This is a genomic window from Sphingomonas mali NBRC 15500 (assembly GCF_001598415.1).
GTDB classification, from domain to species: domain Bacteria; phylum Pseudomonadota; class Alphaproteobacteria; order Sphingomonadales; family Sphingomonadaceae; genus Sphingomonas; species Sphingomonas mali.
In genome coordinates, this window is the sequence record NZ_BCYX01000017.1 from 1 (window position 1) to 54197 (window position 54197).

Genomic DNA, 54197 nt, shown 5'->3' on the forward strand with positions numbered 1-54197 from the left:
GGGGGGCGGTGCCCCGGGCGATTTGCTTGTGGGTAGGCCCCACCCCAACCCCTCCCCTGAAGGGGAGGGGCTTTCGTTGCAGCCCCCATCAAATCTTCCAGCCGCTATGGATCGCGACCAGTCCGCCGAGCATCGGTTCGACCTTGGTCTGGACGAAGCCGGCCTCGCCGATCATTTCCTTGAATCGTTCCATGCTGGGAAAGCGGCGGATCGACTCGATCAGATAGCGATAGCTTTCGGCATCGCCGGCGATCGCCTGGCCGACCTTGGGCACGACATGGTGTGAGTAAGCGTCATAGACATCGCCGAAACCCGGCCACAAGGTGGTCGAGAATTCCAGGCAGAAGAAGCGGCCGCCGCGCTTGAGCACGCGATGTGCCTCGCGCAGCGCTTTGGGAATGTCGGTCACATTTCGGATGCCGAACGCGATCGTATAGGCGTCGAAGAAGCGGTCGGGCCATTGCAGCGTTTCGGCATTGGCCTCGCTCCACACCAGCCCGTCGATGCCGCGCTTGGCGGCGCGCTCGATCCCGACCTCGAGCATCGCCGGGTTGATGTCGGCGACGGTGATCGCGGCGCCCGATTTTTCCATGCGAAAGGCGATGTCGCCGGTGCCGCCAGCCATGTCGAGGATCGCCTCTCCGGCACGCGGCTTCACGCGGCGGACGAACACGTCCTTCCACACGCGATGCAGCCCACCCGACATGGCGTCGTTCATCACGTCATATTTGCTGGCGACGCTGGCGAAGACACCGCCGACGCGGCGGGTCTTTTCCTCGGGGCTGACATCTTCGTAGCCGAAGGAGACTGTATCGGTCATGCGCGGGCTGTAGCGAGGCAATCAGGCGCCGTCATCCCCGCAGAAGGCGGCGTGGCAAGGGGAGCGCGCCACCGACCGTTCGTGCTGAGCTTGTCGAAGCACATGTCTGAGGCGCGCGATGTCCGAGCCATTACGCTGCCCTTCGACAAGCTCAGGGCGAACGGGTCGGAGTGATGGCGGCGTGCTTGAATGCGCAGGCGCTTGTGGCGGAGGCAAACCCAACTTAGCTGGACAGGAGATGCCTGAACTCCCCGAAGTCGAAACCACCGTCCGCGGGCTGGAGCCCGTGCTCAAGGACCAGCGCCTGACGCATGTCATCACGCGGCGCGGCGATCTGCGCCGGCCGTTCCCGCCCGATCTCGCGCAGCGGATGACCGGGGCGACGGTGACCGGGCTGGGGCGCCGCGCCAAATACGGGCTGATCGCAACCGACCGCGGCGACACGATGATCTTCCATCTTGGCATGTCGGGGCGCTGGCGAGTCGATCCTCATCAGCTGCTGCCGCACGATCATCTGGTGATCGATACCCAAGAGGGACGCCGCGTGGTGCTGAACGACCCGCGGCGATTCGGCTCGGTCGACCTGGTGCCGACCGAGGGGCTGGCCGATTTTCCGGCGTTCAAGGCGCTGGGTCCCGAGCCGCTTGGCCCGGACTTCACCGCACCGTATCTCAAGGCCGCGCTCAAGACTCGGTTCGCGTCGATCAAGCAGATGCTGCTCGACCAGCGGATCGTGGCGGGCCTGGGCAATATCTATGTCTGCGAGGCGCTCTATGCCGCGCGCATCTCACCCAAGCGCGAGGCGGGACGGATCAGCCTCGCGCGGCTCGATCGGTTGGTGCGGGAAATCCATACGGTGCTCGACTCGGCGATCGCTGCGGGCGGATCGAGCCTGCGCGATTTCGCCCGGCCGGACGGCGAGCTCGGCTATTTCTCCAAGCAATTCGCGGTCTATGGCCGCGAAGGCGAGCCCTGCGGTTGCGGCGGCATCGTGCATCGCTATGTCGAGGGCGGACGGTCGACCTTCTGGTGTCCTGCCTGTCAGAAATGATCGCGTGAACGCGGGCGCGCCCACCAAAGGTTGACCGAATCCCCCCATCTCGCTAAGGGCCACCGCTCCCGAGCGCGGCTATAGGTCGTGCCCGTCCCATTTTTGCGAAATTCAGAGGACTTTCATGGCGAACACGCCGCAAGCGAAAAAGCGTATCCGTCGCAACGATCGTCGCGCCGAAATCAACGGCAACCGCGTCGGCCGTATCCGCACCTTCGTCAAGAAGGTCGAGTCGGCGCTGGCCGCCGGCGACAAGGAAGCCGCCACCGTTGCGCTGGCCGCCGTGCAGCCCGAGCTGCAGCGTGGCGTCGCCAAGGGCGTGCTCCACAAGAACACTGCCAGCCGCAAGTTCTCGCGTCTGACCAAGCGACTCGCCTCGCTCTAAAGATACCCGATTTGATAGCGGGAATGGCGCCCGTCGGTGAGAAATTCGCCGGCGGGCTTTTTGCTGTCCGGCGCTCCCGTCATGCTGCTCTGCAGCGATCTCCATACCCGATATTCTAACGAATCCCGTAACCATGGGAAAACCTAGCGATTCGCAAATAGTTCACAGAAACGTAACGCGAAATTCGCCCGGATTCAGTGGGTTATTTCGAGAATCCCGGATTTCTGCGGCTCAGGGCGAGTCAACGTTTTTATTTTAATATTTCTGTCATCGACGGGGTTGATCGACAGGCTTCGAGCTTCATAATCAATCCTCGCAGCGCCCATCAGGCGCTCGCCGAATCATAGCAGTACTCGCGTTCAGGCGGATGGCAATTCCGGCTGGGGGGAGGCGTCTGTCTAACGAATCGGGCCCGTTGCGGGGGCGTGGGCCGGTGGGGAAGGGGTTGTTGCGGGTGGCAGTTTCGGTAGCAAGGGAAGGTGTCGTGCCCGGGGAAGTTCTCAATGCCTGGGCGAGGATCCGTAAGAATCTGAGGGAATCGGCTGGCGCGCGGCTGTTCGAGCAATGGCTCAAGCCGATCGAGCTCGACGATAGCGACGACGAGACCACGGTACGCCTGACGTTGCCGTCGGCCTTCACCGCCAATTGGGTCCGCAACCATTATCAGGACCGACTGGTCCAGGAATTCCGCGCCGCGATCCCGGCGATTCGCACCGTGTCGATCGAAGTGCGTCAGGCGTCCGCCCCGGCGGTGTTGCGCATCGCCACCGAACAGCCGGCCGAATCGCCTGCCGCTCCCGTCGAAGCCGCCGAGCGCCCCACGCTCGATCCGCGCCTGACGTTCGAACGCTTCGTGGTCGATCCGTCGAACCGTGTCGCCTTCAACGCTGCGAAGGCGCTGGCCGAACCGGGCGTGCCGCGGTTCAGCCCGTTGTTCCTCCACTCGGGCACCGGCCTCGGCAAGACTCATCTGATGCACGCGATTGGCCATGCCTATCTCGCGGCGGTTCCCGACGCGCGTGTGATCCTGATGTCGGCCGAGCGATTCATGTTCGAATTCGTCGCGGCGATTCGCGCCAACGATACGCATGCCTTCAAGACCCGGCTGCGCGGCGCCGATCTGCTGATGATCGACGATTTGCACTTCATCTCGGGCAAGAAACCGACCCAGGACGAATTCTTCCACACGATCAACGAGCTGACCGCGGCGGGCAAGCGCCTGGTCATCACTGCCGACCGCCACCCGCAGGGACTCGACGATGTCGAGGCGCGGATCGTCTCGCGGCTGGCGATGGGCTTGGTCGCCGACATCAAGATGCCCGACGCGACTCTGCGCCGCGCGCTGCTCGACCATCGCCTCGGCGAACTGCCGGAGGTCAAGGTGCCTCAAGAGGTACTCGAGCTGCTCGCGCACAAGGTCACCGGCAGCCTGCGCGAAGTCGAAGGCGCGCTCAACCGCCTAGTCGCTTATGCCCAGTTGACCGGCGAGGAAATCAATCTGGAGTTTGCCCAGGCGACGCTCGGCGACGTGCTGCGCGGCGGCACCAAGCGGATCACGATCGACGAGATCCAGCGTGCGGTGTCGGCGCATTACGACCTCAAGCCGGTCGACCTCGTCTCGGCGCGCCGCGCCGTGGTGGTCGCCCGCCCGCGCCAGATCGCGATGTACCTCGCCAAGCGCCTGACCACGCGCTCGCTGCCCGAGATCGGCCGCAAGTTCGGCGGCCGCGATCATTCTACCGTGATCCATGCGGTGCGCCGTATCGAGGAATTGCGCGGCAGCGATCACGAGATCGACGGCGCGGTGCGCAGCCTGATCCGCCAGCTCGAGGGCTGATTTCGGGACTTTCTCTAGCGCTGCTATAAAGCTGGCGCACGAGATATGGCGGGTATCGAAAGCTAAACGCTTCCCCGGCGAAGGCCGGGGCCCAATCGCCACGAATTCACGGTAACAGGACGCCATCTCGACGACGCCGAAGCTAGGCCCCGGCCTTCGCCGGGGAAGCGTGTTTCAATGCACCGGAAAGGATAAGCTTCAGCGCGGCTTGCCCAAACCCGCCACCGCGCGCTCGTGCAGCCGCGCGATCGCCGCGAGGTGGATGCCGGGGGCAGTCGCAAGCACGCCGAAAGCCTCCGCGCGCGGCGTATTGAAACGCAGCTTGCGCCCGACCGCATCGCTGACCGAACACCCCGCTTCGCGCGCGATGAGGACGGCGGCGGCGATATCCCATTCGTTGCCCCAACGAATCGTGGCGAGCAAATCGGCCTGGCCCGACGCGACCATCGCGATGCGGAGTGCGATCGAATTGGGCTTGGCCACCGCGACCAGGTCGGCATCGACGCTGGGCAAAATATCGGTCGGAGTCCGCGCCCCGATAAAGACCGAGCGACCGCTATGCTCGATCGAACTGCCGTTGAGCGTCGCGCCCTTGCCCGTTTCGGCACGCCAGACTTCGCCCAGCGCCGGAGCGTCGAGTACTGCCGCCACCGGCTGTTCGCCATCGACCAGCGCGATCGACACCGCCCAGCCTTCGCGCCCGCGAATATAGTCGCGCGTGCCATCGATCGGGTCGACCACCCAGCAGCGGCGATGGTTGAGCCGCACCGCGTCGTCGACCGTCTCCTCCGACAGCCAGCCGGCATCGGGGGCGAGCGCGGTCAGCCGCTCGCGGAGCAGGTTGTTGACGTCGATATCGACCTGACAGACCGGGTTGCCCGGCGCCTTTTCCCAGCGCGCGAAATCGGTCCGCCAGCGTGCCAGCGCAAACGCGCTCGCCTCGGCCGCGACCTCGGCGATGTCGTCGATCAGCTCAGCCACCCGCGACCGTCATTCCATCGATTCGCAAGGTGGGGACATTGGTCGCGTAACGGAATTCGAGATCGTCGGCCGCGGTCAGCTGGAGGAACATGTCCTTCAGATTGCCGGCAATGGTGAATTCGTCGACCGGCGTGGTGAGCACGCCGTCCTCGATCAGAAAACCCGCCGCGCCGCGGCTGTAGTCGCCGGTGACGCCGTTGACGCCCTGGCCGATCAACTCGGTGACGTAGACGCCGCGCTTCACCCCGGCGATCAGGTCGTCGCGGCTGGTTTTGCCCGGGGCGAGATAGGTGTTGGTGGTGCTGACTCCCGGCGCACCGGCGCCGCCGCGCGCGGCATGACCGGTAGGCTCGAGTCCCAGCTGCCGCGCCGAAGCCGAATCGAGCAGCCAGGTCGTGAGAACGCCGTCGCGGATCAGGCTGGTAGCCGAGACCGCCAGCCCTTCGCCATCGAATGGCCGCGAGCGCAGGCCATGCGGGCGAAGCGGATCGTCGATGATATCGATGCCGCTCGCGAAGATTAGCTCGCCCAATTTGCCGAGCAGGAAGCTGGTCCCACGCGCGATCGCCGCGCCCGAAATGGCGCCGGTCAGGTGACCGATCAGCGAGGCGCCGACGCGCGGATCGAACAGCACGGGTATCGGGCCGCTCGCGACCTTGCCGGGGTTGAGCCGGGCGACCGCGCGTTCGCCCGCTTCGCGGCCGATCTCCTCGGGCGAGGGAAGGTGCGCGCGGTGCCGCGCCGAGCGGTGCCCGTAATCGCGCTGCATCGCGCCGCCGCTGCCCGCCAGCACGCTGGCCGAGACTGAATGGCTGGTCGTGGCATAGGCGCCGGCGAAACCGTGGCTGGTGGCGAGTGCCCAGGCGACGCGCGAGGCCGAAGCGCCGCCGCCTTCGCTGTTGGTCACGCCGGGCACGGCACGGGCGGCATCCTCCGCGGCGAGCGCGGTTTGCTTGAGCGTGGCGGGGGCGGGATCGTCGGCATCCTGCAGATCGAGATCGGGAATCGGCCCCGTCATCAGCCGATCCTCGGGCGCGAGGCCGGCCCATTTGTCCTCGGGCGCCTCACGCGCCATCGCCACCGCGCGCTCGACCAGCGCGTCCATCGCGGCCGACGACAGATCGGAGGTGGAAACCGATGCCGACCGCTGGCCGACGAACACGCGCAGGCCCAATTGCTCCTCTTCGGAACGACCGACATCCTCAAGCTCGCCCAGCCGCACTGATACGTCGACGCTGGCCGAGGCGCCGAGCACTGCGTCGGCAGCATCGGCGCCGGCTTTGCGCGCGCGAGTAACGATATCGAGAGCGCGGTCACGCGCGGCGTCGGGAGTCAGCATGACCGGCACTTAGGAAGCGCAGGCGCGCCGGTCAAAGGGCGTTGGCAAAACTGACCGAGTTCGATTGCCGGTGCTCGCTCAAAAACTCGTCTGTCCGACGACGAAGCAGGCTAGGAACACCAGCAGCCCGGCGAATCGATTGGAGCGGAAGCGGCGAAGCGCGTTGGTGCCGTCGGTGGGGTCGAGTGTCGCGACTTGCCAGGCGAAATGGAGCGCGGCCGGGGCGAGTGCGACGAGCACCAGCGGGTCGGGTCGCAATTCCCACAGCGCCAGCGCCCAGCAAGCGATCGCGAGCGCATAGAAGGTCCCGACGCCCGATCTGACCCGGCTGCCCAGCGCGCGCGCCGAAGAGCGGACGCCGACGAGCGTATCGTCCTCGATGTCCTGGAGCGCGTAGATCGTGTCGTAGCCAATGACCCAGAAGATTGACCCGAGATAGAGTAACGGCCCCGGCATCATCAGCGACCCGGCGATTTCGCTCCACCCGACCAACGCCGCCCAGGAAAAGACGATGCCCAGCCACGCCTGCGGCCACCAGGTGATGCGCTTCATGAAGGGATAGGCCGCGACCGGTGCCAGGCTGACCAACGCGACGATGGCGGCATAACGATGGAGCTGGAGCAGCACGACCAGTCCGATCAGGCACAGGAGCACCAGCCAGATCCACGCCGCCTTGAGCGACACAGCACCCGAGGCTAGCGGGCGGCTTCGCGTGCGTTCGACCTGGCGATCGAGGTCGCGGTCGACGATGTCGTTATAGACGCAGCCGGCACCGCGCATGACGATCGCGCCGAGCGCGATCCACAGGATCAGATCCCAGCGGTCGATCGCGCCATGCGCCAGTGCGATTGCCCAGGCGCCGGGCCAGAACAGCAATTGCCAGCCGATCGGCCGATCGAATCGCGCCAGCAGCGCCAAGGCGCGCGTATAGGGCGGCAATCGCCCGACCAGCCCGCGATATTGGGTGTCTGGGACGATCTCGGACTCGGGTTTTGCAGTCATCACCCATTCACTAGCCGCGTGCGAATTGCCGCACCAGCGCCACGCCTTGCCCCACGACGGACAATTTCTATTTCTAGCTGCACAGGGGACGTGACGCGTATTTGGAGTTTGTAATGCCGACGATCCTGCCTCGACTGCTGACCTGCGCCGCGCTTGCGCTGGCGGTTGCCGCGGGCTCCGCGAATGCCCAGCCCGACCCCGATCCGGCGCGCAGCGCCGCCGCCTGGACGGGAACCTGGACCAACATGAACAACACGATGCACGTCAAAGCGGGGCGCTGCGGCGATGCGATGTGCGGCACCGTGATCTGGGCCGACGACAAGACCAAGGCCGATATCGCGTCGCGCGGCCGGACCTTGGTCGGGACACAAGTGTTCCGCGAATTCCGCCAGACCGGTCCCAATGAATGGAAGGGCAAGGTCTATGTGCCGGCGCTCGACCAGACGATTTCGGGGCGAATCGAACTGACCGATTCCGACAGCATCACCGCCAGCGGTTGCGCGTTGTTCGGTTTCGGCTGCCAGGTTCGGCACTGGAAACGGATACGCTAGGCGGGTTCGCGTGTTAGGGGCCAGTTCATGGTCCATCTATCCGTCGCCATTGCCCGGTTCGCAGAGACGCTGTTCTGGGGCATCGCCCAGGCGGCGGGGCTGGCGCTGATCGGCGGCGCGTTCGGAATCGCGGCGTTGTTGCTCGGCTGGCGGATGATGCGGCGCAAGCCGAGGCCGTGATCCCCTCCCGCAAGCGGGAGGGGAGAAGAGAGCTGCGACGCTAGCCCGTTTGAATCGAACCCGCTAAGTCGCCGGCCATGGCAGCAACTCCCGCCTGGCCGCCGCGATCGACGCCGCGTTTGTTCGTCGAGACCCAGCTCGCCGAGGGTGCCGATGTGCGCGTGGAGGGCGGGCAGGCGCATTATCTATTGTCGGTGCTGCGGCTGAAGGCGGGCGATCCGGTCAAATTGTTCGATGACGCCACCGGCGAGTGGCTCGGCATCGCCGGCGCGGTCGGCAGGCGCGACCTGATCCTGAACGTCTCGGCGCATCTCCGCGAGCGCGAACCGGTCCCGGATCTGTGGCTATGCGCCGCCCCGATCAAGAAAGGCCGGATCGACTGGGTCGCCGAGAAAGCGTGCGAGTTGGGCGTCGCCCGGCTGGTGCCGGTGCTGACGCGTCGCACGATGATCGACCGGCTCAACCTCGATCGCCTGCGCAGCCACATGATCGAGGCGGCCGAGCAATGCGATCGCACTTCCCTGCCGCAACTGGCCGAGGCGATGAAGCTTGATGCCCTGCTTCGCGATTGGCCCGCCGATCGCGCGCTGTTCTTCGCCGATGAAATGGGCGGCGCGCCCGCTGCCGAAGCAATGGCGGCGCATAAAGGACCAGCGGCGATCCTGATCGGGCCCGAGGGCGGGTTCGACGACGCCGAACGCGAGGCGATCCGCGCGCTTCCCCAGGCGATTGGGATCGGACTAGGTCCACGTATCCTCCGCGCGGAAACCGCGGCGGCGGCGGCGGTGACAATCTGGATGTCTGCTGCGGGAGATTGGTGAAACTCCCTTTCCCCAAACGGGGGAGGGAGACTAGCGCGGCGCCTTTTGCGTAGCTACATGCGCGCCATGACGACGAAGACCGTTACGGACACGAACGCAGCGGTCATCGAAGACCGCCAGCAGCTGATCGATTTTTTCGCAGGGGGAGAGAAGCCGGCCGAGCGCTGGCGGATCGGTACCGAGCATGAGAAATTCGTCTATCGCACTGCCGATCATCGCGCGCCGTCCTGGGACGAACCCGGCGGCATTCGCGACCTGCTCAACGGCCTGACCGAGTTCGGCTGGCGACCGGTCGAGGAGAATGGCAAGATCATCGCGCTGACCGGCGCGGACGGCTCGGTCAGCCTCGAGCCGGCGGGGCAATTCGAACTGTCGGGCGCCCCACTCGAAAATCTGCATGAGACCTGCGCCGAAACCGGCCGGCACTTGCAGCAGGTCAAGACGGTCGGCGACCGGCTGGGGCTGGGTTTCCTGGGCATGGGGATGTGGCCGGACAAAGCGCGGCAGGATCTGCCGATCATGCCCAAGGGCCGCTACGCGATCATGCTGCGCCACATGCCGCGGGTCGGCAGCCTGGGGCTCGACATGATGCTCCGGACCTGCACGATTCAGGTCAATCTGGACTATGCGTCCGAAGCCGACATGGTGAAGAAATTCCGCGTCGGCCTCGCGCTTCAGCCGCTGGCGACCGCATTGTTCGCTAACTCGCCCTTCACTGAGGGCAAGCCCAACGGCATGCTGTCGTATCGCAGCCATATCTGGTCGGACACCGATCCCGCGCGCACCGGCATGCTGCCCTTCGTGTTCGAGGACGGGTTCGGTTACGAGCGCTACGCCGATTACGCGCTCGATGTGCCGATGTACTTCGTCTACCGCGACGGCCAGTATATCGACGCGGCAGGCCTGAGCTTCCGGGACTTCCTCGACGGCAAGCTCGAGGTGCTGCCGGGCGAAAAGCCGACGATCGAGGATTGGTCGGATCATCTCTCGACCGCTTTCCCCGAAGTCCGGCTCAAGACTTTCCTCGAGATGCGCGGCGCCGATGGCGGGCCGTGGGGACGGATCTGCGCGTTACCGGCATTCTGGGTCGGACTGCTCTACGATCAGGGCGCGCTCGACGCGGCATGGGACCTGGTCAGACATTGGGACATGGCCGAGCGCGAAGATCTACGGAATTCGGTGCCGGCGTTGGCGCTCGACGCGCCGTTGCCAGGCGGCGGCAAGCTCCGGGATATCGCCGGGGAAGTGCTCGATATCGCGCATGCCGGACTGACCGCGCGTGCACGGACCGATGCCGGCGGGACCAACGAGACCGGGTTCCTCGATCCGCTGCGTGAGGTGGTGCGGTCGGGCAAAGTGCCGGCGCAGATCCTGCTTGACCGCTACAACGGCGAGTGGAGCGGCGACATCTCGAAAATCTATGATGAGATGAGCTTCTGATGGCCGGACCGCGGTCGGTTGCCGCGGTCATCTGTCTTATCGCGGTGATTACCGGATTAGCGGTCGCGACCCTGGAAAACGGGCGGATGACGATCGCGGTTCGGGCAATCGAACGACGCTCGCGATCGTTCTGGCGCCCGGTCTTCCTGACCTGGCGCGATTATGCTCGGCTCTGTCCGGGCGGTCCCCATCTGCACCGTGCGCTGGCCGCCAGCGTGGTGGCGATGGCAGGGGCGATCGGCCTCATGCTGTGTCTGGCGTGACCACTGCCGACTTGCCGCTGATCCAGCGGAAGAAGCGCGGCACCGGGCCGTTACGCTCCATCCACTGATAATATTCCTCGTAAGCCGGGTCGGCGCGCAGATGGCGCTCCTCGGTCCGCGCGCGCCAGTAATAGATGCCGGCGATGATGCCCATGATCGCCGTCGACCGCACCGCGTCGAGCCAACTGCCGGTGGTGAGCAGCGGCACGGTCGCGATCAGCCAGAACAGGTTCTTGGAGAGATAGGCAGGGTGGCGCGAAAGAGCATAAGGCCCGTTGGTCAGGATGCCGCGGTTGGTCAGGTTGGAGAAGCGGATGCCGAACGTGACCGTCGCCCAGGCGTAGATCGCGGTCAGCAGCACCAGCAGGGTGCCGATGCCGACAAGCAGCACCGGATAACCGGCAAACCAGGTCGACCAGCCGGCTTCGCCATAAGTGCCCGGATGATAATCGAGCGGGCCGTTATCGCCCATCAGCACGAAAGGCGGGTAGCAGATCAGCGCCGCCATCCAGCCCGCGGCATAGGGATTGGCGGTGCGGATGTGCGAATCGAGCGGGCGTAGCGCGAGTAGATAGCCGGCGGTGGCGAACGCGACATCGACCAGGAACATGAACGTGATCAGCCAATTGGCCAACGCCACCGGGCTGGCGAACACCCGGCTGAAATCGCCGCGCACGAAATCGCCGAACCCTGGCGGTACGATCGCCAGCATGAAGGCGGTGAAGAACATCTTCACCCCCCAGCTCTTGAGGTGGTTCCAGATCGCTTCCTTGTCGATCGGTTCCTTGAGCCCCATCATCCACGCGCCGAGCGCCCAACAGCCGTCCTTGGGCTCGATCATGCGGCGATCGAGCCACAGCGTGTAGGGGATCGACAGCACGAACAGTGCCGGCGCCGCCCACATGAAGCACCACATCGAGAATTGGAAATTGCCTTCCCAATAAAAGCGCCCGACCGCGTAGAGGCAGGCGATCCCCGCCCAGGTCAGCCACAGCCCGGCGAGCTTGGTGATCGAGATGTCGAGCGTCTCGCGCCACGGTTTGGGGTTGGCCCAGTCGATCCCGGTCGACGGATTGCGGTGGACCTTGTCGACGAACACCGACCACAGCACCATCGGTAGCCCGGTCGCGGCGACGTTGATCAGCGCGGCATAGGGTCCGTCCATTCCGAACCAGCGCGCGATCGCGATCCAGGTGAATAGCCCGGCCAGCCCGGATATGCCGGTCCCGGTCGACACGGCGGACTTGGGGCGCGGATCGGCCTTGGCGGCCGTGCCCAATGCTGGGTCGTGATACATGCGCGCGGGGATACGCGCGGAATGGTAAGCAAGCCGTGAAGGATGTCCGGGTTGCATGGGCGCGGCGGACTCGCTAGTTCCCCGCTTCGCTCCGGCGACGGGCGGGTATAGCACAATGGTAGTGCAGCAGCCTTCCAAGCTGAATACACGGGTTCGATTCCCGTTACCCGCTCCAACCTCATAGCAGCGACCGAGCGCCCGCTGCTGACGCGGCCTCTGTTCCGACATTCGACCGTGCGTCTTGACGCCTGCCTTTTCACGGCCCGGGGGACAACCGGCAGTTCGCCTAATCGATCGAGATCCGGTGAAATACGAACAGCCAAGGCTACGCTGCATCGTTCATGAATGGGAACGCGACGGGCCGTGCGTTCGCTTGGCTCGATATCGGCGAGGAGGGTTGGATGATCGACCATATCGGCATCGGGGCGAGCGATTTCGACGCATCCAGGCGCTTTTACGACGCGGCGTTGTCGGCGCTGGATTTCGGCATGATCATGGAAGTGTTGTCGGAACAGAGCGGTGGCTATCATGGCATCGGCTACGGCAAGGACGGCAAACCGTTCTTTTGGCTCGGCGATGATGGTCCTCGCGGCACCGGCATGCATATCGCCTTTTCAGCGGCTTCGCGATCGCAGGTCGATGCCTTTTACGCCGCGGCGCTGGGCGCCGGCGGCAAGGACAATGGCGCGCCCGGACTTCGCCCGCATTACCACCCGAATTACTACGCCGCGTTCGTCATCGATCCCGATGGCCTCAACGTCGAGGCGGTGTGTCACACGCCCGGATGATGTCCGGACGATCTGTCGGGCAGTTCGGCCCGACCGTCGCTAGCCTTTCTTCTCCGCCGCGGCCCTGAGTCCATCCAGCGTCGCGGTCGGCGTGATCGCCTGGCTGTCGAGATGGCAATGCAGGATCGCCGGCTTGCCGCTGGCGAGTGCGCGTTCGAACGCGGGGGCGAATTCGGCGGTGGTGGTCACCGTCTCGCCATGGCCGCCATAGGCACGCGCCAATGCGGCGAAGTCGGGATTGGTGAGATCGGTCGCCGAGATGCGTCCGGGAAAGGTCTTTTCCTGGTGCATGCGGATCGTGCCGTAAATGCCGTTGTCGATCAGCACGACGATCAGCGGGATGCCGTGATGGACCGCTGTAGCGAATTCCTGGCCGTTCATCAGGAAGTCGCCGTCGCCGGCGATGGTCAGCGCGATGCTGTCGGGTTTTTGCCGCTTGGCCATCACGCCGGCGGGTAGGCCATAGCCCATCGATCCGCTGGTCGGCGCGAGTTGTGTGCCGAAGTCGCGGAAGCGGTAGTAGCGATGGATCCAGCTCGCGAAATTGCCCGCGCCGTTGCAGATCGTCGCATCGGGCGGCAGCCGGTCGCGCAGCCACGCCATGACGTCGCCATATTGGAAATCGCCCGGCACGGCGGGCGGGGTGTCGGACCAAGCCAGGTAATCGGCGCGTGCCGCCTCGAGATTGGCTGACCAGGTCGGATTGGCCTCGATGCCGTCGAGTGCCGCGAAGAAGGCCGGCGGCGTGGCGTTGATCGCGAGCACCGGCTGATAGACGCGGCCGAGTTCGAGCGGGTCGGGATGGACGTGGACGAGTTGCTGCGCAGAGGCAGGAATGCCGAGCAACGTATAGGATTGCGAGGCGATTTCCGACATCCGCCCGCCGATCAACAGGACGAGGTCAGCGGCCTTGATGCGTTCGATCAGCTTGGGATTGGGCGCGAGACCAAGGTCGCCGATGAAATGGTCGTCGGTCGCGGGGAAGAGCGGCGCGCGACGGAATTGCGCGGCGACGGGCAGGTCGAAGCGATGCGCGAAGGCGACCATCGCGTCGCGCGCTTCCGGCGTCCAGCGCGAGCCGCCGACGATCGCGACGGGGTTGTTTGCGCTCGCGAGCAACTCGCCGAGCCGGTCGATATCGGCAGGGGCAGGGGCGGTCTCGACGGGATCGACGCGCGGCGCATCGGCCACCTCCGCCATATCGTCGAGCATGTCCTCCGGGAGCGCGATCACCACCGGGCCCGGCCGTCCCTGCATGGCGACGCGGAAGGCGCGGGCGATGATCTCCGGGATGCGCGCGGCATCGTCGATCTCGACCACCCATTTCGCCAACGCGCCGAACGCTGCGCGATAATCGAGCTCCTGGAACGCCTCGCGGTCGCGCATGCCGCGCTCGATCTGGCCGACGAACAGGATCAACGGAGTCGAATCCTGCATCGCGATATGCAGGCCGGGCGAGGCGTTGGTCGCGCCCGGCCCACGCGTCACGAAACAGATGCCCGGACGGCCGGTCAGCTTGCCGTACGCCTCGGCCATCATCGCCGCGCCACCCTCGGCGCGACAGGTCAGCAGATCGATCCCGCTGCCGATCAGCGCGTCGAGCACCGACAGATAGCTTTCGCCAGGCACGCAGGTGGCGCGATCGACGCCTTGCGCGATCAACTGGTCGACCAGGATGCGGGCTGCGGTACGCTCACTCATGCGATGTGCACCGCCTTGGTGGTGAGGTGCGCCATGATGCCCTCCGGACCGTCCTCGGAGCCGAAGCCCGATTCCTTCATCCCGCCGAACGGCGCGTCGGGCCAGGTCATCCGAACCTGGTTGATTGCCAACATCCCGGCCTCGACCGTTTCGGCCAGCAGATTCTGGCGCCGACCGCTCTCGGTGAAGCAATAAGCGGCAAGACCGAAGGGCAGGCGGTTGGCCTCGGCGATCGCGTCCTCGACCGTGCCGAACGGACGGATCAAGGCGAGCGGGCCGAATGGCTCGTCGTTCATCGCCTTGGCTTCCAAGGGCACATCGGCGATCACCGTCGGCTGGAAGAAGAAGCCGCCGTCTTTATCCTGGCGCTCGCCGCCGGCGAGCACACGTGCGCCGATCGATCGCGCATCCTCGACCAGCGCGGCGATCGTGTCGGGGCGGCGTGGATTGGCCAGCGGGCCCATCTGGTTGGCGGCGTCGAGGCCGCTGCCGATCTGCATCTTCTTCGTGCGCTCGGCGAACCCCTGGACGAACTTCTCGTAGATGCCGTCCTGAACGTGGAAGCGAGTCGGCGCGACGCAGACTTGGCCGGCATTTCTGAACTTGTGCGTGACGAGGATGTCGAGCGTCTTTTCGAGGTCGCAATCGTCGAACACCAGCACCGGCGCGTGGCCGCCCAATTCCATCGTCATCCGCATCACACTGTCCGACGCCAGCTTCATCAGATGCTTGCCGACCGGCACCGAGCCCGTGAAGCTCAGCTTGCGCGTGACCGGCGAGGCGAGCAGGTGGCGCGAGATCATGTCGGGCACGCCGAACACGATCTGCGCGACATTGCCGGGCAGGCCGGCATCCTGGAAGCAGCGCATGATCTCGACCGCCGAGCCCGGGGTCTCTTCGCTCGGCTTGAGGATAATCGAGCAGCCCGCGGCGATGGCGGGCGCGATCTTGCGGACGACGTTCAGGGCCGGGAAATTCCACGCGCAGAAGGCGGCGACCGGCCCGACCGGGTGGTGCAGCACCATCGAGCGCATGCCCGGGGCGCGCATCAGCACGCGGCCATAGACGCGCACCGCTTCGCCGGCATGGAATTCGAGCATCGCGGCGGCGGCCATGACTTCGCCCTTGGCCTCGGCGACTGGCTTGCCTTCCTCCATCGTCGCGATGCGGGCGATCGCGTCGGCGCGCTCGCGAACCAAGGCAGCGGTCTTGTTGAGCACGGCGGCGCGCTGCTCGGGGACGACCGCGCGCCACGCCTCGAATCCCTTTTGCGCGGCGGCGAGCGCGCGGTCGAGATCGGCGGCGGTGGCCAGCGGCAGATCGGCCTGGCCCGTGCCCGTCGCGGGGTTGAGCACCGAGTGCACGTCGCGGCCGTCCCCGGTCAGCCACTCGCCGTCGATATAGAGGCCGAGCTTGGCGGAATAGGTCATTGGGGGACTCCTGAGGGCGGGGGATTTGCCGCTCATCTAGGGTTCCGATCCGTTCGGGGCAATCGTGACGCTAACGGTCAGGTATAGACGTCAGGCAATCGGTGCCGGATCGCCCTCGACGAGTTCGCGCCACAGCATCACCAGCACCGCCATCGTCGCGGGACCGACGAACAGGCCGAGCAGCCCCAGTGTCTCGACGCCGCCGAGAATGCCGACCAAGGCCCAGAAGAACGGCAGCCGCGTCGCGCTGCCGATCAAGGCGGGACGGACGAAATGGCCGGCGACGAATTCGGCGGCGAAACCGATCACGACGACCGCGATCGCGCCGCCGGGCGATCCCTGACCGAGCAGCAGCAAGGCGGCGATCCCGAACGCGACCGGCGCGCCGAACGGGATCATCGCGGCGATCGCGGTGACCGCGCCGAGCAGGATGGGGTGCGGCACGCCGAGGAAGACATACACTAACGTCATGACCACGCCGAAGCCGAGCCCGACCAGCACCAGCCCGTCGATCGTCCCGCGGACCGAGGCGAGCGCCTGCTGTCCGATCCGCTCGCCTTGCGGCCCAAGCAGTTTGGCGCTGGCGGTGCGGAATTGCGCTGCCAGCGCATCGCGGTCGCGGATCAGGAAGAACAAGGCGATCAGCGTGAAGCCGAACACCACCGCTCGATGAACCAGCCCGAAGCCGAGCAACCGCGCCTGCGCGCCGAGCAGGGTGTGGCTCAGCACCTCGAAATGGTGATTGGCGGCTTCGGGCGGGGCCAGGTTCGTCTGCCACCAGCCGATCGCCTCTGCGCTGAACGGCAGATTGGCGAGCCAGACCGGAGGCGGCACGCCGTGCAGCCGCGCATCGCTTACCCAGGCCGCGACATCGTGTGCCTCTCGCGCGGCCTGCGCGATACCGATCGCGATCGGCGCGAGCACGATCACCGCAAAGCCCAGCGTGAAGGCCGCCGCGACGAGGTTGGGCCGCGGAAACCGGTGCTCGGCGCGCTGGACGAGCGGATCTACCGCGACCGCGATGACCACCGCCCACACCACGGCAGGCAGGAAGGCGTGGATGACCCACAGACCGAGCAGGCCCAGCAGGACGATCAGGGTCAGCCGGATGGCCGATTGGCGCTTGGGCGGTAAGGGCGTGCCGGTCATTCGGCGATGGCCTCCAGGCTGAAGCCGCGCGCAAAGCGGCGTTGCTCGACCCGTCCGGCGTCGAGCATGCTGGCCATTGCAGCCAGCGCGGCGTCAAGATCATGGCGCTGTCCGCACAGGAACATGTCGACCGCGGCATAGCCCCGCTCGGGCCAAGAATGGATCGAGATGTGCGATTCGGCGAGCAAGGCGACCCCAGTCACGCCCTGGCCGGTGCCGAAAGCATGGACCTTGAGGTCGAGCAGGATCGCGTCCGCAGCGACGACCGCCGCGCGCAATGCCGCTTCGATCCGCGCCTCATCGTCGAGATGATCGCAGTCGAACAGGTCGGCTAGAAGGTGGGTTCCGCTGAAGTCCACGGTGCCGTCCTACGTCAGCACCGAGCGATAGGGAATGCCGAGATGCGTCATCGCGTCCTCGGCGGCGCGGATGCCGCGATATTGCGCTTCCTCGAACAGCGACAGGCCGCTCAGGTCCGAATGCGCGAAGAAGAGCGGCGGGCGCGGTGCGGCGGCGGCCTCGCGGCGACCGTCCCAGAAATAGCCGGGGACCGGGCGGATCATCGCATGGCCCCAGCGCCAGACGTCGATCCGGCGGATCGCGCCCTTGAGGTCGGGGTTGGTCAGCAACAGGTCGTCGCGCACGATGTCCTGCCAATAGCCAAGCGGCCGCTCGAGAAGTTCGCGGCGCGCGTCGGCAGGGGCCAGATCCGACAACGGCAGATACCAGCTCAGCACCGTCGCGCGTGGGACGCGGTCGAGCGACTGATGGGTATCGACGACATAGCCGAGCGAGCGGCTGGTCCACGACACATTGTCCCAAGCGACCTCGAACCCTGGCCCAGCCGGCGTGCGGTCGACGGTGACGGCGGCAACCACCCAGGGGGCATAGTCGAACCCGGCGGCGGACGGCGCGTCGCTGGTCAGGCGCGCGCTTACGAAATGCGGCGTGGCGAGCACCACCGCCTCTGCCTCGATCCGAATGCCGCGACCGCTGGCGACGTCGAGCGCATCGACCCGCACGCCTTGGTTCGAGCGAGTAACGCGATGGATGATCCGTCCGCAGTCGAGATGATCCTTGAGGCGCGCCGCCATCCGCCCGACCAGATGGCCGTTGCCTTCGGGCCAGGTCAGCATCGTGTCGGGGTCGGCATTGGCGGCATGCCCGCGGCGGCTGGCGAAATAATGCACCCCGGCCCAGGCCGAGACCTGGTCGGGTTCGGTGCCGTAATCGTCGCGGCACGCGTAGCGGACATGCGCGCGCAATATGGGCGATGTCCACCCTTGCTGGTCGAGCCATTGGGTGAAGCTCAGTTGGTCGAGCGCAAGCAGATCGGGATCGCGCGAACTCAATTCCATCGGGATCGCGAAAGCGGGGCGGCCCTGCGCGTCGCGTCGCCCTTGATAGATCTTCATCGCAGCGAAGAAGGCCTTCAGGTCATGGATGTCGGTCTCGCTCAGCCCCTTTTGCGGCACCAAACCTTCCTGCCATTTGCCGAGATAGAGCAGGCGCTCTTCGGGGTCGGAGACGAGCTGATAGGGATCGTAGACCGGCTTGCCGTCCTGCCAGCCGGTGATGATGCCGAGCTGTTCGAGCAGATGGATGACGCCCTTCGCCTCGGCATTGGGCAGCGGCAGATAATGCGCGCCGAGCGGGTAGGCTGAGACGTTGTTGCGCCCGCTTCGCGCATTGCCGCCGGTGCGGTCCTCGAGTTCGAGCAAGCGGAAATCCTGCACCCCGGCATCCGCCAGCGTCCAGGCCGCGGCGAGCCCCGCGACGCCGCCGCCGACGATCGCGACCTGGGTCCGCACCGTCTCGTTTGGCGCGGGGAACTTGCCGCCGCGCAGCCGGTGCCCGCGGCGGAAATCGGCGCCGCCCAGCGTGCCCGGGATCGTGTCGTCGTGCGGGGCGAGCGCAATCGCGCCCGCACCCAACGCCGCGGCGCCGGCGACCGACCCGGCGATGACAGAGCGGCGCGACCAGGCCATCAGCCCTCGAACACCGACCATTCGGCGTCGAACTCGCGGACCAGCGCCTGGTTGTCGAGCCGGTTCACCGGGGTCGGGCGTCGCGCCATGTCGGGCGGGAAGAAGAAGGCGAGGGTGTCGACCCGTGGCGTCAGGAACCGCAGCCCCGCCGGCAGGGCGCCGGGCGCGCCGATCGGCCCGTTCGAGGCGAGGACGAACCCCCATTCGCCAAAGCTCGGAACATAGACGTGATAGCCGCGCGTGGTCAGCCCGGCCGCCTCCAGCGTGGTCGCGACGGTCCAATAGGCCTTGGGCGCGACCAGCGGCGACGTGCTCTGGACGCTGAGCACCGCGCCGGGATTCAGCGCGCGGGCGAGCTCGCGATAGAAGCTGACGGTGTAGAGCTTGCCGATCGCGAAATTGGTCGGGTCGGGAAAGTCGACCAGCACCGCGTCGAACCGCTGCCGGTTGGCGCGCAGCCAGCTGAAGGCATCGGCGGTGATGACATGGACTTTGGGCGACAGCAAAGACCCGTGGTTGAGCGCGACGAGCATCGAACTCTTGCGGAACAAGGTGGTCATCGCGGGGTCGAGATCGACCAGAGTGACCGACTGTACGCCCGGATATTTGAGGATCTCGCGCACCGCCAGGCCGTCGCCGCCGCCGAGCACCAGCACGTTGCGCGGGTTGAGGACACGGCTCAGCACCGGATGCACCAGGGCTTCGTGATAGCGATATTCGTCGCGCGACGAGAATTGCAGATTGCCGTTGAGGAACAGCCGCAAGTCGTTGGCGCGCTTGGTGATGACGATCCGCTGGTACGGCGTGGCGTCGGCATAGATGATCGGGTCGCCATAGGCGGCGACTTCGGCGGTGCGCTCGATCTTCTCCGATGCGGCGAAGCCGGCGGCGAGCACGATCGTGACCAGGATCGCGACGAGCAATTCGATCGTCATCCGGCGGCGCTGTGGCAGCATCAGGATCACCGCGATCGCTACGCCGACGTTGAACAGGCCGAACAGGAAGCCGGTGCGGATCAGCCCGAGATGCGGGACGAGCAGCAGTGGGAACAGCAAGGAAGCGGCGAGTGCGCCGACATAGTCGAACGTCAGCACTTTCGAGACCAGGTCGCTGAACTCGAGCCGGTCCTTGAGGATGCGCATGAGGAGCGGAATTTCGAGCCCGACCAGAAAGCCGATCGCCAGCACCAGCCCATAAAGCGGCAAGCGGAAATCCTGGACGCGGTCGAACAGCAGGAACAGCATCGCCGCCGAACAGCCGCCGATCGCGGCGATCAGCACTTCTACCCGGACGAAGGTCACCAGCTCGTTCTTGCGGACATAGCGCGAGCACCACGAGCCCATGCCCATCGCGAACAGATAGATGCCGATGATGATCGAGAATTGGGTGACGCTGTCGCCGAGCAGATAGCTCGCCAGCGTGCCGGCGAGCAGTTCGTAGATCAGCCCGCACGTCGCGACGACGAACGCGGAGGCCAGCTGCAAAGCCCCGGCGCGGGAAGGGCGGGCGACGCCGCCCTGTTCCTCCGTCATACGGGCCTAGCCGTCATGCCGGACTTGCTCCGGCATCCAAAGTGCAACAACGGCTGAATTCCCTTGTGGAGGGTTGGACCCCGGAACAAGTCCGGGGTGACGAAGTGCTTCGTTCGACTGGGAAGTTTCAACCCAGCCGTTCACCCATGGATCGCAGCGGCGATGATCATCGCGACGGAAATCGCGATCGAACCGGTGAAGATCGCCAGCGCGACGTTCTTTTCGCGGCAGATCTCGCCCCACATGTCGACCGGACTGATCCTGTCCCACAGCCAGAAGCCGCCGATGAAGATCACCAGGCCAATGGCGGTGTAGACCAGGGTGGTGACGAGAATGGGGATGGAGATCATCGTCCGATCCTTTCGTTATTTGTGGGTGGGGCCGTAGGAGCCGAACATCATCGGGCCGCGCGCGCCGCCAGTGGCAAAGGGCGAATAGCCGTCGCGGGCCGCCATCATCGTTAGCATGACGACGCCCAGACAATAGAGCCCGTAAACCAGAATATGCCGGCTCATCAGTCGTCGTCTCCCCCGCTGTCGTCGTCACTGCCGCCGCTGCCGCTGACCGGGGCCATGCGGCGCTTTTCGAACCCGAATTGCTTGAACAACACGATCAGCGGCCATGCCGCGATCAGCAGGAAAGCGAGCAAGATATTGCCGCCGAACACGCCGCCGCGCTTGACCGTGACCGTCACCGGGATGGTCTGGCCGCTATCTTGTCCAAACACGCTGCCGCCGGCGAAACCGGTCGGCATGGAAAAGCTGCTGCTGCTCGAACCGCCGTTCCAGCGATGCGCGGACAGGGTGACGACCAGATCGTATTTGCCCCCGGGAATGCTCGACAGGCTGACCTCGGGGCGCGGGTCGCCTTCGGTCCAGGACCCATCGCTGTCGCTGCCCGAATAATGTTCGGCCAGGCCGTAGCTGTCGACGCTGTCCTGCGTCTTCTCGTCGGTCAGCGAATAGTCCAGGTCGACCCACGCATTGTCGATAGCGCCGGCATCGGCATCGACGACGACCCGCGATCGCGCGGAAGGCAGATCGAGCCCTCGGATCACCACGGTCTTTTCGGGGCCATCGAGCACCGCGTCGGTCGTGGTCTGGCCGATCACCTGCTCGCGGCCGCCTATGCCCGAGACGACGAACAAGGCGAGCAGGGCGACGACGCCGACCACCAGTGCCTCGCGAAGTTGCCGTTTATAGGGCGACGGTTCGTGGGGCGCGGGATGGCTGTATTCGCGGCGGCGCGCGGGAATGCCGAACGCCTTTTCGGCGACTCCCCAGTCGAACAGGTCGAGCCGGGTCCAGGTGCGCTCGGTCTGATAGACTTCGCACGACAGCATCGTGCCCGGGCGCACGAAATCGGTCTCGTCGACCGTTTCGCCAACCGCGACGCGCCAGTAGAATTCGCCGACGACGAAGGTGACGCGGACCGGATAGGTGCCGCCGAACCGCGAAAAGCTCTGGTGATCGAGCTGCATCGCATTGCCCCAGCCCATCGTCGGCAGGCGATCGAGCATGATACCCAGGCTGAAGCGGCGGCCATCGTCGACCAGGAAGGCATAGCCTTCATAGGGATTGAACAGCAGATATTCGGCCCAGCCGATCTCCTCGTCGGTGCGCTCCATATAGCCGACGATTTCCCACACCCGGCCGTTGAGCGTGCCGCGCGTGCCGAGCGGGATCTCCGGTGTCTTGAGCGCCTCGTTGGCGCGCGCGATGACCTGGAGGTCGGGGCTGGTCGCATCGAGCGTCGAGCCGCAATGTTCGCACAGCACGCTGACCGTCAGGCCCTGCGCGCGGACGTTGACGATGCCGCCGCAATTGGGACAGCTCAGCGCGCGGACGGTCGACGCCGGCGTGACGGGCGCAACCGGCGGCTGCGCGGGTGCCGGCGGCGCGGCGTCGGCGGGGAGTGCGTCGTCGCTCATGCGGCAGACGCCGGCATCGGCCAGCCTTCGAACGATCGCAGCCCGGTCGCGTTGAGCTCGGCAAGCGACATGTAGCGGCCGACATAGGCCTCGACTTCACCGCCCTGATCCTTCTGGATGCTCGCGCACTCGCCATCGGGAGTCATCAGGTCGATGCTGGTGGCGGTGAGCCCGAGCGGCGCGTTGAACGGGAGTTCGCCTTCGCTGGCGATGCAGGTAACCTGCTTGTTGTCGGCGACGGCATAATCGACCCCGCCGATCGTGATCAGCGTGTCGATCGCGATCGGCTGGCCCGATTTGATATGATCGACGACGACCGGCGCAAGCGCGTCGTCGTCGACCTCGCGCAGCATCATATAGCGCCCCATCGATTCGCCGACCCAGCCGGTCGATCCGTCGTCGAACAATGCCAGCCACTCGTTCCACGCGCCGTCGGCATAGCGCCAGCGGACGCGGCCGATCAGCTCGAAACCCTGCGCTCCGTCGCGACCGCGCACGCCCAATTGCAGCGGGCTGACGTCGTCGGGCACCTCGGCGATCTTGCCGATCGCCTGGAGGTTGCCGCCAGTCCGCAGCACCGATGTGCGGCAATAGTCGCACACCTTCACCGGCAGGTCGTTCGACCTGAACCGGATCGGAGCGCCGCAATTGGGGCAGTTGGCGTCGAGCACTGGGTCGCGATCAGATCTTGGCGAGTAGAGCGGTCTTCTTCGCGTCGAACTCCTCTTGCGTGATCGCGCCGGCGACCATCAGTTTGTGCAGCTTCTCGATCTGCTCATAGGGATCGACCTCGGGCTGCGGTGCGGCCGCGGGAATGCTGGTCGCACCGCCACTACCGACGCCGCCGAGCCCCGCCGCCATTTGCTGCCCGATCGCCATGCCCGCCGCCGCACTCGCGCCGATCCCGGCGAGACCCCCCGGATTGGCCGCAGCAGTCTGGATCGAATCGGCGGCCTGGAACTTGGCATATTGGTCGAGATTGCCGAGCACGCGCATCTGGCTGCCCTTGTCGAGATATTCCTGGACATTCTCGGGGAGCGACACGCTCTCGACGAAGAAGGTGCGGCACGACAGGCCCCATTCCTTGAACCCGGCTTCGACCGCGCCTTTCAGCTTTTCCGACATCGCCTGCTGGTTGCCGGCCAGATCGACGAACGCGATCTCGCCGCCGCCCAACGCCGTCGCGATCGCGGTGTTGATCACCGCGCGCAATTGCTGATCGAGATCGGTCACGGTCAGCCGGTCGAGCGAGCCCATCATCTTGACCGCGAAGGTCGCGACATCGTCGATGCGGAACGAATAGCTGCCGAACGCGCGGATACGCAGCGGCCCGAATTCCTTGTCGCGCACCGTGATCGGCTGCGGCGTGCCCCATTTCAGACCGGTCTGCTCGCGCTGGGTGAAGAAATAGATGTCGGCCTTGAACGGGGCCTTGAAACCCTTGTCCCAGTTCATGATCGCCGTCAGCAGCGGCAGGTTCTGCGTGACCAGCGTGTGCTGGCCCGGCTCGAACGCGTCGGCCAACTTGCCCTCATTATAGAACATCGCGACCTGGCCTTCGCGCACGGTCAATTGGCCGCCATTCTGGATCTCGCGATCCTGCATCGGATAGCGGATCGCCAGCACGCCCGGCTCGTCGACCCAGTCGATCACGTCGACCAGTTGCTTCTTCAGGAAATCACCCAGACCCATCACGCATCCTCCAAAGATGCGCCCAATCTATCAGGCTTTGGCAGCTTCGCGAGAGCCGAATTTTTGGCGAACCGGCGGCGCGACATTGCCAGTGCGCAGGTCGATATTCACGATCGTTTTGGCCGCAATCTGCGCAGTGCGAGGAGAAACGGCCGCAGAGGGTAGTAAAGGCCCCGGGCGAAATAGGGCAATTTCACCATGTCGACGTCACTCTGGCTTAGGAGCGCCCTAGCAAGGACTTCGCGCCGGTAACGCCAATCGCGCCGCAATCCGAGCTGCATCATCAACATGCGCACCAGTCGCGGTATCGATGGCGCGTTCGACGCCGCCGCTGGTGCCGCCAGCGCCTCTCGCGATCGATTGACGATTCGGAGGGACGCTGACGAGTGGGCGTCCCCAATCGCGCCGGACAATGGGAGGCCGAATATTTGCTCGACCAATGTGGCGGCGCTGGTGGTCATCGGCCGAACCCCTAGCCGATCCGCGGCCTCGGCAAAGCCGGCGAGGGCCGCTGGCGACCCTGACGCGAAGATGCGCGCAATGTCCTGGAGCCATTTCAGCCGAAACCAGCCGCACAAGGCGCCGTGCCCGCAAAGATACAGGAAATCGTCGGTCGCCGACAATATTGGCAGCGTCGTTCCGGCGACTGCCAGCGTTTCGTGCATGGACCAGAAATGATCGAACGACAGTGGTAATAATTGAGCAACGTCGAACAGACGATCGTGCAATTCCAGTTCGATGCTGCCGTCCCTGCTTCGAAAGCTGACGTCCTTCGGCGCCAGTGATGCGCGCCACGGATCCCCCGGCGTTGTCGCTGTGTGCGTGCGGCGGAACCCGAGATCGGCGATTGCCGCTTCCGCCGGCGTACGCGCAGCGGGATCGATGAAAATATCGATATCCTTGCAGTCGCGCGCGGCGAGATCGTCATACAGGCGCTGCGATAGAGCCGGACCTTTGAGCACCAGATGCCGGATGCCGGCCTTGGAGAGCTCCTGGGACACCGCGACCAAGGCGGACGAGAGCCTCAGCGCGGACAATTGCCGTTCCCGCGCCAGTTCGAGCAGCCTTGTGGCGGTGTCGGCATCGAGTGCGGGATCGCGCGCCAAAATGCGGAGCACCGGTGTGCTGACGCGGTGGCGCATCGCCATCGCGAGGATCGCGTCGCCGCCCGGATGCGGGGGTGGATAGTCGATGAAGTCGCCTTCGCCGGTCGCGGCCGCTCGGCAGGCGGCGGCGACAATCGCGAACGCCGGCGATCGGCGTGCGGTCTCGGCGTCGCGCCGCATCACACGAGCCCGTACAGGTGACGCGCGCGGTTCAGGCCGACAGAAACCAGCTGCTGAGAACCTTGCGGAAGGAGCCGCGGTCGCATCGATTCATCCGCTACTCGACACCGCACCGGCTCTCCTGCCCCTTATCTTTCTGTTGGCGAGGGACTCCGCGCACAGAAACGGCGGGACTATTGCCAGTCCCGCCGTTCAGTTTCCAGTCGCGTGCCGATCAGTGCAGCGGGATCGTCGCGGTGAAGGCGCCGTCCGACGCGACGGCGGAACTGTTGAAATTGCCGTCAAGGCGGTTGTTGCCATAGCTCGACACCACCGATGCGTTCACCGCGTTAACGCCGGTCGCTGTCGCTGCGGTTGCGGCGCCGTTGCCGGTGATGGTGGTGGTGGCGAAGCGAGCGTTTACGCCGTTACCATTCGCGAAAACGCCATAGCTGACGTTGTTCGAAACGGTCGTGTCGGTCACGAGAGCATTGATCGTGCCCGTCCCGGCCGGCGCTTTGAACTGAATGCCGATACCGTCGCCGCTCAATTGGCTGTTGGCCAGCTGCACGTTGATACGGCTGCCCGTCGTGCCCGTAGTGTCGAGGCGAAGACCGACATTGACATTGTTCTGAACGCGGCTGTTACTGATCACGACATTGGCGGTGGCGCCGGTCGCCGGCGCGACCTTGATGGCGCCGGTCGTCGGATCGCCTGTGTTGCCGTTCCCAATAATGTCGACATTGTTCAGATTGAGAAAGGCGGTCTTGCCGGCGCCCGGCGTAAAGCTGACGGCCTGCGTGGCAAATCCCTTGATGGTGGTATTGCGCAGATTGAGCCCGGCACCATTCACGAAGTTGATGGCGTTGGTGCCCGGGACGGTCGTCGGCCCCAAGATATCGAGCCCGCTCACCGTGACGACATCGGTATCGCCAGCATTGATGGTGATTGCTGGCGATGCAGCAACCAGCACACCGGCTTCGACATCGTCGCAAATGAGGCTGATCGCCTTGGTGATCGTCACCGCGCCGAAACCGCCCGGATCGATGCAATTGATCTCGCCGCCGGCGGCGGTCTTCGAGATCGCGCCGGCAAAGGTCTTGCACGGGGCGGTCCGGCTGCACGGATTGACATCGTCGCCGACACCGGAAATCCACGTCCGCGTCGCCTGAGCTGCCGCCGGCGCGGCGTAAAACGTGCTTGCCCCCACAATGGCGACGACCACAAAAGCCGACTTCTTAACTATAGATAACATTGTCTCTCCCCCATTTCGCGCACGCTACGCGACGACATGACGATCGTCTTGATAACGGCAACCGCTCAGTCGAATTCCGACGCCTTAAGTATTGATCCGAGAAGCCCGGCCAATCTTTGTCCAGAACCCCCCATCACATATACTTACCGAAATACTAATAGTGAAAATTCGGTTGATGTGCGAATGGAATCTGTCGTGGTGACCACAGCGGTTATGCCATTGACGTGAAAGAATAACTCCGTGATCCTGCGAGAAAATTCCCATTTTAGGCATGGCTTAAACACGACCACGCCGGCCGACTCGACCTTGCCAAGTCGGCGGACGGCAGCCTAGAATTGTCGCCAAGGTTGCATCGTTAAGGGTTATTTCGGTTGCTGAAGATCGCGCCACATATTGCGTGGAACAATGTCGGTGGCGAACTCGCGCTGTTCGATGGCCGAGATGGCACCTACCATGCGCTCAATGAATCCAGCGCCGCGATCTGGCGAGGCATCGCCGCGGGATTGGACGAGACCGAGATCGTGCGGTCGCTCGCCGAGAATCATAACGCCGAGCCGGCCGAAATCGGCCGGGATGTGCGCGAATTTATCGATCTGGCGCGGACGAAGGGGCTCTTGGAGGGCAGCGATTGAGCGCCATCGCCGGCGCGGTTCTCGCTCACGGCAACACGCTGTCCGACGCTATATTGACGCGTATCGTGGCGGCCTCGCCGCCGCGCGGATTCGATGGCGTCACGCGCTGGCATGACGGGCCTGCCGGCATGATCCGGTTCCATCACGCGACCACCCCGGAGGCGGTGGCCGAACGGCAGCCGCTCCCCGGGGCCTCCGGCGCGGTGATGGCGTTTGACGGAAGACTGGATAACCGCGGCGATCTCCTGGCGCTTCTCGGCGAGCGAGGGCGTGCTCTGGCCGGTGCGCCCGACGTGGATATCGCGCTTGCCTTATGGGAAGCACGCGGCGAGCGCTTCCTGAACGACCTGGTTGGCGATTGGGCGCTGGCGATCTGGCAGCCCGACAGACGCAGGCTGTTCTGCGCGCGCTCGCCGATGGGTTGGCGACCGTTACTATGGAGCTTCGACGGCCGGACTTTCGGTTTCGCGACCGAACCGCGCGCGCTGGTCGTCGGGCTCGACCTCGAACGGCGGCTCGACGAGGGCGCCATCGGCGAGATGTTGTCGGCCCGTTTCGTCACGGGCACGGACACGTTCTGGCAAGGGGTGCAGCGTCTTGGCCAGGGAGCGGCGGTCGAGCTTGAAAAGGGTCGCGTCAGGACCTGGCATTGGCACTCGGGCCCGTTCGAGGATCTCTCGCACCTGTCTGAAGGCGACCTTGTCGAGCGATTCCGCGAGCTTCTCGACCAATCGCTGATTGCGACGATGCGCAGCAACACGACGGTCAGCGCGCACCTTTCGGGTGGCCTCGATTCCTCGACCGTCGTCGCGCGCGCCACCGAATTGCATCGCGCCGGCAGGATCGATCGTCAGGTCCAGCCGGTCACTGCCCGCTTTCCGGGTGAGGCGCAGGACGAGACGCCATGGAGCAAGGCGGTAGAAGAGCATGTCGGTCTGACCGCACGGGTTACCTCCGCCGATCCGTTCGTTCTGGACGAGGCGCGCCGGTGGACCGCGCAAACGCTGCAACTGCCGTTGCGCCCCAACGTCAACGACACCACGACTGCTGCGTTTCGCCTGATGCAGGCGGAGGGTGGCCGCGTCCTGCTGACCGGCGAAGGCGGCGACGATTGGATAGCGGGCAGCCTAGCCCATCTGCCGGATATGCTGCGCAAGGGTGACCTGACTGGCCTGTTTCGCGAGGCGATGACGCAATTTCCCCAATTGTCGCCCGTTTTACGGTTTCGGCGAACCGGCTTTCTTGCTGCTGCGCCATTATTCAGTCGCGCCTATCGCGCCCGTTTTCTCCGCCCCCACCTGACCTATGACGGTGCAGTTCCGGACTGGATACGACCGGAATGGGCCGCGCGGACCGGGCTCGAGGAACGGTGGCGCGCGGATCTGCCCCCGGTCGAACTCAACAGCTTCGCGCAAATGCAGCGGTACAATGTCTTCGCGCATGCGCGCCGCCACCTCGCTCATGATACGATCCTCGCTTTTGCCGAGGCACACGGAGTCGAGATCCGTCATCCGCTACACGACTTGCGACTTGCGACCTTCTTCATGGGGGTGCCGGGAACGATGTTGCTGCGGAACGGTGAAAAGAAGCATCTGTTGCGCGAAGCGATGCGGGGGACGCTGCCTGAGGTGGTTCGTCAACGCCAGGACAAGGCGATCTTCATCACCAGCCTGATCGACGCGATCGCGGAGCGCTTTCGGGAATGCCCGCCACAAAATCTGCTACCGGCCAGACTTGGCTGGGTCGACGGCGACAAGGTGGCGGAGATGTTCGCGCCGGCGCTGGAATGGCGTTCGGCGGGGTCGACGGGCCAATTGTCGCGCGGCAGAATCGGGCCGATCTGGTTCGTGGTGGCGATGGATATGTGGCTCGAACACGCCTTTGGCATGTCGTGACGAGGTGTGGGGCTGACGGGCTCGCTCAACCGGTGGCGGCGCGATGCTCGCGCAAATACCTCAGCACGAACGCTTCGTTGTCGCTACCCGACTGGCGCTGCAAACGGATGGGTGGAATGGGCGAGTTGCTGCCGATACTGTTCAGCACGTGGCGGACGCCGCCCTCATAATCGGCAACCAGATTCTCGTAGCTCAGCCGGATCGGATCAGCCTCGATTGCGTCGAAGAAGTTGCGCCAATGGCCGTGACAATGGTCGGCATAGGCGATGAGCGAGTCGATCCGTCCGAAATCATATTCGGGGACCGCCTTCGCGGGCGGCGTCTCGGTCATCGGCACGATGCGAAACAGACCCGTTTGCGTGGCCGCCAGCCCCGACACGGCCTGGCGGACGCGGTCCTTGCGTTCGAGATGAACGAAGCGGGGACGGGGAAAGATCGGATCGAGCAACGCGGCGATCTCGCGATAGGTGCCGGCATCGACCTCGTCGGGCCGGCGTCCGGCCAAAGCGGCGAACCGGGTTGGCTCTAACTCTGCCGCCAAGGCTTCGACATCGCTCCAGAACAACTTCACCGACAGCACGCCGGTGGGATCGGTGCGCCAGCGATGCACCGCACGAATATAGTCCGTCAGCGTTTGAGCATTCCAGCGCTCGGCGAAGTCGGGCTGAAAGCCCTGATGGAAATATTCGAGCGGGCAACCGAGCCCGCCGGCAAAGTGGAGCGCTTCGCCAAGCAAGGTGCTGCCCGAGCGCGGAACCGAACAGATGAGCAACGTGCGCCGCGGCGGCCCGACGCACTCGGGATAGTCGCGGTCGGCCAGGGTCAGGTCATAGGGGCGTCGTGGCGGAGCGTCGATCGACATGTCAGTGCTGCAACATCCCCTCTAGCTGCTCGACGATCGCGGGAAGCGCGCCATAATCCGGCGGATAGAACAAGCGGAAGCAAGGAGTGACCTGCGCCATCGTGCTGAGCGCGGCAAAGGTCGCGCGCAATTCGGCGCCGGTCGTTTCGGCGGGGTTGAACCGGATCCGCTCGCGGGTAGAACATCCCAGCGCCTCTATCGGCGGAACGGGGACAAGATGTGCTTCCCGAGCATTGGCCGAGCGTTCGAGAAGTACGATGGCGTTCAGCGGCATCGGCGCGGTGTTGGTTTCGTTTCCCGGAACGAAGCGCCGCTTGCCGAGGTAGCCGGGCATCGGCGTCGATTGCCGAGGGGGCAGGGCGAGCGCGGCGAACGAGTCCGCCCACACACAGATTCCGGTAGTGGCCGGCGCGACCCGGGGGGCATCGTGATCCCACAATATCGAGATGTCGTCGCTGAGCACGTCCCAGCCGGCCGCTCCCAACGCCGCCGACGTGGTCGATTTGCCCGCCCCCGATGCGCCGAGCAACAGCAGTGCGTGATCGCCCTTCGCTGCGGCTGCAGCATGCAACGCTACCGCACCATAGCGGATGGCGACGCGTGGCAAGATGCGGCGAACGAGCACGTCGAGCCAAGCCGGATCCCTTCGATCGCGAACGACACAGCTTATCGTGTGTCGCGCTTCGTCAATCAGGAAAGCGCAATCGAGCGACGTGGTCAGCAACCAGCGTTCGCCGACCCTTCCCAAGGAGAGACCATAGCGCCCATTCCAACGGAAAAGAATGGTGTCGGGCGTCGGCAACGGCCCTTCCATAACGTCCAGAGAGAGCGATGCTTTCGCCTCGCCCGATTCCTCGCATTCTTCTCTTAATTGTGCGAGCGGCTCGCTCGATTCCAGCTTTAAACCGCCGTAACGATACCGATAGCGGATGGTATCCTCAGCTATTGCTGCTGAGACCATCGCCCGGATTCAGGGTTGCCGCCTTGGTTGCCAAAACCGCGTCGAACGAAACGACTTCCGGCTTCACCCAATCGCGCTTGATTTGGCTCGTCTCGTGCTCGGTTCCAACTTCGACATGCTTCGTCATTTAACTGCCCCCTGAATTCAGGCCGGATAGCTAACACAGCGATTACGGCAGATCAATTGGCGCGCGGCCGGGCCGTTACCCGCTTATGCAACTTGCTTCTGTGCAATTGCTTGTCGCCGAGCGCTCTTCGTCAGGATCGGCGGGATGATGAATAGTGTTCAATCCGGGCGGCTCGGCGACGAGCCTTGCTCGTCACTGCCGGCCCAGCTGCGAACATCTCTTTGCCCATCCCACAGGCAGCGCGCGCAAGGGCGCAATTGGTGCGAAGATATGTTGGCGGATGCTCGAAACATGAAATGGTGGACAGGGCTGGATTCGAACCAGCGTACGCTTGCACGGGCAGATTTACAGTCTGCTGCCTTTAACCACTCGGCCACCTGTCCCCAGGTCTTCGTCCGCAAAGGGACGGTCGCTTCGAAAAGCGAGGGCGCCCCATGCCCAAGCCGCGCGGCCATGTCAACGCGGCGGCGGCACGTTTTCGACCCGTCTGGAGCCAGGCGTACGATATGTGTGGCACACCCTTGCGCGGGTGGCGCGGCGGCAATAGCGTGGGCGTCATAATATCCCGGGGAGCATAATCGTTCATGCGCAAGATGATCGCCGCCTTTGCCGCGGCCGCCGCCGTCGCCATTCCCGCGTCGCTGCATTCCAATGACCTGTCGATGGTCAACCGGATCATGGATGAGGGCTTCAACCGCTCTCAGGTGATGATCACCGCCGAATATCTCTCCGACCAGATCGGCCCGCGGCTGACCAATTCGCCCAATATGCGCAAGGCCGAGGCGTGGACCTCGTCCAAGTTCAGCGAATGGGGCCTGACCAACGTCCATAAGGAAGGATTCGAGTTCGGCCGCGGCTGGTGGATCGAAAGCTCTTCGGTGCGGATGACCAGCCCGCGCCCGATCCAACTGACCGCGATCCCGATCGCCTGGACGCCCGCCACCAACGGAACGGTATCGGGCGAGGTGTTTGTCGCGCCGATCGCGACGCCGGCCGATTTCGCCAAGTGGAAAGGCAAGCTCAAGGGCAAGATCGTGCTGGTGACCAAGCCCGATGACGGGTCGGAGCCAGGCGACGCGCCGTTCAAGCGCTATTCCGCCGATGATCTCGCCAAGCTCGACCAGTTCGTTCAGCCGAAATACGATCCCGCCGCCGCCGAGCGTGGCATGAAGCGGCTCGACTTCGCCAAGAAGCTCGATGCCTTCCTGCAGGAGGAAGGCGCGGTCGCTTATGCCACCAAGTCGCGGCTCGACGGCAAGCTCGTCCATGGCGAAGGCTATCTGTTCGGCGCCGGCGATACCGTGAAGACCCCGGGCGTCGAAATCGCGGCGGAGGATTATCGCCGCCTCGTCCGCCTCTCGATCGTCGGTGCGGCGCCGACCGTGTCGATCAACAACGACGTCCGCTTCGACGACAGCGACGTCAATGCTTACGACATCATCGCCGACATCCCCGGCAGCGCAAAGGACGGCAGCTATGTGATGGCCGGCGCGCATCTCGATTCCTGGGTGGCGGGCGACGGTGCCGCCGATAACGGCGCGGGCAGCGCGATGATCATGGAAGCCGCGCGCATCCTGTCGACCTTGAAGGTGAAGCCCAAGCGGACGATCCGCTTCGCGCTCTGGGCAGGCGAGGAACAGGGGTTGCTCGGCAGCCTGGCCTATGTCGAGAACCATTTCGCGACCCGCGGCAGCGGCAGTGATCCCAAGCTGACCGGTCTTGCGCGCTATCAGGGTTGGGCCAATCGCTGGCCGATCGCGACCAAGGCCGATTGGTCGAAAATGGCGGCCTATTTCAACATCGACAACGGATCGGGCAAATTGCGCGGCATCTATGCCGAGAACAATCCGGCGGTGGTGCCGATCTTCAAGCAATGGCTGGAGCCGTTCAATTCGATGGGCGCGTCCTCGGTGGTGATCCGCAAGACCGGCGGCACCGACCATGTCTTCATGCAGGCGGTCGGCCTGCCGGGCTTCCAGTTCATCCAGGATCCGCTCGATTATGGCAGCCGCATCCACCACACGTCGATCGATACCTATGATCACTTGAAGGGCGACGACATGCGTCAGGCGGCGGTTGTGCTGGCGGCGTTCCTGTGGAATGCGGCGAACGGCGACGCGCTGCCGCGTCCGCCGCTGCCGACGCAGCCGTCCAAGAGCGATCCGTTCGCTTATCCGGACGCCGATTGAGGAATATTGATGGCGCGTAGAGGTCACCGTCCAAGCCAGGCGCCCGCGTCGCGGCCCCGTTTCTGGGGGCGCCATGCGGTGCTGGCAGCGCTCGCCAATCCCGAGCGGACGGTCAGGAAGATGTGGGCGACGCGCGAGGCGCTGGCCGGGCTCGACATTCCGCCAGTAATCCCGATCACTTATGCCGATGTCGCCGATCTCGGCCGGCTGGTGCCGAACGACGCGCCGCATCAAGGGCTGGTGATCGAGGTCGAGCCGCTAGAGGATATCTGGCTCGGCGACCTGCTCGAGCAAGGGCAGGGGGAGGATGACCGGCGGCCGCTGGTGGTGCTCGACCAGGTCACCGATCCGCACAATGTCGGCGCGATCCTGCGCTCGGCGGCGGCATTCGACGCGCTCGGCATCGTCACCCAGGATCGCCATTCCCCGCCCGAATCGGGCGCGGTGGCGCGGACCGCGTCGGGCGCGCTCGAGATCGTGCCCTGGGTCCGCGTGGTGAATTTGTCGCGCGCGCTGGGAGAGATTGCCGAGGCCGGGTTCTGGCGCGTCGGCCTGGCCGGGGAAGCGACCGAAACGCTGGGCAACGTGATCGGCGCGGCGCGGATCGCTTTGGTGCTGGGGGCCGAGGGCGAAGGCATGCGGCACAACACGATGCAGCATTGCGATCAGCTTGCGCGCCTGCCGATATCGCCTAGGATCGAGAGCCTGAATGTATCCAATGCCGCTGCGATCGCGCTCTATGCGGTGGCCGCGCGCGACTGATGGGGGAATTGTGATGACGGCACGAGTGACGCGTCTCGCGCTGGTGCTGCTCGCGCCCTTGATGCTGCTCGGCTGCCTGCTCGCGCCGGGCAAATTCACCTCGACACTGACGATCAATGCCGACCGCACCTTCACCTATAGCTATCAGGGGGAGGTCTATGCCTTCGACCTCAACGAGGCGATGAAGGACATGCCGTCGGGCGGCGACGACGACACCAAGAAGACCGACGGCGTCTCGCTGCAGAAGATCGGCTTCGACAAGAGCGGCCAGAAGAGCGGCAAGGGCGAGAAGAATAACAAGGACGACGCGAAGGACGATGCCAAGACCCAGGCCGCGGCCGATGCCAAGAACCGCGAAATGGCCGCGACCCTGTCTAAGGAAGCGGGGTTCCGCAAGGTCACCTATGTCGGCAATAACAAGTTCGTGATCGACTATCAGATCAGCGGGAAGCTCGATCACACCTATCTGTTTCCCTACAATCTCGACGCCGGGATCATCATCCCGTTCGTCGCGGTCGAAATCCGCGCCAACGGCACCGCGCGCGTCAAGGCACCGGGCTTCGCCAACGATTCGAAGGATTCGGCGGGCGGCATGGGCGGGTCGGACGCGAGCAAGGCCTCGGCCAAGCTCGACGGCACCTTCATCCTCGACACCGACGCCGAGATCGTCAGCCAGAATAACGAGGATGGGGTGAAGGTCGTGAACGGCCGCAAGACCGTGACGTGGAAAGCGACCCCGCTGTCGAGCACCGCGCCGATGGCGGTGGTGCGGTTTGCCGGGGCTGCGAAGTAGATTTCTACTTCGTCACCCCGGCCTTGTGCCCGTTCGAGCTTTGGCTTGCCCCCCCGGCAAGCCAAGATCGTGTCCGGGGGACACGATCTCGCTCGAACGCCACCGGGAGGCAAGCGTAAAGCTCGAGGCTCCACTTCCTCAGCCAGAGGCACGGTGGATGCCGGGACGAGCCCGGCATGACGGCTTGAAGAAGAGGCCTAATCCTCCTCCGCGATCCGCACCTTCAGGCCATCCAGCGCATTGCTGAACTCGATCTGGCACGACAACCGGCTGTTCTCGTCGCGGTCGGCGGAGGAATCGAGCAGATCGTTCTCGTCCTCGCTCATCGGTTTCAGTTTGGCAGCAAATTCCGGGTCGACATGGACGTGGCACGTGGCGCAGCTGCAGCAGCCGCCGCACAGCGCCAAAACCTCATCGATCCCGGCGTCGCGGATCACTTCCATCACCGACAGGCCAGCCTCGCCCGTGATTTCCTGTTCTTTCCCGTCGCGCGTCACGACGATAAGCTTGGGCATGTCTTTCCTCCGTCCGGTTGCCAGCGGCCATGCCGTGCCCGGGCGCATCGATCAAGGTTTCGTACAAGGTTTCATATGGTCCAGACCGCCAAGTCGTTGAACACCGCGCTCGACGCGCTCGCCGCGATCGAGCCCGCTTTCGCCGTCGCGCTGCAGCGCGCAGGCTATCCCGAGCCGCGCGTGCGCGACCGCGGCTATGCCACCTTGCTGCGGACGATCATGGGGCAGCAGGTGTCGGTGGCGGCCGCGCAATCGATCTGGAACAAGCTCGAGGCGCAAATCGGCGACCTGACCGACCCCGCCACCATCGCCGCGGCGAGCGATGAGCAACTCCGCGCCGCAGGTCTGTCGCGGCAAAAGGCGAGCTATGCGCGCAGCCTGGCCGAGGAAGTGACGAGCGGCCGGCTCGACTTCGCGCAATTGCCCGAGGATGATGAGGAGGCGATCGCGCAGCTGGTCAAGATCAAGGGAATCGGCCGTTGGTCGGCGGAAATTTATCTGCTGTTCGCGGAAGGCCGTCCGGATATCTGGCCGGCGGGCGATTTGGCAGTGCAGATCGAGATCGGCCGCATCCTGGGGCATAAAGAAAGACCGGCGGAGAAGCTGATGCGCAACCTGGCGGAAGCCTGGCGTCCGCACCGCGGAGCTGCCGCGATCCTCGCGTGGCATCATTACAAGGTGGATATGGATGTGATTTAGCGAGAGGTGTCTACTTGCGACCCAATGGTGGTCATTGGATCTCTCTACAGGGCCGCCCGAAAGCGGCCCTTGAGCAGCAGGCAGGGTTAGGAGCGTCGTTCGCCTATGTCGATTCGGTTGCCGTCCGGATCAGCGAAGACAAAGGCTCGTTGCCCATAGTCCTTGTCCGCGAGGCTTTTAATGATTCTCACGCCCTCTACCTCGCAGATGGCATAGAGCGCCGCCACGTCGTTGACGAACATGTGCATGACGTTGACAGTCGAGGCCTTGTGGTCGGGCTTTTGGCTCAAGTGGATTTCGGCACGATCCTTTTTCATCACCATGAAGCCGATCGGATCGCCATTTTCAAAAACCTTCTCGAACCCTAGAACGCGCGAATAGAAGTCTTGCGCGGCTTGGATATCGCGCACGCATATTCCCGGCGCAGCGCGCCCAAAGGTAATCGTCGCCAAAGCGGAGTCCGCCATCGTCTCGTCCTTATCAGGCAGGGGCGGCGGTGCGCGTGCCGGTTACGGAGCGGTGTCCGGGGCCACCCTGCTGCTTCGTGCGCGGAAATCTGTCAACAAAAGGGATGGGCAGCTTTGGCTTGTCGTTCACCCAAACCAGACCGGCAAGAATCCACCCAATAGTAGCCGTCGTCTACCCCGTTCGAGTCCAAATCATTGTCTGGCAGAAGATCGCGATACAGCCCTGGACCTTCAGATTGGCGCCGTCGCGGGCGACCACCGCGCGATAGGTCTTGCCGCTCTTGGGGTCGTAGATCTTGCCCTTCCAGCCGTCGCCCGACGACGACATCCCCGTCAGGATCGGCAGGCCAACCAGTGGGCGGGTCTTGAGTTTGGGATCGGGATTGAGCGAATCGACCCAGGGCCGGCCGGCCGGCGGCCCTTTGATTACCTTGACGACGCGGCCGCAGATCGACCCTCCGCAATCGCCGATCGCGACCACCGCGCCGCCATCGGCGGTCAGCCAGCGGCCGGCGATCGGCGGCGCCGCTAACAGCGGAACGGGGAGCGCGGCAGCGGTAAGGGCGGCGAGGGCGAGAAGGGGCGGGCGAATCATGGGCAACGGCATAGCAGGCCTTTGTGCCACTGGCCGAGCCAACCGTTCATCGCGGCGAATCCATCCCGATCGGACGCTGCGTCCCGCGCGCCGATCGCCTAAGGAGGCGGCGACTCGGCACCCACAGGAGACGATATGAGCGACGGTTGGACGATCGGGATCATCGGCGGATCGGGACTCTATGCGATCGACGGGCTGGAGGATGCCGAGTGGCGCCGGGTCGACACGCCCTGGGGCCAGCCTTCCGACGAATTGCTGTTCGGGCGGATCGGCGCGGTCAACCTCGTCTTCTTGCCGCGCCACGGCCGCGGCCATGCCATCCCGCCGTCCGAACTCAATTTCCGCGCCAATATCGATGCGCTCAAGCGGTCGGGCGTGACCGACATCTTGGCGATCTCGTCGATCGGGTCGCTCGAAGAGGATCTGCCGCCCGGTCATTTTGTCGTGGTCGACCAGTTCATCGACCGCACCGTGCATCGCGCGTCGAGCTTCTTCGGCACCGGAATGGTCGCCCATGTCAGCATGGCCTATCCGGTGTGTGAACGGCTGTCGGGGTTCGCTGCGGCGGCGGTCGAGGCGGCAGGCGGCAAGGTCGCGACCGGCGCCACCTATCTGGCGATGGAGGGGCCGCAATTCTCGACCCGCGCCGAAAGCCTGCTCTATCGCGACTGGGGTGCCGACGTGATCGGCATGACCGCGATGCCCGAAGCCAAGCTCGCGCGCGAGGCGGAACTACCCTACGCGCTGATCGGCATGGTCACCGATTACGATTGCTGGCGCGAGAGCGAGGCGCCGGTCGAGGTCGCCGAAGTGATCGCGCAAATGCACAAGAATGGCGAGGTCGCGCGTCGCACGGTCGAGGCGTTCGTCAAGGCATTGCCCAACGAGCGCACGCCGTCGCCGATCGACACCTGCCTGGACGTCGCGTTGATCACCGACCCGGCCAAGCGCGACCCGGCGTTGCTGGCGAAGCTGGACGCAGTGGCGGGGCGGGCTTTGCGGCGCTAGGACACGCCGTTCGCCCTGAGCTTGTCGAAGGGCGTGCCCAGAACACGTGCTTCGACAGGCTCAGCACGAACGGATAGGTTTGCAAGGACCCGAATGACGCCACCGCCGAACAGCGACGCGATAAGCAATGCCGCGCCTTTCGCGCGGGGCCGGCCGTCGCTTGCCGAAAGCCATGCCAGTATCGCAGTGCCGGCGACCGGCGCGTGGCGGCGATTCTTCGCATTCATCGGGCCAGGCTATCTGGTCGCGGTCGGCTATATGGACCCCGGCAATTGGGCGACCGATCTCGCCGGCGGATCGGCATTCGGCTACACCCTGCTCGCCGTCGTCCTGCTGTCGAGCCTGATGGCGATCCTGCTCCAGACCTTGTCGGCGCGGCTCGGCATCGCGGCGAAGCTCGATCTCGCCCAGGCATGCCGCGCGCGATACGGGCGCAAGACCACGATCGTGCTGTGGCTGTTGTGCGAGGTGGCGATCATCGCTTGCGACCTGGCGGAAGTGCTCGGCACCGCGGTCGCGCTCAAATTGCTGTTCGGCCTTCCGTTGCTGGCGGGCGTGGCGATCACGTCGTTCGACGTATTGTTATTGCTGTCGCTGCAACGGTTCGGCTTTCGCAAGCTGGAAGCGTTCATCGCCACGTTGCTGGTCGTGATCGCGGGATGCTTTGCCTACGAATTGTGGCTGGCGCGGCCCGATTGGGGCGCGGTCGCCGGCGGGCTGGTGCCGCGGCCGGAAATCGTGACCAACCCGGCGATGCTCTATATCGCGATCGGCATCCTGGGCGCGACGGTGATGCCGCACAATCTCTATCTCCATTCGTCGGTCGTGCAGACGCGCAAGGTTGCGGCGGACGACGAGCGCGGCGCGATCCGGCTGGCGACGATCGACACGATCGTCTCGCTCGGCCTCGCATTCTTGATCAACGCAGCGATCCTGATCCTGGCGGCATCGGTGTTCCACACCTCGGGCCGCACCGATGTCGCCGATATCGAGCAGGCGCACAGCCTGTTGTCGCCGATGCTGGGTGCTGGCGCGGCGAGCGTCGTATTCGCGCTGGCGCTGCTCGCCTCGGGGCAGAATTCGACGATCACCGGCACGCTGGCGGGACAGATCGTGATGGAGGGGTTCCTCGACCTCCGGCTTCCGGTCTGGTTGCGCCGCATTGTCACGCGCCTGCTGGCGATCGTGCCCGCGGCGCTGGTGATCGGCATCGCCGGTGAAGGGGCGACGACCAGTCTGCTGGTACTGAGCCAGGTAGTGCTGAGCCTGCAACTGCCGTTCGCGGTGATCCCGCTGGTTTCGTTCACCAGTGACCGGCGGATGATGGGCGAGTTTTCCAGCCCCTGGGCGCTGCGCATCGCGGCCTGGGTGGTGGCGGCGGCGATCGTCGTGCTCAACGTGAAGTTGTTGGTGGGCGTGATTACGGGCTGATCCAACGACAAGGCCCACCCCCGAAGGGGAAGGACGAGCGGATTTCAGGCATCCCACTCCCAATTAAGCGTGACCTTCGTCGCGCCGCGCACGCTCTCGACCATAGCCCTCATCGACCGTTTGCCGCCATCGCGCGCGGAGAACAGGGTCGGGGTCGACAAAGCGGGGACGAGGCCCTCGAGCACTGCCTTGTCCTTGTACCAGGCGATGATCGCGTCGGGCGTGGCACCGGTCGTATAGACCACTGTCCCGCTCTCTCGGCGCAGTTCGCCGGCGGGACCCGAGACGCAGGTCTCGATGCGGGCATCGGCATAGAGCGGGACGAAATCGGGGAGCTTGCCGCAATCGGTCGGAACGTTGCCGGCCCCCGCGACGGCCGAGGTGGCGGAGGGCCCGCGTTCCTCAGCGGATTGATTGTCGTTGCCGGCCTCGCATCCGCCCAGGCTGAGCATGGCGCCGGCGAGAATGATGCGGAGCCTCATCGGGCTCCCCAGCAGGATCGAGCGGCGGTGGCGCGCGCCCGGCGGCTCACTTGGCCATCGACTGCAATTGGCCGAGATCGACCGCGGCGACCGCGGATTTCAGTGTGTCGATACTGGGGGCCGAGCCGCTCGCCTCGACAGCGAAGCGGCTGGCGACGAGCACCGAATAGCTGCCCGACTTCGACTGATTGTCCCATTTCTCGCTGACCATGTTGCCGCCCTGCATCTCGGACTTCTCATAGCCGGTCGTGGTCTGCTTGTTGGACGACGCGTTGATCGCGCCGCCCAGGGTTGCGATGTTGCCGAGCACGCCGGTGTCGGTGACCGAGAGGCTGAAATTCTGGTCACCCGACTGGAATTCGGCGCGTGCGTTACTGCCGCCGATGCCCGCCGCGCCGCCGCCCTGATTCTCGACGCTGGTTCGGTTCCAGCCCGAGATCGACGCCGGTAACAGGTTCTGGAGCGCGCCCGGGTCGACCGCCTTGACCGCGCCATCGCCGCCCTTGATCGACGCCTCCATCGACTTGCTGGCGGCCTCCATCTTGGTCGCTGCATCGGTCAGCTTGCCCGTATCGAGCGTCGTCCCGCCAACCGAGATCGTGCCGCCCCCCCCCGGGCCGAACGCATTCGGGGTCATCGCGAACATCGCGCCGCCGATCGCGATCGCGACTATGCCAGCGACGACCATCGCAACCACACCGACGATGATCGAGACGACGACGAAGCCGACCGCTTTGTCCTGCGGCACCTTCATCAGCATCGGACCGCCGATCCAGAAAAGGTAGATGTTATAAAGCCCGATCAAGCTGCCGATGATGCCGAGTGCCGGCAGGATGCCGAGGACCGCTGCAATCCAACCGGCGGTGGCCGAGAAGGCTGCGACCTTCAATGCTGAAATTGGGTTCTTGGTACCACCGAAGCTGGGGGCGAGCGCGTCAATGATCAAAGCCCACACATAGGTGAGGCCAATCGTCAGGGCCCACGCGAGGATCGCCGTGACGATCGAGCCGATCAGCGGCGGTCGCCACGTCACCCCGAAGAAGTTCATCGGAAAGACTTGGCCCTGGATCAGGTGAGCGACCGGCCCGATCGCCGCGAGCGGCGCCACCCAGCCCATCAGGATTCCCTGGACGGTCATCGGCTCGGCATCGATCGCCGGCCATTCGTCCTTGGGTTTCAACATCAGGCGCTGAACGCGCCCGATCATGCCGCCGCCCCCGACCGGAGGCTGTCCGATATCCTTAGGAAATTCGCTCGCCATGATACTGAAACCCCTTTCTTTTTCGCGCCGAAGCGCGCCGCTACCGTCACCTTCTGCCGCCTTCGGCGGCGCAATTATTGGATCGACCCGACATCGCTTGCCGTAACGGAAGCGTGTCGCCGGAATGGTATCATCGTTTGGTTGCCACGGGGAGGGTGATGTTGCGCCCGCGCAACCGATGACTACATGGCGGGCATGAGCGACAAGATGACGTGGCACGGCACGACAATTCTCTCCGTGCGCAAGAACGGCAAGGTGATCATCATCGGCGATGGCCAGGTGACCGCCGGCCAGACGGTGATGAAACCCAATGCCAAGAAGGTCCGCCGGTTGGGCGACGGCAGCGTGATCGCCGGGTTCGCCGGCGCGACCGCCGACGCCTTCACCCTGTTCGAGCGGCTCGAGGCAAAGCTCGAGCGCGCCAATGGCCAATTGATGCGCGCCGCGGTCGACCTCGCCAAGGACTGGCGGACCGATAAGTATCTGCGCAACCTGGAAGCGATGATGATCGTCGCCGACAAGGACGTGACCCTGATCCTGACCGGCAATGGCGACGTGCTTGAGCCCGAGGCGGGGGTCGCCGCGATCGGATCCGGCGGCAATTACGCGCTCGCCGCAGCGCGCGCTTTGGTCGACTATGAGGAAGATGCCGAGACGATCTGCCGCAAGGCGATGAAGATCGCTGCCGAGGTCTGCGTCTACACCAACGACAGGGTCACGGTGGAGAGCCTCGACAGCGCGACCTGACCTAAGCCGCCCTCCCTGCAAGGGAGGGGTTGGGTGGGGCAGCCACGAGCAACCCACTCTACGAGATATCCCCCACCCCCTGCCCCTCCCCTGAAGGGGAGGGGCTGAAGAAGAAGAATATGAACGACAAACTGACTCCCAAGGCGATCGTCGCCGCACTCGACGCGCATATCATCGGCCAGACGGACGCCAAGAAGGCAGTCGCCGTCGCGCTGCGCAATCGCTGGCGCCGCCAGCGGCTGTCGGCCGATCTGCGCGACGAAGTGACGCCCAAGAACATCCTGATGATAGGCCCGACCGGGTGCGGCAAGACCGAGATTTCGCGCCGCCTGGCCAAGCTGGCCGACGCGCCGTTCGTCAAGGTTGAGGCGACCAAGTTCACCGAAGTCGGCTATGTCGGCCGCGACGTCGAACAGATCGCGCGCGACCTGGTCGAGGAAGCGATCCGGCTCGAGAAGGAGCGCCGCCGTATCGCGGTCAAGGACAAGGCCGAGGAGGCGGCGATGAACCGCTTGCTCGACGCGCTGACCGGGCGCGACAGCTCGACCGCCACGCGCGAGGCGTTTCGCCAGCGCTTCAAGGACGGTCATCTCGACGAGACCGAGATCGAGATCGAGCTGGAGGCCGCGCCCCAGATGCCATTCGAGATTCCGGGTGGCGGCCAGGTCGGGATGATCAACCTGGGCGAGATGATGGGCAAGGCGTTCGGCCAGGGCCAGATGAAGCGCCGCAAGCTGACCGTTCCCTCGGCCTGGGACAAATTGGTCGAGGAAGAAGCCGACAAGCGCCTCGACCAGGAAGATGTCGCGCGGGTCGCGCTGATGGATGCCGAATCCAACGGCATCGTGTTCCTCGACGAGATCGACAAGATCGCGGTCAGCGACGTGCGCGGCGGATCGGTCAGCCGCGAGGGTGTGCAGCGGGACTTGCTGCCGTTGATCGAAGGGACGACGGTCGCGACCAAATACGGGCCGATGAAGACCGACCATATCCTGTTCATCGCGAGCGGGGCGTTCCACGTCGCCAAGCCGTCCGATCTGCTGCCCGAACTTCAGGGCCGCTTGCCGATCCGGGTCGAATTGAAGGGCCTGACCGAGGATGATTTCGTCGCGATCCTCAACGACACCAAGGCGTCGCTGCCCGAGCAATACAAGGCGCTGATCGCGACCGAAGGCGTGACGATCAACTTCACCGACGATGGCCTTCGCGCGGTGGCGAAGATCGCCGCCGAGGTGAATGGCGCGGTCGAGAATATCGGCGCGCGGCGGCTGCAGACGGTGATGGAAAAGCTGCTCGAGGAAATCAGCTTCGATGCCGAGGACCGGTCGGGCAGCACGATGACGATCGATGCCGCCTATGTCGATCAGCAGCTCGCCTCGATCGCCCGCAACACCGATCTCAGCCGCTTCGTGTTGTAACGGGGCTCTCAGCCCCTCCCCTTCAGGGGAGGGGTTGGGGTGGGGCCTCCCCACAGGCGAGCGGCTTGAGGCACTCCCCCACCCCCAAACCCCTCCCCTGAAGGGGAGGGGCTAAGCCAGCTACGGGTCGGGCCAACGAGGCGCTACTTCGCCTTTTCCGGCTTGTCGTAGGGCGTAAACTTGCCCAGCCTGCAGATCGGGCCAGGGATGCGCAGGCCCGGGGTCAGGGCGCGGAAATGATCGTTGCGGCATAGCTGACTGCCGAAAATCTCGACGACCAGTGTGTCCATCGGCTGGAGGCCGGGGCACTCGCCGATCAGGTCGTTGCGCCAGATCCGGCGGCCCGATTCACGATAGATCAGCGTCTTCTTATCGATGATCTGTGGCCCATCGAGGCGCGATTTCTCGACGCAATCGACCGGTGTTCCGGCGACCCGGCCGGCCAGCGCGCTGGCGAGCGTGTCCTCCCGCGGAGCAGCGGGTGCGGCGGCGCCGAGCAGGCCGAGCGCGGCGACGGGGATGAGCACGATACGCATGGCGTTACTTCGCGCGATAGGTGACGAACGAGCCCAACGCGCAGCTGCCCGACGGCATGCGCGATCCCGGCATCACCGTTCGTGCAATATCGCCGCGGCACAACCGCCCGCTCGGCGACTTGGTGACCAGGATGTCGCCGCGTTCGACCGCTTCGCAACCGCCGCCGGTGTCGTTGACGTACTTGAGCTTCTTGCTGACGCTATAGACCAGGGTCCCACCATAGGCCTTGAGCGACGAGGACTGGTAATTGTCCATACAGTCCCTGGTCTCGGTCGGCGTCAGCCCGGCGAGTTCCTTACCCAGCGCGGCCTGGGTCGCCGCCTTGGCGTCGGCGGCGCGGGCGGTCTCGGCAGGCGTCATCGCGCAGGACGATAGCGCGACTGCCGCGACGGACAGCGACGCGAGCGGAAAGATACGGTTACGCATAAGCGGCTCCTTCGCATCCCCTCGGCCCGATCCTATACCGGTTCAGCCGCGGAATACATCCTTAGAGGCTCGCCTTTCGGCAAATTGTTCAATCGATCGTGCGCGCATGAACGGATTGGTGGCGCGTTCCAGCGCGACCGTCGTCGGCACCGTTGCCTGGCCACGCTCACGCATCGCCTCCACCTCGCGCAATCGGCTGGCGATCACGTCATTGTCGGGCTCGGCAACCTGCGCATAACGCGCGTTCGACAGCGTATATTCGTGCGCGCAATAGACCGACGTCTCGGGCGGCAAGTCGGCCAACCGCCGCATATTGGCATACATCTGCGCCGCGGTGCCCTCGAACAAGCGGCCACATCCCATCGCGAACAACGTGTCGCCGGTAAAAGCCACGGCGTCATCGGCGAAATGATAGGTGATGTGGCCGGCGGTATGCGCGGGGGTTTCGAGCACGGTCGCAGCGTGCTTGCCGAGTTGCACGATGTCGCCTTCGATCACCAGCAGGTCGGCAGTGGGGATCTTCGCGGCCTCGGCGGCGGGGGCGATTACCGGCGCGCCGGTCGCCTGTTTGATCGCGGCATTGCCGCCGGTGTGATCGGGATGCCAATGCGTGTTCCAGATCGCGTCGATCGTCCAGCCACGGCGGTCGGCCTCTGCCAGTACCGGGTCGGCCTCGGCGGGATCGACCACCATCGTCTCGCCGCTGTCGGGATCGTGCACCAGCCAGATGTAATTGTCGCTGAGCGCGGCGATGCGGACGATGTCGAGCTTGCTCATATCCTGCTTCCTTCCAGCGCCGCGGCGCCTAGCCTTGCGGTCAGCTCTTCGGCGGGCTCCTCGCCGGCCAGCCGTACGCCTTGCCCCGCCCATAACGGCGAATAGTCGCCACGCCCGTCGGCTTCAGCCTTGGCGCGCAATTGCGCCAGCGCGGCGCTGGCATAAGGGAAAGGCGGCGCAAACTCGCTTACCGGTCCCAGCGCTTCGATCAGCCGATTGCGCAAGCCGCGCGCGAGCCCGCCGGAAAACAGGTTGGTGAAGACGCTATCCTCCGGCCCGGCCTCGGCCAGCCGCTGGCGATGCACCGCGCTGGTCGTCGCTTCGGGGGTGCGGAGATAGGCGGTGCCGACCTGCACCGCCGCCGCGCCCGCCGCTATGGCGCCCCGAGCTGCGCCTTCATCGGCGATCCCACCCGCCGCGATCACCGGCAGGTCCACGTCCTTCAGGATCTGCCGCACCAATGCGAGCACGCCGATCGGGCGGTGGCCGATCAGGAAATGGCCGGCATGGCCGCCCGCTTCGAACCCCTGGGCGACAATCGCGTCGACCTTGGCGTCGGCGAGAAACCGCGCTTCCATCGCATTGGTCGCGTTGCCGAAAATCCTGGCACCGCTCGCCCGGACACGGTCGAGCAGGACGCGCTCCGGCAGGCCGAAATGAAAGCTGACGATTTCTGGCCGCACTGCCTCGATCACCTCGGCCATCGCGGCGTCGAACGGCTTGCGCAACACCGGCGGCTGCACCGGCGGGGCGACGCCCTCCGCCTGGTAAAAGGGGGCGAGCGCCGCGTGCCAGGCGCTCTCGTCCGGCTGCGGCCCGAGTTTGTGGCAGAAGAAATTGAGATTGATCGGCCCCGCTATCGCTGCCCGGATCGCCGCGACCTCGGCCGCGACCTGGTCGGGCGACAGCACCGCGCAGGCGAGCGAGCCGACCGCGCCGGCCTTGAGTGCGGCGATCGCCAACGCGCTGCCGGCGAAATTGGCCATCGGCGCCTGGACGAGCGGCAACCGCGCGCCGGTCAGCGCCAGGAAGCGATCGGTTGCCGCACTCACCGCGTCACCATTCCCCCGTATTCGGCATCGACGCCCAGGGCTCGGCGGGTTCGAGCACGCCGTTCTGGAGCAACTCGATCGAGATGTTGTCGGGGGTGCGGACGAACGCCATATGGCCGTCGCGCGGCGGGCGATTGATCGTCACGCCGCCATCCATCAGCCGCTGGCAGGTCTCGTAGATATTGTCGACGCGATAGGCGAGGTGGCCGAAATTGCGCCCGCCCGAATAGGTTTCGACGCTGCCGTCTTCGGCCGGCCAATTGTAGGTGAGCTCGACCTCGGCGCGCCGGTCGCCGATCCGCGCGTCGTCCTCGGTCGCCAGGAAGATCAGGGTGAACCGCCCCTTCTCATTGTCGAAGCGGCGCACTTCCTTGAGGCCCAGCAGCTCGAAGAACTTCACCGTCGCCTCGGGATCGCTGACCCGAATCATGGTGTGGAGATAATTCATGCGCCTTCTCCCTGCTGGTGGTGCAGGCGGGAGATAGGGGGAGGGGCGCGGCGGCGCCAGTATCGGTTGACCGATTGAGTCTTATCCGGCGCAACGCAAAACAACGCCTCCCCGGCGAAGACCGGGGCCTAGTCGCCACGTAATCTCCACGGCGGGGCGCCATCTCCCCGTCATCGATCCTGGGCCCCGGCCTTCGCCGGGGAGGGGTTCAAACGGATCGACCTTACGGCTTCTTGGCTGGCGCGGGATTCGTCGCAGGCGGCGTAGCTGGCGCCGCCGCCGCGGGCGTATCGAACTGGGCGAGCGCAGCGCGGGCATTGTCCGCGGTCGCGGTGCCGGGCGCGAGCTTGGCCGCTGCCTGCCACGCCGTCCTCGCGCTATCGGCATCGCCCGACAAAGCGGCGATATTGCCAGCCTCGAGCTGGACCGAGGCATCGTCCGACGAGAGTTTCAGCGCCTCGGCGATATCGGTCTGGGCGCGCGGCAGGTCGTTCATCCGCCGCGCCAGCGTCGCCGACAACAGCCAGGCGAGCGGATCCTTGGGCGTCGCTTCCTGCGCGGCATCGATGTCGCCGCGCGCCGAGGCGAGGCGGCCGGCCGCGACCTGGGCGCGGGCGCGGTCGAGCAAAGCCTCGCCGCGGCCGAAATTGTCGAGCGTGCCGGCAGTGATCGCCGTCGTCAACGCAGTCTGCGCCTTGACCGCGTCGCCGGCCGCCAGCCAGGCGTTGCCGGCCTGCGCCCAATAGCGTGCCGCCAGCGGATCGCGGGCGGCATCGGCATCGCGCGCCGCGCTCTCGAACGCGGTCGCCGCATCGCTCCAGCGCGATTCCTGGGCATAAGCCATGCCCTGACATTGGTGCGCTTTGGCGCCGCCGCCGGCGATGCGGAAACGATCGGCCTCCGCCTCGGCGGCCTTGGGATCGCTCGTCGCCAGCGAGATGCAGGCAGCATAACGTTGCTCGTTTGGCGACAAAGGCGACGGGGTCGCCCCGACCTGGAGCATCAGCGGAAGCAGGATCATGATCGCGTCGACAGTCCTTCGATCGTCCGGATCAGCAGCGCGATGTCCTGATCGCGCGACAGCCGGTGGTCGCCGTCCTTGATCAACGTCACCTGCACGTCGGCTGAACGGAGGATCCGCGCCAGATGGAGCGAGCGTTCGTGCGGCACGTCGCGATCGCCTTGGCCGTGGAGGATGCGTACCGGGCAATCCACCGCCAGCATCGATGCTGTCAGCCGCGACGCCTCGCCCGATTGCCAGAAGCGGCTGGTATAGACGGTCGGCTGGTCCGAATATGGCGACGGTCGCTCGAGCTGGCCGTCCTGGAGCAACTTCATCTTCTCGTCCATCGAGAAGCCCCAGTCGGTGAAGTCGGGCGCCGGCGCGATGCCGACCAATGCCGCGACCAGCTCGGGATGGTCGCGCGCGATCATCAGCATGAGCCAGCCGCCCATCGACGATCCGACTAGGATCGCGGGCTCGGCCAGCATGTCGAGCATCGCCAGCACGTCATCGCGCCAGCCGGTCAGCGTTTGATCCGCGAACTCACCCTCGCTCGCGCCGCAGCCGCCATAATCGAAGCGCAGATAGGTGCGGCCAACCGCCTTGGCCCATTCTTCCAGCGCGACCGCCTTCGACCCGCTCATGTCGCTGGCATAACCGGGCAGGAAGACCACCGGCGGTCCCTTGCCGACGGTCAGATGGTAAGCGAGCGCGGGGCGGATGGCGGTATCTGTCATGGGGAGGCTGTAGGGGGAGGGCGGGCAAACAAAAAGCCCCTCCCGTTTACGGGAGGGGCCGTTTTGCTCCCCTCCCGCTCGCGGGAGGGGCTGGGGGAGGGCGTGTCGTGTTGAAGCGATGAACAGGCCCTCCCCTAACCCCTCCCGCAAGGCGGGAGGGGAACACCGAGTCACCCGGCAAACGCCATCAGCGTCTTCTGGAACACCGCCGGCTGGTCGAGCATGATGAAATGCGCGCTGTCGGGCACCTCGACCAACGTCGCGTGCAGCGCATCCTTATAGGCGGCGGTGTAGAGCGGTTCGGCCACTGCTTTCGGCAATGTCACGGAGGTCGGATAGAGCATCGTGATCGGCGTCGCGATCTTGCCCATGTCGCCGCGCAGATCGGTGATCATGTCCTCGTACATCGCCTGAGCGGAGACGCGCACGTCCGTCTTGCTCATCCAGCCCGCGATCTTGGCCTGGGCATCGGGCCGCCGCGCGAACCGCGTCGCCAGCGCCTGGTTCGCTGCGGGATCGAGCTTGCCATAGCTCGCCGCAAACTCGTCGCGCATCACTACCGCCTTCGGCTTGACCGTATCGACCGTCGCGCCGGGGCCGAACAACACACCGTACCAGGGCAAGGAGTCGACGATCATCAGCTTGCCGACATCGCCGGGCTGCGCCTTGGCCAGCATCAGCCCGACCAGCCCGCCCATCGAATGACCGACTACCGCGGCACCCTGCAGCTTGTGCTTCGCCATATAGCCATGGAGATCGCCGACGATCCCGTCGAGCATGCCCGGCTTCAGATTGGCACCGGCATCGTCGCCGGCAAAGCCGTTGACCTGGACCAGGATGACCCGGTGATTCTTCGCCAGTTCGGGCACAACCCCGTCCCACACCGCGCGCGGCGAGGACAGACCGGGGATCAGGATGACTGGCGATCCCTTGCCGGTCTCGGTCACCGAAATGTGGTCCATGCGGACTTCGCCAGTAGCGGGGGCCGGGCTTGCGGCCGCAGCCGGGGCGCAATGGCCGATATTGGGCTGGAGGATGGCGAGCGGCGCGAGCACGGCGACGGCGAAGCGGAGAGTGAAGTGGTTCATGATTCAGGCTTCCTTGCTGGGAGAAACGAAAATGTCTTCGATGGCGAGCTCGAACAGCTCGGCGATCTTGAAGGCGAGGGGGAGTGAAGGGTCGTAGCGGCCGGTCTCGATCGCGTTGACGCTTTGCCGGCTGACCTCGAGCTTGTCGGCGAGGTCGCCCTGGCTCCAGTTACGCTCGGCGCGCAGCACCTTGAGGCGGTTGTTCATCGCCCCCTCCCGATCGTCAGCCGGTTGGCGAAATTGCCGAGGCCAAGCCCGCCGAACCACAGGACGGAGACCCAATAGACCTCGACATGGCTGACCAGTTCGAAGCTTTCGAGAAAGCCCCAGACGGTCGCGATGCTGAGCGAGAAGCCCGACGCCCAGAGCGTCTGGCGGACCATCAGCATCCGGACATATTCGTCCTGTTCCTCGACCAGATAGAGGCCGATCGCGGCGAAGATACCGATGATCGGCAGCGCCGGCAGGATCGCCACGATCCAGGCGAAGACGCCACTCACCAGGTGATGTTTGAACCCATAGACCGCGCCGATCAGGAACGCGGAATAGATCAGGCTGAGGATGATGACCCGTTTGTTGTAGCGCCGGGTGGCGGGACTCATAATCATGTAAAGCCTCCTTTCGAATCAGTAAAGTCAGCTTTACAGTAAAGCGTGCTTGTTAGTCAAGGGAGCTTTACATGGCGGGCAGCCGCGACCGCTGGTGGCGGCGTCCCACTTGGCGGCGGCATGACGGTGGAGTGGCTATATCCAAAGTGATATGAAGCCGAGGGGACCGTCTTGGGGGAGATTGGCGTGGAGTCGGTATTGCTGTTCGCATTGGCGATCGGGGCCGTCGCGGGGGCGGCGATCTTTGTTATGCGCGCCATCCAGGAACCGCAGCGCCGCAAGCGCGGCCGTGAACGTGCCGCGCGTCATGCCGCCAATGTGCGGCTGTGGAACAAATTGTTCGCACGTCGCGACCAGCGCTTGCTGATCGACCAACGCGACGCCCGTAACGGATAAAAAAGAGACGCGTGGGTCAGAACGGTTAGGGCGCACTGCAAACGACGAGACTGGAATAGACAGCTGCCGCCAACACCCTGAAAATACTTATGCAATTACGATGGCATGCGAGTATTGGTTCACTTTGGTTCAATCGCCTGGATTGACGGCGATCGAGAATAAGGGCTCTCTCTTCCAACGGACTGACGCGGGGGCGTTTGATTCGCTAAGTTTTTCAGGGGGGAAGCCATGAATATTGTTTCTGTGAGCGCTGTTGCGTGCGCGCTGGTCTTTGCCGCGCCTGCAGGGGCGCAAACCACCGCTACGCCAACCGCTCCAATTGCCGCGCCCGCGAACACTGGGGCGGTCTTGAGGACCGGGACGCCCGTCCCGCTCAAGATGTCGGAAACGATAACGACCAAAGGCAAGGAGTTGCGCGTCGGATATCGGGTTCATCTCGAGGTCTCGGAGGACGTCAAGGTCAATGGGGTGACCGTTATTCCAGCGGGAAGCCCGGCGGTCGGCGAAGTTACCGATGTCCGCAACAAAGGGATGTGGGGGAAGTCGGGACGTATTAATGCACAGCTTCTCTATGCCACGGTCAATGGCCGCCAGATCCGCTTGAGCGGGCAGTTTGACGATAAGGGCGTGACCGGCACGGCAGGCGTCGTTGCCGCCATCGCGTTCGTTCCCATCGCCGGCTTCTTTACCACCGGCACGAGCGCGACCATTCCGCTGGGTGGCGCAGTCAAAGGCTTTGTCGATGAGGATGTGCCCTTGGCGATGGTAGCCGCTACCGGGCCGGCGCCGCTTAACGTCGCAGCGCCCGCAGCCCAGTCCGTAACGCCTGCTGCCCAGGCCGCGACTACTGCCGTGGTTGCGCCCGCCGCGACTGCAAAGCCGGCTACTGCGACCAAGTAAGCGATCGTTAGCGATCAAGATCGGGTCGCGCGGCGGACGTCGTGCGGCCCGTTTTAGTGCCGGTCGCTCTCCCGATGCCCCGCAATCTTCGCCAATATATCGCCCGCGAGCGCGCTCAGCGTATCGTCGCGCGCGCCCATCACCACCACGCGGTCGCCCGGTCGGGCGATCCCCGCGATCATGTCCGCCGCTTCGGCGCGGTCGGCGATGTGGCTGGCGTTGCGGCCGGCCGCCTTCACGTCGTCGACAATGTCGGCGCTGGTCACCTCGCGCGTGACGGTGCCGCCATAATAAGCCGGGTCGGGCAGGATCAGCACGTCGTCCTCCTTCAGCCCGTCGGCGAAGGCCGCGACAAGTTCGCGGCGCATCGTCTTGAGCGGGCCGTAACCGTGCGGCTGGAACAGGACGATCAACCGGCCGGGAAAGGCGTGGAGCGTGGTCAGCGTCGCGGCGATCTTGTCGGGATTGTGCCCGAAATCGTCGAGCACCGCGATGCCGTTGGTCTCGCCGACCAGCTCGAAACGGCGGCGCAGCCCGGTGAAGCCGCCGAGCGCGACCGCGGCATCGTCGAACGAAACTCCCGCCGCGTGGCACGCGGCGATCGCTGCGAGCGCGTTGGCGATATTGTGGCGGCCGGGCACCTGGAGTTCGACCGCGACGGGATCGTGCCCGCGCGCAACGAGCTGGAAATGCGCGCCATAGGGTTCCTCGACGATATCGGTCGCGGTGATCTCGGCATCGGCCTTGAGCGCGAACCCGACCACGCGATTGGCGGGCAGCGTTCCGGCCAGCCGCGCGCCGTCCTCATTATCGAGATTGACGACCGCGATCTCCGATTTGGCGATGAAGTCGCCGAACAATTGGTTGAGCTCGTCGAGGCTCTTATGGTCGAGACTGACATTGTTGAGCACCGCGATGCGCGGCGCGAACAAAGCGATCGATCCGTCGCTTTCGTCGACCTCGCTGACGAAGACGTCGCCGCCGCCGACCAACGCGCTGGCGAAGGCCGCGTTGGGCGTAGCGAAATTCTTCATCACCGCGCCGTTCATCACCGTCGGATCGCGGCGCAGCGCATGGAGGATCCAGCCGATCATGCCGGTCACGGTCGACTTGCCGCTGGTGCCGGCGACGCCGATCGGCATCGTGCTGGCATTGAACAGATCGGCGAGCATTTCCGCGCGGGTGCGGCGCGGGCAATCGAGCCGTTCCGCGGCGATCATGTCGGGGACTGTCGGCTCGATCGCGGCGGAGGCGATGACGATCTGGTCGGGCGAGGTGATGCCGCTGCCGTCCTGCGGGAACAATTCGATCCCCAGGTCGCGCAGATAGTCGAACTTGGCCGGCAGCCGCGCCTGATCGAGGCTGCGGTCCGATCCCGCCACGCTGGCGCCGCGCGCGGCCAGGATCATCGCGAGCGGCATCATGCCCGATCCGCCAATGCCGACGAAGAAACAAGGTTTGCTCATATCCATCGTGCCGGGCTATCCCCGCTTTCACGAGTGACGGCAAGGACGGGACGGCAGGGTACATGAAAATCGCGGTGATGGCGCCCGCCAACCGGGTCGAGGAACATTCGCTCGACGCGTTGCCGGCAATCGCCGCCGACTATGGTGTCGAGCTGGTGATCGACCCGCAATGCTGGGCTTCGGGCGGCGGCCATACCTGGGCAGGGCCGGATCAGCTACGCGCCGACACCTTCCTCAAATACGCCAATGATCCGAGTGTCCATGCGGTGTGGTTCGCGCGCGGCGGCTATGGCTCGAACCGGCTGTTCCCGCTGATCTTCCCGCACCTCGAAGACGCTGCGAAGCGCAAGGCCTATGTCGGCTATTCGGACATGGGGTTCATGCTCGGCGCGCTCTACGCGCACAAGATCGGCAAGCCGATCCATGGCCCGATGCCGGCCGACGTCACGCGCAATGACAATGGCGCATCGGTCCGGCGCACGCTCGGCTGGCTGGTCCATGGCGACAAATCGGGGCTCGAACCCGGCATCATCGGATCGGGGCGCCCGGCGGCGGCGTTCAACCTGTCGATCCTGGACGCGATGATCGGCACGCCCTGGCTGCCCGATCTGACCGATCACGATCTGCTGGTCGAGGAAGTCAGCGAGCATCTCTATCGCGTCGACCGGATGATGTTCCACGTCGCCAACGCGACCCAATTGTCGGGAATCGCCTCGCTGCGCGTCGGCTCGATCACGTTGCCGCCGGCCGATGGCCAGGCCGATTTCGGGCACAATCCCGACCAGATCGCCTGGGACTGGAGCAAGATCATGAAGGTCCCGTACGAAGGCCGTGCGCTGATCGGGCACGACAGCAACAACCATGTCGTGCCGTTCGGCCAGGTCATATCGAGAGGGTAATCATACCCGTATTGGCCATATCCGTCGAACTACGTAGGTTCCCAAAGCCTTTGCTAACCAATTCCGATTAGCGATCGGGCGATCGAGAGGTCCCCGATGCCGCAGACGCTGGAAGAATATCACGCCGAGATCGAACGGATGATGGCCGAGGGCGACGCCCTGGTGATGGCGCGTGACGCCGCGACCGAAGAGCTGGTCAAGCAGCGCATCGCCGACTCCGCCTTGGTCCTCGCCTCCTACCAATTGTTCGTCCACCGAGAAGTGTTCGCGCCGATGCTCGAACATGCCGATGCCGGGACGCGGGCGCGGGTCAACGAAC

Annotated in this window: 60 protein-coding genes and 2 tRNA genes (1 of these 62 running past the window's edge); 24 read left to right on the top strand and 38 right to left on the bottom strand. The window is 65.1% G+C overall.

All coding sequences use genetic code 11. The features are described 5' to 3' along the window. Nucleotides 1–88 precede the first annotated feature (88 nt). Nucleotides 89–820, bottom strand: a complete 732-nt coding sequence (locus SMA01S_RS13410) for a class I SAM-dependent methyltransferase (RefSeq protein WP_066822917.1) — start codon at nt 818–820, stop codon at nt 89–91. A 238-nt stretch (nt 821–1058) separates the two neighbouring features. On the opposite strand from SMA01S_RS13410, the gene mutM reads away from it, so the two are divergent. From mutM to dnaA, 3 genes are all read left to right on the top strand, one after another. Then, a complete protein-coding gene (gene mutM / locus SMA01S_RS13415; protein WP_066822919.1) occupies nt 1059–1871 on the top strand; it encodes a bifunctional DNA-formamidopyrimidine glycosylase/DNA-(apurinic or apyrimidinic site) lyase in 813 nt (270 codons plus the stop codon). Nucleotides 1872–1995: 124 nt separating this feature from the next. After that, complete coding sequence (gene rpsT / locus SMA01S_RS13420) at nt 1996–2256, top strand: 30S ribosomal protein S20 (RefSeq protein WP_066813132.1); 261 nt, start codon at nt 1996–1998, stop codon at nt 2254–2256. A gap of 484 nt (nt 2257–2740) precedes the next feature. Then, a complete protein-coding gene (gene dnaA, locus SMA01S_RS13425) occupies nt 2741–4093 on the top strand; it encodes a chromosomal replication initiator protein DnaA (protein WP_245649276.1) in 1353 nt (450 codons plus the stop codon). A 198-nt stretch (nt 4094–4291) separates the two neighbouring features. Here the strand turns inward: dnaA and SMA01S_RS13430 are convergent, their stop codons facing one another. From SMA01S_RS13430 to ubiA, 3 genes are all read right to left on the bottom strand, one after another. Beyond that, nucleotides 4292–5074, bottom strand: a complete 783-nt coding sequence (locus SMA01S_RS13430; protein ID WP_066822921.1) for a 3'(2'),5'-bisphosphate nucleotidase CysQ — start codon at nt 5072–5074, stop codon at nt 4292–4294. Continuing rightward, complete coding sequence (locus tag SMA01S_RS13435) at nt 5067–6413, bottom strand: TldD/PmbA family protein (RefSeq protein WP_066822923.1); 1347 nt, start codon at nt 6411–6413, stop codon at nt 5067–5069. The genes SMA01S_RS13430 and SMA01S_RS13435 overlap by 8 nt, the downstream gene beginning before the upstream one ends. 78 nt (nt 6414–6491) lie before the next feature. Beyond that, a complete protein-coding gene (ubiA, locus tag SMA01S_RS13440; RefSeq protein ID WP_066822926.1) occupies nt 6492–7415 on the bottom strand; it encodes a 4-hydroxybenzoate octaprenyltransferase in 924 nt (307 codons plus the stop codon). A 113-nt stretch (nt 7416–7528) separates the two neighbouring features. Between ubiA and SMA01S_RS13445 the strand changes: the two genes are divergently transcribed. The 5 genes from SMA01S_RS13445 (at nt 7529) to SMA01S_RS13460 (ending at nt 10670) form a co-directional block, all read left to right on the top strand. After that, nucleotides 7529–7966, top strand: a complete 438-nt coding sequence (locus tag SMA01S_RS13445) for a DUF2147 domain-containing protein (RefSeq protein WP_066822929.1) — start codon at nt 7529–7531, stop codon at nt 7964–7966. A 27-nt stretch (nt 7967–7993) separates the two neighbouring features. After that, a complete protein-coding gene (locus SMA01S_RS24580; RefSeq protein WP_157093939.1) occupies nt 7994–8146 on the top strand; it encodes a hypothetical protein in 153 nt (50 codons plus the stop codon). A 77-nt stretch (nt 8147–8223) separates the two neighbouring features. Further along, nucleotides 8224–8967, top strand: coding sequence for a 16S rRNA (uracil(1498)-N(3))-methyltransferase (locus tag SMA01S_RS13450; RefSeq protein ID WP_066822932.1), 744 nt, complete (start codon nt 8224–8226; stop codon nt 8965–8967). A 66-nt stretch (nt 8968–9033) separates the two neighbouring features. Then, the gene (locus tag SMA01S_RS13455) at nt 9034–10407 is read left to right on the top strand and encodes a glutamate--cysteine ligase (protein WP_066823329.1); all 1374 of its coding nucleotides are present in this window, start codon (nt 9034–9036) and stop codon (nt 10405–10407) included. Beyond that, a complete protein-coding gene (locus SMA01S_RS13460; protein ID WP_066822934.1) occupies nt 10407–10670 on the top strand; it encodes a hypothetical protein in 264 nt (87 codons plus the stop codon). The genes SMA01S_RS13455 and SMA01S_RS13460 overlap by 1 nt, the downstream gene beginning before the upstream one ends. Here SMA01S_RS13460 and SMA01S_RS13465 read toward each other — a convergent pair. Further along, entirely contained in the window at nt 10651–11967 is a 1317-nt protein-coding gene (locus tag SMA01S_RS13465; protein ID WP_066822936.1) for a methyltransferase family protein, read from the bottom strand. The genes SMA01S_RS13460 and SMA01S_RS13465 overlap by 20 nt on opposite strands. A gap of 101 nt (nt 11968–12068) precedes the next feature. Between SMA01S_RS13465 and SMA01S_RS13470 the strand changes: the two genes are divergently transcribed. Beyond that, a tRNA-Gly gene (locus SMA01S_RS13470) sits at nt 12069–12142 on the top strand. A 226-nt stretch (nt 12143–12368) separates the two neighbouring features. Then, nucleotides 12369–12755 (top strand): VOC family protein, encoded by a 387-nt coding sequence (locus tag SMA01S_RS13475; RefSeq protein ID WP_066823331.1) that lies wholly within the window; start codon nt 12369–12371, stop codon nt 12753–12755. Between the two features lie 39 nt (nt 12756–12794). On the opposite strand, the gene SMA01S_RS13480 is transcribed toward SMA01S_RS13475, so the two are convergent. From SMA01S_RS13480 to SMA01S_RS13535, 13 genes are all read right to left on the bottom strand, one after another. Next, nucleotides 12795–14456: a thiamine pyrophosphate-binding protein gene (locus tag SMA01S_RS13480; RefSeq protein ID WP_066822938.1), complete on the bottom strand. Its 1662-nt coding sequence runs from the start codon at nt 14454–14456 to the stop codon at nt 12795–12797. Continuing rightward, nucleotides 14453–15886, bottom strand: coding sequence for an NAD-dependent succinate-semialdehyde dehydrogenase (locus tag SMA01S_RS13485; RefSeq protein ID WP_066822946.1), 1434 nt, complete (start codon nt 15884–15886; stop codon nt 14453–14455). Before SMA01S_RS13485 ends, SMA01S_RS13480 begins: the two co-directional genes overlap by 4 nt. A gap of 90 nt (nt 15887–15976) precedes the next feature. Further along, nucleotides 15977–17035: an AI-2E family transporter gene (locus SMA01S_RS13490; protein WP_066822957.1), complete on the bottom strand. Its 1059-nt coding sequence runs from the start codon at nt 17033–17035 to the stop codon at nt 15977–15979. Further along, nucleotides 17032–17394, bottom strand: coding sequence for an adenosylmethionine decarboxylase (gene speD / locus SMA01S_RS13495; protein ID WP_066822960.1), 363 nt, complete (start codon nt 17392–17394; stop codon nt 17032–17034). Before speD ends, SMA01S_RS13490 begins: the two co-directional genes overlap by 4 nt. Nucleotides 17395–17403: 9 nt before the next feature. After that, nucleotides 17404–19023 carry an FAD-dependent oxidoreductase gene (locus SMA01S_RS13500; protein ID WP_066822964.1) on the bottom strand — a complete coding sequence of 540 codons (1620 nt, stop codon included), beginning with the start codon at nt 19021–19023 and terminating at the stop codon, nt 17404–17406. Continuing rightward, the gene (locus tag SMA01S_RS13505) at nt 19023–20555 is read right to left on the bottom strand and encodes a polyamine aminopropyltransferase (RefSeq protein WP_066822968.1); all 1533 of its coding nucleotides are present in this window, start codon (nt 20553–20555) and stop codon (nt 19023–19025) included. The genes SMA01S_RS13500 and SMA01S_RS13505 overlap by 1 nt, the downstream gene beginning before the upstream one ends. A gap of 140 nt (nt 20556–20695) precedes the next feature. Continuing rightward, the gene (locus tag SMA01S_RS13510; RefSeq protein WP_066812173.1) at nt 20696–20905 is read right to left on the bottom strand and encodes a DUF350 domain-containing protein; all 210 of its coding nucleotides are present in this window, start codon (nt 20903–20905) and stop codon (nt 20696–20698) included. Between the two features lie 15 nt (nt 20906–20920). Continuing rightward, entirely contained in the window at nt 20921–21070 is a 150-nt protein-coding gene (locus SMA01S_RS24860; RefSeq protein ID WP_169804236.1) for a hypothetical protein, read from the bottom strand. Then, entirely contained in the window at nt 21070–22485 is a 1416-nt protein-coding gene (locus SMA01S_RS13515; RefSeq protein WP_066822970.1) for a DUF4178 domain-containing protein, read from the bottom strand. The genes SMA01S_RS24860 and SMA01S_RS13515 overlap by 1 nt, the downstream gene beginning before the upstream one ends. Next, entirely contained in the window at nt 22482–23156 is a 675-nt protein-coding gene (locus tag SMA01S_RS13520) for a DUF4178 domain-containing protein (protein WP_066822972.1), read from the bottom strand. The genes SMA01S_RS13515 and SMA01S_RS13520 overlap by 4 nt, the downstream gene beginning before the upstream one ends. 10 nt (nt 23157–23166) lie before the next feature. Next, a complete protein-coding gene (locus SMA01S_RS13525; RefSeq protein ID WP_066822973.1) occupies nt 23167–24177 on the bottom strand; it encodes an SPFH domain-containing protein in 1011 nt (336 codons plus the stop codon). A gap of 107 nt (nt 24178–24284) precedes the next feature. After that, nucleotides 24285–25463, bottom strand: a complete 1179-nt coding sequence (locus SMA01S_RS13530; RefSeq protein ID WP_066822974.1) for a nucleotidyltransferase family protein — start codon at nt 25461–25463, stop codon at nt 24285–24287. A gap of 214 nt (nt 25464–25677) precedes the next feature. Beyond that, nucleotides 25678–26697, bottom strand: coding sequence for a right-handed parallel beta-helix repeat-containing protein (locus SMA01S_RS13535; RefSeq protein WP_157093940.1), 1020 nt, complete (start codon nt 26695–26697; stop codon nt 25678–25680). A 371-nt stretch (nt 26698–27068) separates the two neighbouring features. On the opposite strand from SMA01S_RS13535, the gene SMA01S_RS13540 reads away from it, so the two are divergent. Together SMA01S_RS13540 and SMA01S_RS13545 are read left to right on the top strand one after the other, a co-directional pair. Beyond that, entirely contained in the window at nt 27069–27329 is a 261-nt protein-coding gene (locus SMA01S_RS13540) for a PqqD family protein (RefSeq protein WP_066822976.1), read from the top strand. Then, on the top strand, nt 27326–29224 hold the full coding sequence (locus tag SMA01S_RS13545; RefSeq protein ID WP_066822979.1) for an asparagine synthetase B family protein: 1899 nt from the start codon (nt 27326–27328) through the stop codon (nt 29222–29224). Before SMA01S_RS13540 ends, SMA01S_RS13545 begins: the two co-directional genes overlap by 4 nt. Before the next feature lie 25 nt (nt 29225–29249). Here SMA01S_RS13545 and SMA01S_RS13550 read toward each other — a convergent pair whose 3' ends face one another. The 4 genes from SMA01S_RS13550 to SMA01S_RS13560 all read right to left on the bottom strand — a co-directional run bounded on the left by SMA01S_RS13550 (nt 29250) and on the right by SMA01S_RS13560 (nt 31557). Beyond that, entirely contained in the window at nt 29250–30086 is an 837-nt protein-coding gene (locus SMA01S_RS13550; protein WP_066822982.1) for a Stf0 family sulfotransferase, read from the bottom strand. A gap of 1 nt (nt 30087) precedes the next feature. Continuing rightward, entirely contained in the window at nt 30088–30834 is a 747-nt protein-coding gene (locus SMA01S_RS13555) for a hypothetical protein (RefSeq protein WP_157093941.1), read from the bottom strand. 190 nt (nt 30835–31024) lie between these two features. Beyond that, the gene (locus SMA01S_RS24585) at nt 31025–31174 is read right to left on the bottom strand and encodes a hypothetical protein (protein ID WP_157093942.1); all 150 of its coding nucleotides are present in this window, start codon (nt 31172–31174) and stop codon (nt 31025–31027) included. Between the two features lie 297 nt (nt 31175–31471). Continuing rightward, nucleotides 31472–31557 (bottom strand) — tRNA-Tyr (locus SMA01S_RS13560). Between the two features lie 201 nt (nt 31558–31758). Here SMA01S_RS13560 and SMA01S_RS13565 point away from each other — a divergent pair. Genes SMA01S_RS13565 through SMA01S_RS13575 form a run of 3 tightly spaced genes read left to right on the top strand, consistent with a single transcriptional unit; the run spans nt 31759 to nt 34918 of the window. Beyond that, a complete protein-coding gene (locus tag SMA01S_RS13565) occupies nt 31759–33363 on the top strand; it encodes a M20/M25/M40 family metallo-hydrolase (RefSeq protein ID WP_066822989.1) in 1605 nt (534 codons plus the stop codon). Between the two features lie 9 nt (nt 33364–33372). Beyond that, a complete protein-coding gene (rlmB, locus tag SMA01S_RS13570; protein ID WP_066822993.1) occupies nt 33373–34125 on the top strand; it encodes a 23S rRNA (guanosine(2251)-2'-O)-methyltransferase RlmB in 753 nt (250 codons plus the stop codon). Between the two features lie 13 nt (nt 34126–34138). Further along, nucleotides 34139–34918: a hypothetical protein gene (locus SMA01S_RS13575; protein ID WP_084250302.1), complete on the top strand. Its 780-nt coding sequence runs from the start codon at nt 34139–34141 to the stop codon at nt 34916–34918. A 197-nt stretch (nt 34919–35115) separates the two neighbouring features. On the opposite strand, the gene SMA01S_RS13580 is transcribed toward SMA01S_RS13575, so the two are convergent. Next, nucleotides 35116–35433 (bottom strand): 2Fe-2S iron-sulfur cluster-binding protein, encoded by a 318-nt coding sequence (locus SMA01S_RS13580; RefSeq protein WP_066823000.1) that lies wholly within the window; start codon nt 35431–35433, stop codon nt 35116–35118. Nucleotides 35434–35508: 75 nt separating this feature from the next. Between SMA01S_RS13580 and SMA01S_RS13585 the strand changes: the two genes are divergently transcribed. Further along, the gene (locus SMA01S_RS13585) at nt 35509–36132 is read left to right on the top strand and encodes a DNA-3-methyladenine glycosylase family protein (RefSeq protein WP_066823003.1); all 624 of its coding nucleotides are present in this window, start codon (nt 35509–35511) and stop codon (nt 36130–36132) included. An 86-nt stretch (nt 36133–36218) separates the two neighbouring features. Here SMA01S_RS13585 and SMA01S_RS13590 read toward each other — a convergent pair whose 3' ends face one another. Then, nucleotides 36219–36599, bottom strand: a complete 381-nt coding sequence (locus SMA01S_RS13590) for a glyoxalase superfamily protein (protein ID WP_066823005.1) — start codon at nt 36597–36599, stop codon at nt 36219–36221. 172 nt (nt 36600–36771) lie between these two features. Continuing rightward, nucleotides 36772–37194 carry a DUF2147 domain-containing protein gene (locus SMA01S_RS13595; RefSeq protein ID WP_066823333.1) on the bottom strand — a complete coding sequence of 141 codons (423 nt, stop codon included), beginning with the start codon at nt 37192–37194 and terminating at the stop codon, nt 36772–36774. 135 nt (nt 37195–37329) lie between these two features. Here SMA01S_RS13595 and SMA01S_RS13600 point away from each other — a divergent pair, with 135 nt between their 5' ends. Together SMA01S_RS13600 and SMA01S_RS13605 are read left to right on the top strand one after the other, a co-directional pair. Continuing rightward, nucleotides 37330–38202 carry an S-methyl-5'-thioadenosine phosphorylase gene (locus tag SMA01S_RS13600; RefSeq protein ID WP_066823014.1) on the top strand — a complete coding sequence of 291 codons (873 nt, stop codon included), beginning with the start codon at nt 37330–37332 and terminating at the stop codon, nt 38200–38202. A 93-nt stretch (nt 38203–38295) separates the two neighbouring features. Beyond that, nucleotides 38296–39633 carry an Nramp family divalent metal transporter gene (locus SMA01S_RS13605; protein ID WP_084250297.1) on the top strand — a complete coding sequence of 446 codons (1338 nt, stop codon included), beginning with the start codon at nt 38296–38298 and terminating at the stop codon, nt 39631–39633. A gap of 44 nt (nt 39634–39677) precedes the next feature. On the opposite strand, the gene SMA01S_RS13610 is transcribed toward SMA01S_RS13605, so the two are convergent. Both SMA01S_RS13610 and SMA01S_RS13615 read right to left on the bottom strand, forming a co-directional pair. After that, nucleotides 39678–40115, bottom strand: a complete 438-nt coding sequence (locus tag SMA01S_RS13610) for a hypothetical protein (RefSeq protein WP_066823182.1) — start codon at nt 40113–40115, stop codon at nt 39678–39680. 46 nt (nt 40116–40161) lie between these two features. Then, entirely contained in the window at nt 40162–41376 is a 1215-nt protein-coding gene (locus SMA01S_RS13615; RefSeq protein WP_066823183.1) for a Yip1 family protein, read from the bottom strand. 195 nt (nt 41377–41571) lie between these two features. Here SMA01S_RS13615 and hslV point away from each other — a divergent pair, with 195 nt between their 5' ends. Together hslV and hslU are read left to right on the top strand one after the other, a co-directional pair. Beyond that, on the top strand, nt 41572–42123 hold the full coding sequence (hslV, locus tag SMA01S_RS13620; RefSeq protein ID WP_066823338.1) for an ATP-dependent protease subunit HslV: 552 nt from the start codon (nt 41572–41574) through the stop codon (nt 42121–42123). A 119-nt stretch (nt 42124–42242) separates the two neighbouring features. Further along, nucleotides 42243–43541 carry an ATP-dependent protease ATPase subunit HslU gene (gene hslU, locus SMA01S_RS13625; RefSeq protein ID WP_066823185.1) on the top strand — a complete coding sequence of 433 codons (1299 nt, stop codon included), beginning with the start codon at nt 42243–42245 and terminating at the stop codon, nt 43539–43541. Between the two features lie 143 nt (nt 43542–43684). Here hslU and SMA01S_RS13630 read toward each other — a convergent pair whose 3' ends face one another. From SMA01S_RS13630 to SMA01S_RS13675, 10 genes are all read right to left on the bottom strand, one after another. Continuing rightward, the gene (locus SMA01S_RS13630) at nt 43685–44077 is read right to left on the bottom strand and encodes a DUF6491 family protein (protein ID WP_066823188.1); all 393 of its coding nucleotides are present in this window, start codon (nt 44075–44077) and stop codon (nt 43685–43687) included. A gap of 4 nt (nt 44078–44081) precedes the next feature. After that, a complete protein-coding gene (locus SMA01S_RS13635; protein WP_066823190.1) occupies nt 44082–44504 on the bottom strand; it encodes a hypothetical protein in 423 nt (140 codons plus the stop codon). Between the two features lie 42 nt (nt 44505–44546). Next, entirely contained in the window at nt 44547–45281 is a 735-nt protein-coding gene (gene gloB, locus SMA01S_RS13640; protein WP_066823193.1) for a hydroxyacylglutathione hydrolase, read from the bottom strand. Next, nucleotides 45278–46333, bottom strand: a complete 1056-nt coding sequence (locus SMA01S_RS13645) for an NAD(P)H-dependent flavin oxidoreductase (protein WP_066823196.1) — start codon at nt 46331–46333, stop codon at nt 45278–45280. Before SMA01S_RS13645 ends, gloB begins: the two co-directional genes overlap by 4 nt. A gap of 4 nt (nt 46334–46337) precedes the next feature. Further along, a complete protein-coding gene (locus SMA01S_RS13650; protein WP_066823199.1) occupies nt 46338–46781 on the bottom strand; it encodes a VOC family protein in 444 nt (147 codons plus the stop codon). A 223-nt stretch (nt 46782–47004) separates the two neighbouring features. After that, on the bottom strand, nt 47005–47802 hold the full coding sequence (locus SMA01S_RS13655) for a tetratricopeptide repeat protein (RefSeq protein WP_066823202.1): 798 nt from the start codon (nt 47800–47802) through the stop codon (nt 47005–47007). Next, the gene (locus SMA01S_RS13660; RefSeq protein ID WP_066823204.1) at nt 47799–48521 is read right to left on the bottom strand and encodes an alpha/beta fold hydrolase; all 723 of its coding nucleotides are present in this window, start codon (nt 48519–48521) and stop codon (nt 47799–47801) included. The genes SMA01S_RS13655 and SMA01S_RS13660 overlap by 4 nt, the downstream gene beginning before the upstream one ends. 170 nt (nt 48522–48691) lie before the next feature. Further along, complete coding sequence (locus tag SMA01S_RS13665; RefSeq protein ID WP_066823206.1) at nt 48692–49609, bottom strand: alpha/beta fold hydrolase; 918 nt, start codon at nt 49607–49609, stop codon at nt 48692–48694. 3 nt (nt 49610–49612) lie between these two features. Continuing rightward, nucleotides 49613–49816, bottom strand: a complete 204-nt coding sequence (locus SMA01S_RS13670; protein WP_066592615.1) for a helix-turn-helix transcriptional regulator — start codon at nt 49814–49816, stop codon at nt 49613–49615. Next, nucleotides 49813–50217 (bottom strand): hypothetical protein, encoded by a 405-nt coding sequence (locus SMA01S_RS13675; protein WP_066823207.1) that lies wholly within the window; start codon nt 50215–50217, stop codon nt 49813–49815. The genes SMA01S_RS13670 and SMA01S_RS13675 overlap by 4 nt, the downstream gene beginning before the upstream one ends. 186 nt (nt 50218–50403) lie before the next feature. On the opposite strand from SMA01S_RS13675, the gene SMA01S_RS13680 reads away from it, so the two are divergent. Together SMA01S_RS13680 and SMA01S_RS13685 are read left to right on the top strand one after the other, a co-directional pair. Beyond that, the gene (locus tag SMA01S_RS13680) at nt 50404–50613 is read left to right on the top strand and encodes a hypothetical protein (protein WP_066823209.1); all 210 of its coding nucleotides are present in this window, start codon (nt 50404–50406) and stop codon (nt 50611–50613) included. A 228-nt stretch (nt 50614–50841) separates the two neighbouring features. Then, complete coding sequence (locus tag SMA01S_RS13685; RefSeq protein ID WP_066823212.1) at nt 50842–51513, top strand: hypothetical protein; 672 nt, start codon at nt 50842–50844, stop codon at nt 51511–51513. 53 nt (nt 51514–51566) lie between these two features. On the opposite strand, the gene SMA01S_RS13690 is transcribed toward SMA01S_RS13685, so the two are convergent. After that, the gene (locus SMA01S_RS13690) at nt 51567–52985 is read right to left on the bottom strand and encodes a UDP-N-acetylmuramate--L-alanine ligase (protein ID WP_066823214.1); all 1419 of its coding nucleotides are present in this window, start codon (nt 52983–52985) and stop codon (nt 51567–51569) included. 56 nt (nt 52986–53041) lie between these two features. On the opposite strand from SMA01S_RS13690, the gene SMA01S_RS13695 reads away from it, so the two are divergent. Then, nucleotides 53042–53878, top strand: coding sequence for an LD-carboxypeptidase (locus tag SMA01S_RS13695; protein WP_066823217.1), 837 nt, complete (start codon nt 53042–53044; stop codon nt 53876–53878). Nucleotides 53879–53974: 96 nt separating this feature from the next. Beyond that, a protein-coding gene (locus tag SMA01S_RS13700) for a hypothetical protein (protein ID WP_066823219.1) crosses the window boundary here: on the top strand, nt 53975–54197 show its start. The gene runs 242 nt beyond the window's last position; only the first 223 of its 465 coding nucleotides appear in the window; its start codon is at nt 53975–53977; its stop codon lies off the right edge, out of view.

Excerpts from the sequence above, each read along its gene's own strand:
- SMA01S_RS13510 (WP_066812173.1), bottom strand. The coding sequence starts at position 20,905 with ATGATCTCCATCCCCATTCTCGTCACCACCCTGGTCTACACCGCCATT.
- SMA01S_RS13455 (WP_066823329.1), top strand. The coding sequence starts at position 9,034 with ATGACGACGAAGACCGTTACGGACACGAACGCAGCGGTCATCGAAGAC.
- SMA01S_RS13695 (WP_066823217.1), top strand. The coding sequence starts at position 53,042 with ATGAAAATCGCGGTGATGGCGCCCGCCAACCGGGTCGAGGAACATTCG.
- SMA01S_RS13460 (WP_066822934.1), top strand. The coding sequence starts at position 10,407 with ATGGCCGGACCGCGGTCGGTTGCCGCGGTCATCTGTCTTATCGCGGTG.
- SMA01S_RS13435 (WP_066822923.1), bottom strand. The coding sequence starts at position 6,413 with ATGCTGACTCCCGACGCCGCGCGTGACCGCGCTCTCGATATCGTTACT.
- SMA01S_RS13535 (WP_157093940.1), bottom strand. The coding sequence starts at position 26,697 with ATGTTATCTATAGTTAAGAAGTCGGCTTTTGTGGTCGTCGCCATTGTG.
- SMA01S_RS13600 (WP_066823014.1), top strand. The coding sequence starts at position 37,330 with ATGAGCGACGGTTGGACGATCGGGATCATCGGCGGATCGGGACTCTAT.
- SMA01S_RS13480 (WP_066822938.1), bottom strand. The coding sequence starts at position 14,456 with ATGAGTGAGCGTACCGCAGCCCGCATCCTGGTCGACCAGTTGATCGCG.
- SMA01S_RS13605 (WP_084250297.1), top strand. The coding sequence starts at position 38,296 with ATGACGCCACCGCCGAACAGCGACGCGATAAGCAATGCCGCGCCTTTC.
- hslV (WP_066823338.1), top strand. The coding sequence starts at position 41,572 with ATGAGCGACAAGATGACGTGGCACGGCACGACAATTCTCTCCGTGCGC.
- rlmB (WP_066822993.1), top strand. The coding sequence starts at position 33,373 with ATGGCGCGTAGAGGTCACCGTCCAAGCCAGGCGCCCGCGTCGCGGCCC.
- SMA01S_RS13595 (WP_066823333.1), bottom strand. The coding sequence starts at position 37,194 with ATGATTCGCCCGCCCCTTCTCGCCCTCGCCGCCCTTACCGCTGCCGCG.
- SMA01S_RS24580 (WP_157093939.1), top strand. The coding sequence starts at position 7,994 with ATGGTCCATCTATCCGTCGCCATTGCCCGGTTCGCAGAGACGCTGTTC.
- SMA01S_RS13590 (WP_066823005.1), bottom strand. The coding sequence starts at position 36,599 with ATGGCGGACTCCGCTTTGGCGACGATTACCTTTGGGCGCGCTGCGCCG.
- SMA01S_RS13505 (WP_066822968.1), bottom strand. The coding sequence starts at position 20,555 with ATGACGGAGGAACAGGGCGGCGTCGCCCGCCCTTCCCGCGCCGGGGCT.
- rpsT (WP_066813132.1), top strand. The coding sequence starts at position 1,996 with ATGGCGAACACGCCGCAAGCGAAAAAGCGTATCCGTCGCAACGATCGT.
- SMA01S_RS13675 (WP_066823207.1), bottom strand. The coding sequence starts at position 50,217 with ATGATTATGAGTCCCGCCACCCGGCGCTACAACAAACGGGTCATCATC.
- gloB (WP_066823193.1), bottom strand. The coding sequence starts at position 45,281 with ATGAGCAAGCTCGACATCGTCCGCATCGCCGCGCTCAGCGACAATTAC.
- SMA01S_RS13500 (WP_066822964.1), bottom strand. The coding sequence starts at position 19,023 with ATGGCCTGGTCGCGCCGCTCTGTCATCGCCGGGTCGGTCGCCGGCGCC.
- SMA01S_RS13650 (WP_066823199.1), bottom strand. The coding sequence starts at position 46,781 with ATGAATTATCTCCACACCATGATTCGGGTCAGCGATCCCGAGGCGACG.
- SMA01S_RS13485 (WP_066822946.1), bottom strand. The coding sequence starts at position 15,886 with ATGACCTATTCCGCCAAGCTCGGCCTCTATATCGACGGCGAGTGGCTG.
- SMA01S_RS13530 (WP_066822974.1), bottom strand. The coding sequence starts at position 25,463 with ATGCGGCGCGACGCCGAGACCGCACGCCGATCGCCGGCGTTCGCGATT.
- SMA01S_RS13490 (WP_066822957.1), bottom strand. The coding sequence starts at position 17,035 with ATGACCGGCACGCCCTTACCGCCCAAGCGCCAATCGGCCATCCGGCTG.
- SMA01S_RS13630 (WP_066823188.1), bottom strand. The coding sequence starts at position 44,077 with ATGCGTATCGTGCTCATCCCCGTCGCCGCGCTCGGCCTGCTCGGCGCC.
- SMA01S_RS13550 (WP_066822982.1), bottom strand. The coding sequence starts at position 30,086 with ATGTCGATCGACGCTCCGCCACGACGCCCCTATGACCTGACCCTGGCC.
- SMA01S_RS13525 (WP_066822973.1), bottom strand. The coding sequence starts at position 24,177 with ATGGGTCTGGGTGATTTCCTGAAGAAGCAACTGGTCGACGTGATCGAC.
- SMA01S_RS13580 (WP_066823000.1), bottom strand. The coding sequence starts at position 35,433 with ATGCCCAAGCTTATCGTCGTGACGCGCGACGGGAAAGAACAGGAAATC.
- SMA01S_RS13690 (WP_066823214.1), bottom strand. The coding sequence starts at position 52,985 with ATGGATATGAGCAAACCTTGTTTCTTCGTCGGCATTGGCGGATCGGGC.
- SMA01S_RS13635 (WP_066823190.1), bottom strand. The coding sequence starts at position 44,504 with ATGCGTAACCGTATCTTTCCGCTCGCGTCGCTGTCCGTCGCGGCAGTC.
- SMA01S_RS13660 (WP_066823204.1), bottom strand. The coding sequence starts at position 48,521 with ATGACAGATACCGCCATCCGCCCCGCGCTCGCTTACCATCTGACCGTC.
- hslU (WP_066823185.1), top strand. The coding sequence starts at position 42,243 with ATGAACGACAAACTGACTCCCAAGGCGATCGTCGCCGCACTCGACGCG.
- SMA01S_RS13685 (WP_066823212.1), top strand. The coding sequence starts at position 50,842 with ATGAATATTGTTTCTGTGAGCGCTGTTGCGTGCGCGCTGGTCTTTGCC.
- SMA01S_RS13615 (WP_066823183.1), bottom strand. The coding sequence starts at position 41,376 with ATGGCGAGCGAATTTCCTAAGGATATCGGACAGCCTCCGGTCGGGGGC.
- SMA01S_RS13475 (WP_066823331.1), top strand. The coding sequence starts at position 12,369 with ATGATCGACCATATCGGCATCGGGGCGAGCGATTTCGACGCATCCAGG.
- SMA01S_RS13575 (WP_084250302.1), top strand. The coding sequence starts at position 34,139 with ATGACGGCACGAGTGACGCGTCTCGCGCTGGTGCTGCTCGCGCCCTTG.
- SMA01S_RS13655 (WP_066823202.1), bottom strand. The coding sequence starts at position 47,802 with ATGATCCTGCTTCCGCTGATGCTCCAGGTCGGGGCGACCCCGTCGCCT.
- SMA01S_RS13465 (WP_066822936.1), bottom strand. The coding sequence starts at position 11,967 with ATGTATCACGACCCAGCATTGGGCACGGCCGCCAAGGCCGATCCGCGC.
- SMA01S_RS13585 (WP_066823003.1), top strand. The coding sequence starts at position 35,509 with ATGGTCCAGACCGCCAAGTCGTTGAACACCGCGCTCGACGCGCTCGCC.
- SMA01S_RS24585 (WP_157093942.1), bottom strand. The coding sequence starts at position 31,174 with ATGACGAAGCATGTCGAAGTTGGAACCGAGCACGAGACGAGCCAAATC.
- SMA01S_RS13665 (WP_066823206.1), bottom strand. The coding sequence starts at position 49,609 with ATGAACCACTTCACTCTCCGCTTCGCCGTCGCCGTGCTCGCGCCGCTC.
- SMA01S_RS24860 (WP_169804236.1), bottom strand. The coding sequence starts at position 21,070 with ATGAGCCGGCATATTCTGGTTTACGGGCTCTATTGTCTGGGCGTCGTC.
- SMA01S_RS13410 (WP_066822917.1), bottom strand. The coding sequence starts at position 820 with ATGACCGATACAGTCTCCTTCGGCTACGAAGATGTCAGCCCCGAGGAA.
- mutM (WP_066822919.1), top strand. The coding sequence starts at position 1,059 with ATGCCTGAACTCCCCGAAGTCGAAACCACCGTCCGCGGGCTGGAGCCC.
- SMA01S_RS13450 (WP_066822932.1), top strand. The coding sequence starts at position 8,224 with ATGGCAGCAACTCCCGCCTGGCCGCCGCGATCGACGCCGCGTTTGTTC.
- ubiA (WP_066822926.1), bottom strand. The coding sequence starts at position 7,415 with ATGACTGCAAAACCCGAGTCCGAGATCGTCCCAGACACCCAATATCGC.
- SMA01S_RS13445 (WP_066822929.1), top strand. The coding sequence starts at position 7,529 with ATGCCGACGATCCTGCCTCGACTGCTGACCTGCGCCGCGCTTGCGCTG.
- SMA01S_RS13670 (WP_066592615.1), bottom strand. The coding sequence starts at position 49,816 with ATGAACAACCGCCTCAAGGTGCTGCGCGCCGAGCGTAACTGGAGCCAG.
- SMA01S_RS13565 (WP_066822989.1), top strand. The coding sequence starts at position 31,759 with ATGCGCAAGATGATCGCCGCCTTTGCCGCGGCCGCCGCCGTCGCCATT.
- SMA01S_RS13610 (WP_066823182.1), bottom strand. The coding sequence starts at position 40,115 with ATGAGGCTCCGCATCATTCTCGCCGGCGCCATGCTCAGCCTGGGCGGA.
- SMA01S_RS13515 (WP_066822970.1), bottom strand. The coding sequence starts at position 22,485 with ATGAGCGACGACGCACTCCCCGCCGACGCCGCGCCGCCGGCACCCGCG.